Source organism: Micromonospora sp. NPDC047756, from assembly GCF_055587245.1.
The window spans coordinates 461,121-517,421 of sequence record NZ_JBVJGQ010000006.1 but is presented as its reverse complement, the minus strand read 5'-3'; the positions used below and the strand labels follow the sequence as shown (position 1 = coordinate 517,421).

Below are 56,301 nucleotides of genomic sequence, written 5' to 3'. Positions count from 1 at the left end.
CCGTCGCGATCGTTACCGCGCTCGCCGAGCTGGTCGAGGCCACTGTGGACCTCGACGCCGTGCTCGACCTGGCCCGGACCGCCCCGCCGCTGACCACCCCGGCGTGGGACCCGGTCGCCGCCGTCGGCGGGCCGGTCGGCCTCGAACGACCACGGGTCGCGCTCGCCGGTGGCCCGGCCTTCACCTTCTCGTACGCGGAGACCGCCGAACTGCTCACCGCGGCCGGCGCGGACGTCGTCACCGTCGACCCGCTGCGTGAACCAGCCCTGCCCACCGGCACCCGGGCGGTGGTGATCGGCGGCGGCTTCCCCGAGGCGTACGCGCAGGCGCTCGCCGACAACGGCACGCTCCGCGCCGAGCTGGCCGACTTCGACGGGCCGATCGTGGCCGAGTGCGCCGGGCTGCTCTACCTCGGGCGGTCCCTGGACGGCGTACCGATGTGCGGTCGGCTGGACGCGACCGCCCGGATGACCGACCGGCTCACCCTCGGCTACCGGGAGGCGGTGGCCGTCACCGAATCCCCGGTGGCGCGCGCCGGAGAGCCGGTACGCGGCCACGAGTTCCACCGCACCACCACCGACCCGGGGTACGGCGACGCGCCGGCGTGGCGCTGGAACGACACCCCGCACGGCTTCGTGGCCGGCCGGGTGCACGCCTCCTACCTGCACACCCACTGGGCCGGTCACCCGGACGCGGCCCGCCGACTTGTCGAGGCGGCCCGATGAGCGCCACGCTCACCGGGGTCGGCGTCGGCCCGGGAGACCCGGAACTGCTCACCGTCAAGGCGGTGCGGTTGCTGCGCGAGGCCGACCTGGTCTTCGTACCCGTGATGGCGGACCGGGTCACGCCCACCGCGACCGCCGACGCGACGCCGCCGGGTGCGGACGCCGGGCGGGCCGAGGCGACGGTACGGGAGCACGTCGCGGCCGACCGGCTGCGCCGGCTGCCGTTCGCGCTCGACGACCGGGGTGGGGTCACCCCGCGCCGGGCGGCGGCCTGGGACGACGCCGCCCGGGTGGTGGTCGAGGCGATCGACGCGGGCGCGCGGTCGCTGGCGTTCGCCACCATCGGCGACCCCAACGTCTACTCCACCTTCGGGTACCTGGCCCAGAGCGTCCGCGCGCTGCGCCCGGCGGTGCGGGTGGCGACGGTGCCCGGCGTCACCGCCATGCAGGAGTTGGCGGCGCGCAGCGGCACCCCGCTCTGTGAGGGACGCGAACCGCTCACCCTGCTCCCGGCCACCGCTGGCCTGGCGCTCTTCGCCGACGCCCTCGCCGGGCCGGGCACCGTGGTCGTCTACAAGGGCTGGCGGCGGCACCCGGAGCTGCTGGCCGAGCTGCGCCGTCAGGGTCGCCTCGCCGACGCCGTGCTCGGACGCGGCCTGGGTCTGCCCGGCGAACGCGTCGGCCCGGTCGACGACCCCGGACACGACCTGCCGTACCTGTCGACGCTGCTGGTTCCGGCCCGCCGCGAGCACCGAGGAGGAAAGCTGTGACCAGCGCTGGCAAGGTGTGGTTCGTCGGTGCCGGCCCGGGGGCGGCGGACCTGCTGACCCTGCGGGCCGCCCGGGTGATCGCCGAGGCGGACATCGTGATCTGGGCGGCCAGCCTGGTGCACGCCGACGTGCTCGACCACGCCCGCCCCGACGCGGAGATCGTCGACTCGTCGCAACTGCCCATCGAGGGTGTGCTGCCGCTCTACCGGCGCGCCGCCGAGCAGGGGCTGACAGTGGCCCGGATCCACTCCGGCGACCCGGCGCTGTGGGGCGCGGTGCAGGAGCAACTGGACCTGTGCCGGGCGCTCGGCCTGGCCGTCGAGATCGTGCCCGGGGTGTCCTCGTTCACCGCCGTGGCGGCGCTCATCGGGCGGGAGCTGACGGTGCCCGAGGTGGCCCAGTCGGTCATCCTCACCCGCCTCGAAGGCGGCAAGACCCCGATGCCGCCCGGCGAGCGGGTCCGGGACTTCGCCCGGCACGGCACCACGATGGCGCTGTTCCTCTCCGCCGCCCGATCCGGGCAGGTGCAGGCCGAGCTGCTGGCCGGCGGCTACCCCGACGACACGCCGGCTGTGGTGGCGTACCAGGCGACCTGGCCCGACGAACTGGTGGTGCGCTGCACCGTCGGCACCCTGGAGGCGACGGTCAAGCAGCACAAGCTGTGGAAGCACACCCTCTTCCTGGTCGGCCCGGCCCTCGCCGCCGAGGGCACCCGCTCGCACCTGTACCACCCCGGGCACTTCCACACCTTCCGCCGGGCCGAGCCGGCCGCCCGCGCCGAGCTGCGCCGCGCCCGCGCCGGAGAAACAGCCACCCCATGACGTACGCCGAGCCGCCGCTGCGCGAGCCGGACCTGCCGCGTACCGCGAAGGTCCGGCCCACCGCGCTGCGCACCGGCTGGACCACCGGGGCGTGCGCGACGGCGGCGGCGAAGGCCGCGGTCACCGCGCTGGTCACCGGCACCTCCCAGCAGGAGGTGGAGATCGGCCTGCCCGCCGGGCAGCGGGTGCGGTTCCCGGTCGAGCGCTGCGAGGTGACCGGCAGCCCACCGGCCCGCGCCGAGGCGGTGGTGGTCAAGGACGCCGGGGACGACCCGGACGTCACCCACGGCGCCGAGCTGACCGCCACGGTGAACTGGACCGACGTGCCCGGCCTGCGGCTGGCCGGCGGCGCCGGCGTCGGCACGGTCACCAAACCCGGCCTCGGGCTCGCGGTCGGCGGCCCGGCCATCAACGACACTCCCCGCCGGATGATCGGTGAGGCGGTGGCCGAGGTGGTCGACCTCAGCGAGGTCGGCGTCCGGGTGGTGATCAGCGTGCCCCGGGGCGAGATCATGGCCCGCAAGACCACCAACCGTCGCCTCGGCATCCTCGGCGGCATCTCGATCCTCGGCACCACCGGGATCGTCCGCCCCTTCTCCACCGCGTCGTGGCGGGCCAGCGTCGTGCAGGCCGTGCACGTGATGGCCGCCCAGGGCGAGCCGACAGTGGTGCTCTGCACCGGTGGGCGCACCGAGCGGGCCGCCCGTACGCTCCTTCCCGACCTGCCCGAGGTCTGTTTCGTCGAGGTCGGCGACTTCACCGGGGCCGCGGTGACCGCCGCGGTGGGTGACGCCATGACCGGTGTGGTCTTCGTCGGCATGGCCGGCAAGCTCGCCAAACTGGCGGCCGGCATCCTGATGACCCACTACACCCGCTCGAAGGTGGACCTCTCCCTGCTCGGCGCGGTGACCGCCGAGGCCGGCGGCGACCCGTCGCTCGTCGCCGCCGTGACCGAGGCGAACACCGGGCGACACGCGTACGAGCTGTGGGAGGCCGCCGGGCTGCTCGCCCCGGCCGGCGACCTGCTGTGCCAGCGGGTCCAGGCGGTTCTGCGGCGCTTCGCCGGGCCCACGGTGACCGTGGACGTGGCGATGGTCGACTTCGCCGGAGCGCACGTCGTCGCCTCGTCCGGCCGGTGGCCCCGATGACGCGGATGGCACCGGCGACGCCACCGGCCCCGGTGACCGCCGTGACGGTGGTGGGCCTGGACGCGGCGGGCGCACCCCCGCACCCCGCGCTCGCACCGGTGCTGGCCACCGCCGGGCTGGTGGTCGGGGCCGCCCGGCACCTGGCCGCGGTGCCCGTACCGGCCGGCGTGGACACCATCACCCTCGGGCCGCTCGCCCCCGCCCTGCGCCGCCTCGCCGAGGCCGTCGCCGCCGGGGTGCCGGCCGTGGTGCTGGCCAGCGGCGATCCCGGCCTGTTCGGCATCGTCCGGCGGCTAGGCGCGGTCGGGCTGCCGCTGCGGGTGGTGCCGGCGGTGTCCAGCGTGGCCGCCGCGTTCGCCCGTGCCGGGCTGCCCTGGGACGGCGCCGCCGTGGTCACCGCGCACGGTCGCGATCCGCGCCCGGCGTTGAACGCCTGCCGGGCGCTGCCTCTGGTCGCGGTGCTCACCGCGCCCGGCGCCGGCGCGGCCGAGCTGGGCGCCGGCCTGATCGGCTGGTCCCGCCGCCTACTGGTCGCCGAGCACCTGGGCACCGCCGCCGAACGGATCCGCGCGGTGACCCCCGAGCAGGCCGCCGCCGAGACCTGGGCCGACCCACACGTCCTGCTCAGCCTCGCCGACCCCGCGCCCTCCGGGTCCGCGCCCGCCGACACCGCGCCCGCCGGGTCCAGGTCAACCCCCGCCGCGCCGGCCCCGCCCGATCGAGGCACGGCCGGCCGGCGCGCCGACAACCAGCCCGCCGCCGCGCCGGCCGGTGGGTGGGCGCTACCGGAGGACCGGTACGTCCACCGCGACTCCATGATCACGAAGTCGGAGGTGCGCGCCCTCGTCGTCGCCCGGCTGCGCCCCCGACTGGGCCGGCTGATCTGGGACATCGGGGCGGGCAGCGGCTCGGTCGGCATCGAGTGCGCGCTGCTCGGCGCGGCAGTGCTCGCCGTCGAACAGGACGCCGACGCCGCTGCCGCCGTCCGGGCCAACGCCGCCGCGCACGCCGTGCCCGTCCGACTGGTCAGCGGACGCGCCCCGGCGGCGCTGGCCGGCCTCCCCGAGCCCGACGCGGTCTTCGTCGGCGGTGGCGGTGTCGACGTCCTCACCGCCGTGGTGGCCCGCCAACCCGAGCGGGTGGTGCTCACCCTGGCCGCACTGGACCGGGTCGCGCCGTCCGTGGGTCTGCTGCGCGCCGCCGGCTACACGGTCGAGGGCAGCCAGCTCTCCGCCGCCCGTCTCGCCGACCTGCCCGGCGGGTCGATCCGCCTCGCGGCCACCAACCCGGTGGTCGTCCTCACCGGGGAGCGCCAGTGACCGAACCGAACCCGCCCGCCCGCATCGGCCTGGTGACGGCCACCGCCGCCGGCCGCCGGCACGCCGACACCCTGGCCGCCGCCTGGCCGCACGCCCGGCTGGTCGAGGGCGAGACCGTCGCCGACGCGCTGCGGACCGCCTGGGCCGGGTGTGACGCGGTCATCGCGTTCCTGGCCACCGGGGCGGTGGTGCGGATCGTCGCGCCGCTGCTCGACGACAAGCGCACCGACCCGGCGGTGGTGGTCGTCGACGAGGCCGCCCGGCACGCGGTGGCGCTGCTCGGTGGGCACGCCGGCGGGGCCAACGCCCTCGCCGAGCAGGTCGCCGCCCTGCTGGACGCCCGACCGGTGATCACCACGGCCACCGACGCGGTCGACCTGCCGGGGCTGGATACCCTCGGCTGGCCCGTGCAGGGCGCCGTCGCCGCGGTGTCCCGGGCCATCCTGGACGGCGAGCCGGTCCGGCTGATCGCCGACGCCGACTGGCCGCTACCCGCCCTGCCCCCGAACGTGCGCGCGGCTGACGAGGACCCGACGGACGACGGGTACCGGCTGCTGGTCACCGACCGGGTCGTGTCGCCCGACGAGCGGACCGCCGTGCTGCGGCCGCCGTCGCTGGTCGCCGGCGTGGGCGCGAGTCGGGGCGTACCCGCCGCCGAGGTGGCGGAGCTGCTGCACCGGGTGCTGGCCGAGGCCGGCCTCGACCCGGCGAGCCTGCGCTGCCTGGCCACCGCCGACATCAAGGCCGACGAGGCGGGCATCCGCAGCACCGTCGACGCGCTCGGCGTACCCCTGGTGACCTGGCCGGCGACGCGGCTGGCGGCGGTCGACGTGCCGCACCCCAGCGAGGTGGTCCGGGCCGCGGTCGGCACGCCGAGCGTGGCGGAGGCCGCGGCCCTGCTCGGCCCGGACGGCCGGGCCGACGACGCGACGCTGCTGGTGGGGAAGACCGCGACGGCGATGGCCACCGTCGCGGTGGCCCGGCACGCGCCGCGCGGCCGGCTGGCCGTCGTCGGCCTCGGGCCGGGCGCCGCCGACCTGCGCACCCCCCGCGCGGTGGCCGAGCTACGCCGTGCCGCCGTGGTGGTCGGCCTCGACCAGTACCTGGAGCAGGTCCGCGACGTGCTCCGCCCCGGCACCCGGGTGCTCTCCAGCGGGCTGGGCGCGGAGGAGGCGCGGGCGCGCGCCGCCGTCACCGAAGCCGCCGCCGGCCGGGCGGTCGCGCTGATCGGCTCCGGCGACGCCGGGGTGTACGCGATGGCCAGCCCCGCCCTGGAGTACGCCGACGAGCGGATCGAGGTGGTGGGCGTCCCCGGGGTCACCGCCGCCCTCGCTGCCGGGGCGCTGCTCGGCGCACCCCTCGGGCACGACCACGCCTATGTGAGCCTGTCCGATCTGCACACCCCGTGGGACGTCATCGAGCGGCGGGTGACCGCCGCCGCCGAGGGTGACTTCGTGACGCTGTTCTACAACCCGCGCAGCCGGGCCCGCGACTGGCAGCTCGGCAAGGCGCTCGGCATCCTCGCCGCGCACCGGTCACCGGACACCCCGGTGGGCGTGGTGCGCAACGCCAGCCGAGCGGGCGAACGGGTGCACCTCGCCACGCTGGCCACCCTCGACCCGGCGATCGTCGACATGTACAGCGTCGTGGTCGTCGGCAGCAGCGACACGCGGCTGGTCGCCGGCCGGATGGTCACACCCCGGGGGTACCGGTGGCGTTCGTGACGATCGACGCCTGCCAGGGCTGCGGCGCCTGCCTGCTCACCTGCCCCACCCACGCGATCCGACCGGTCGCCGGTGGCCTCACCGTCCGCGGCGACCGGTGCACCGGCTGCCTGGAGTGCCTGGAGATCTGCCCGGTCGACGCGATCCGCGTCGTCGAACCCGACCCCTGTGAAGGAGCCCGATGAGCCGGGTCGTGCACCCCATCGAGGCCGAGTCGTACCGCATCCTGCGCGAGCGCGTCGACCTGTCGCACCTGCCGCCACTGACCCGCGCGGTGACCGAGCGGGTGGTGCACGCCAGCGCCGACCTCGCGTACGTCGACGAGCTGGTCTGCGACGAGGCTGCCCTGGACGCGGGGCTGACGGCGCTGCGCGCCGGGGCGCCCGTGGTCACCGACGTGGCGATGGTCGCCGCCGGCATCACCCGGGCCGGCCTGGAACTGGTCTGCCCGGTCGCCGAGCCGGCCGCCGCCGCGCTGGGCCGCTCGGCCGGGATCACCCGTTCGGCGGCGGCCGTCCGGATCGCCCTGGAGCGGGTCGGGCCCGGCGCGGTCTGGGTGGTCGGCTGCGCGCCCACCGCGCTCGTCGAACTGCTCACAGTGGACGCCGCACCGGCGCTCGTGGTGGGCCTGCCGGTCGGCTTCGTGGGCGCTGCCGAGTCGAAGGCGGCGCTGCGGGCCAGCGGCCTGCCCGCCGTGTCCAACGTGGGGGAGAAGGGTGGCTCGGCGGTCGCCGCCGCCGCCCTCAACGCCCTGCTCTACGTCGAGGAGAAGTCATGACCGGGTTGGTCATCGTCGGGCACGGTACGCGCAGCGCGGCCGGGGTCGACCAGTTCGCCGCTCTCGTCGAGCGGGTCCGCGCGCGCGGTGACATCGGCGACGTCGAGGGCGGCTTCATCGAGCTGTCCCGTCCGCCGCTGACCGACGCGGTCGGCGCTCTCGTCGCCCGGGAGCACCGGGCGCTGGTGGCGCTGCCGCTGGTGCTCACCGGCGCCGGTCACGGCAAGGGCGACATCCCCGCCGCGATGGCCCGGGAGCAGCAGCGCCATCCCGGGCTGAGCTACCGCTACGGCCGTCCGCTCGGCCCGCACCCGCTGCTGCACACCGCCCTCGAAGAGCGCATCGACGCCGCGCTGTCCGGCGCCGACCGGGCCGACACGGAGCCGGCTGGTGCCGACCGGGCCGGCACGTGGGTGGCGCTGATCGGGCGGGGGTCCACCGACCCGGACGCCAACGCCGAGGTCGCCAAGGTCGCCCGGCTGCTCTGGGAGGGACGCGGCTACGCGGGCGTGGAGCCGGGGTTCATCTCCCTGGCGCAGCCGTCGGTGCCGGCCGTGCTGGAGCGTCTGCGCCGCCTCGGCGCGCGGCGGATCGTGGTGTCGCCGTACTTCCTGTTCGCCGGGGTGCTGCCGGACCGGATCGTCGCCCAGTCGGCGGAGTTCGCCGCCGCCCACCCCGACCTGGACGTCCGCGTCGCCGAGGTGATCGGCGACTGTGACGCCCTCGCCGACCTCGTTCTGGAGCGGTACGCCGAGGCGCTGGGCGGGGACATCCGGATGAACTGCGACACCTGCGCGTACCGGGTGCTGATGCCCGGCTTCGCGGACAAGGTGGGTCGCCCGCAACGCCCGCACGACCACCCCGACGACCCGGTCGGCCACCACCATCACGGGCACGACCACCACGACCACGGGCACGCACACCACGACCACGGTTCGGTCGCCGTGGTCGGCGGCGGGCCGGGGCCCGACGACCTGATCACGGTACGCGCGAAGGCGCTGCTCGACGCCGCTGACGTCGTTGTGGTCGACCGGCTCGCCCCGCAGGGGCTGCTGGCCGGGCTGCGCCCCGACGTGCTGGTGGTCGACGCCGCGAAGGTGCCCCGTGGCCCGTCGATGGCCCAGGAGGCGATCAACGAGGCACTGGTGTCGCACGCCCGCGCCGGCCGCCGGGTGGTCCGGCTCAAGGGCGGCGACCCGTACGTCTTCGGGCGCGGTCACGAGGAGGTGCAGGCCTGCGTGGCGGCGGGTGTGCCGGTGACGGTGGTGCCCGGGGTGAGCAGCGCGCTCGCCGCACCGGCCCTCGCCGGCGTGCCGGTCACCCACCGGGGTGTGGCGCACGACGTCACTGTCGTGTCCGGGCACCTGCCGCCCGGGCACCCCGACTCGCTCGTCGACTGGGCGGCGCTGGCCCGGGCCCGGGGCACCGTCGTGCTGCTGATGGCCGTCGACACCATCGCCAAGATCGCGGCCGTGCTGATCGAGCACGGTCGGGCCCCGGAGAGCCCGGTGCTGGCCGTGCAGGACGCCGGGCTGCCCGACCAACGATCGGTGCCCGCCCGGCTGGACGAGATCGGCGCTGTCGCCGCCCGGGAGGGCGTCGGCCCACCCGCCGTCTTCGTCCTCGGCCCGGTGGTGGCTCTCACCATCACCGGGCCGATCCGGTGAGCACTACTCGCTGCGGGCGGTCTCCGGTCCGGTGATGCGTTCCAGCAGCGGCAGGGTGGAGGCGATGACGCCGAGGCAGGCGGCCAACCCGACCACGACGATCACGTAGAAGCCCGGGTGCGGCGCGACGAGGGTGTAGCCCATCTGCGCCCGGAGGAACAGGTGGGCGGCGAGCAGGCCCATGCCGATGGCGACCGCGGCGACGGCGAGCATCGGCACGGCGCTCTCCAACGCCACCACCCGACGCAGCACCCGCACCGGAGCGCCGCTGAGGCGCAGCAGGCTGAACGGGCGTCGGCGTTCGGTGAGACCCCCGATGACGCTGACCGCGAGGCTGCACCCACCGAGTGCGAGGCTGGCGATGATGACGACGTTGGCCAGTTGCTCCCAGCCGCGCAGCGTGTTCGCGAAGTCCGACTCGAAGTCACCGGGCACGTTCGGCCCCACCCAGAAGGTCGGAAAGGCGACCTCCAGCACGGTACGGGTGCGCTCGACGGCGGCGGCGGAACCGTCCGTGCCGACGACCATCGCCCCGACCGGCAGCCGTTGGAGTTCGTCGGGGGTGAGCGACGCGGCCGGCCAGACCGTCGCGGACGACGCCGACTCCCGCCAGCGGCTGAGGCCCATCGGCACCTCGATGACGCCCGCGCCGTCGGCGCACCGACCGTATTCGCCCGGGAGGTCGGCGCACGCGATCACCCCGACCTCGCCGGAGTCGGTCACCACCGGGTTCTCGCGAATGGCGGTCGCGGAGCGCACCCCGGGGATCGCCCGCAGCTCGGCGAGGAGCGTGTCGGGCACCGACGTTCCCTCCTCGTCGAAGACGGTGGTCACCGTGCCCGCGTCGGTCGAGCCGGTGGGTGCCGGGCCGCGGTTGGCGACGATCGTGGTGATCACGCCGACGGCCACGCTCGTGACGAAGAGCGCCAGCATGATGCCGCTGATCGCCCGGAAGCCGCCCTTCGGATTGTCGGCGAGGCGTCGCGCGGCGATGAGCGTGGCCGGGCGGTTGGCGTACCGGGCCATCACCCGGGCGCCGACCATCGTCAACCAGGGGCCGGCGAAGACCAGGCCGACCATGACGAGCAGCAGTCCGGGCAGGAACACCGCCGCCTGGCCGTCGGACGTTTCCGGTTTGAAGCCGATGGCGAAGAACAGCACGGCGACGCCGAGCAGGGCCGGGATCAGCCGGTACGCGCGCGGGGTCCGGGGGGTGACCCGGCGGGTGACGCCCAGCGGTGAGATCCGGACCCGGCGCAGCGAGACCTGGGCGGCGAGCGCCGCGCCAGCCGGGACGCCGAGCGCCACCAGCAGGGCGTCCAGCACCCCCAGGGACATGTCGTCGGGGAAGAACGGCATGCCGGTGAACGGGATGCCCGCGAGCGGGTCGCGCAAGGCGTAGAACAGGCCGAAGCCGACGGCGGTGCCGGCGACGGCGGCGGCGGCCGCCTCCACGGCGGCGACCGTCGAGATCTGCCGAGGTGTCGCGCCGACCAGACGCATCGCGGCGAAACGCTGTTCCCGGCGGGCGGCGCTGAGCCGGGTGGCGGTGCCGATGAAGATCAGCACCGGGAAGAGCAGCCCACCGGCGACCACGCCCAGGATGAGGTTCACCGTGGCTTCGGGGAGGGCAGGGGTGTCGCCGACGCTGGTGACCTGTTGCGCGTTGGGCAGTTTGGCGACCTGGTCGGGAGTGCCGCCCGCGATGACGAGCAGGGTGTCCGGCGAGGTCAGCGCGGCCGGACCGACGGCGCCGAGGTCACGCCCCGGGTAGCGGTCACCCAACTGGTCCGCCGGGTGGGCGGCCAGCAGTTCTCGGAACGCGGGCGAGGCGTAGTACTCGCCGGGGCCCGGGGTGGTCGGGACACCGATCGGGGTGGGCGCGGTCGAGCCGGTCGCGGCGACGTCGATGCGGATGATCTGCTTGCCGTGGAAGTAGTCCTGCCGGTTCGACCACCACAGCGGGTCGGCGTCGCCGGCCGAGGCGGTGGGATACATCGACGCGTACCGGGTGAGCTGCGCGTTCGTGGCGTTGACCCCGGCCAGGGTGGTCAGCAGCAGTCCGCTGCCCACCGCGACGGCGGCGGCGATGACGATCAGGCGGGTGAGCGCCTCCCGGCCGCCGGCCACGGCGAGACGGAGCCCGAAGCGGATCATGAGGCGATCCGGTCCGGCGCGTTCACGCGCCCGTCGCGGACCATGACCTCGCGGTCGGCGTACGCCGCGATCCTCGGTTCGTGGGTGACCAGGATGACGGTGGTGCCCTGCTCGCGGGCGGCACCGACCAGCAGGTCCATCACCTGCTCGCCGGTGAGCGAGTCGAGCGCGCCGGTCGGCTCGTCGGCGAAGAGCACCTGCGGCTCGGCGACCAGGCCGCGAGCCAGGGCGACCCGTTGCGCCTGCCCGCCGGAGAGCTCGCCCGAGCGCCGCTGCTCCAGGCCGCCCAACCCGAGGCGGGCGAACCAGGCTTGCGCCCTGGGTAGCGCCTGCTTGCGGTGTACGCCGCTGAGCAGCAGCGGCAGCGCGACATTCTCCACGGCGGTCAGCTCGGGGACGAGTTGACCGAACTGGAAGACGAAACCGAACCGGTCCCGGCGCAGGCTGCTGCGTTCGGTCTCGGCCATGGCGTGCACCCGGGCCCCGTCGAAGAGGATCTCGCCGGAGTCGGGCACGAGGATGCCGGCCAGGCAGTGCAACAGGGTGGACTTGCCCGAGCCGCTGGGGCCCATGACGGCGAGGATCTCGCCCGCCTCCACGGCGACGCTGGCGCCCCGCAGGGCCGGCGTCTGACCGAAGGAGAACTCGACGTCGCGCGCTTCGATCACGACGCTCACGGCCGCACCTCTTTCCGGAGGGCGTCCAGTCGGGCGCCGGTCATCTCGATCCATCGGAGGTCAGCCTCCAGGTGGTAGAGGCCGTGGTCGGCGAGCAGCGCGTCGACCAGGCCGCCGGCGCGCTTGATCTCGGTCAGCTCCCGCATCCGGTGCAGGTGCGCGCTGCGTTGGGTGTCGAGGTATTCGGCGGCCGGCCGGTCCAGCATCAGCGCGAGCACGACCTTGGCGAAGAGCACCGTCTGCAGGTGCGGTTCCGGGTCGACCGGTTGGGTCAGCCACTGCTCGACCTCGGTCGCGCCGACGTCGGTGATGATGTAGCGCTTGCGGTCGGGGCCGGAGCCGGGGGCGACGTCGCTGATCACCACCTTGCCGTCGCGGGCCAGTCGGCTGAGGGTGGAGTAGACCTGGCCGAACGGCAGTGGCTTGCCCCGGCCGAAGAAGGCGTCGTAGTCGCGCTTCAGGTCGTAGCCGTGGCTGGGCTCGCGTTCGAGGAGGCCGAGAAGGGTCAGTGGCACGCTCATGCCAGCAGACTACACCGAGGGTATACCTCGCGTATATACCCTCGGTGTGTTGGGGATCGCCCCTGGTCCGGGCGTCGGTGGGGATCGAATCGGGCGCGGCGCGGCCGGTGTGCGGTCAGCCGGTCAGGATGCGGGCCAGGGCGTAGCCGGCGGTGGCCGCGGCGAGCCCGGCGGCCACGCTGCCGAGCACGTTGGCCAGCGCCAGGAGCCGATGACCGTCCCTGGTCAGCCGCAGCGTCTCGTAGCTGAAGGTGGAGTAGGTGGTCAGCGCGCCGCAGAACCCGGTGCCGAGCAACGCGCTGACCGCCGGGCCGGCCGGCCACCCGGCCAGGACGCCCAGCAGCAGCGACCCGGCCACGTTGACGAGCAGCGTCCCCCAGGGGAAGGCCGAGCCGTGCCGGGACTGCACGGCCCGGTCGGTCAGGTAGCGCAGCGGCGCGCCGACCGCCGCGCCCAGTGCGATGAGCAGGACGGTCATCGACTCACCCGACGCAGCAGCCCGGCGGTGACGGCATCGCCCAGGGCGACCGCGACGAGCGCGCCGAACACCGTCGCGGCGAGGTACGTCAGCGCTGTGCCCGGTGCGCCCACGACGATCGCCTGCTGCACGTCGACCGCGTAGGTGGAGAAGGTGGTGAACCCGCCGAGCACCCCGACCCCGAGGAACGGGCGCGCCAGCGGGGGGCCACCGTCGAGGTGCCCGAGCACCGCCATCAGGACGCCGATCAGCAGGCACCCGGACGTGTTGATGGTGAACGTGGCCCAGGGAAAGCCGGTCGGCGGGTGCGGAACGGCGTGTTGCAGGCCGGCCCGGGCCAGCGCGCCGAGCACCCCGCCGGCCGCGATGGCGGCGAGGATCGTCGCGGGGCGCGCGGTCAACTCGCGGCGGTCGGCGGGGACGCGCAGGTCGACGTCGGGGTCGGTGCGCGGTTCGAACGGCTCTGGCACGGCTTCAGAGCGTAGTGCCGGCGGCGGCGTCAGCGCACCGCCGTGGCAGGGGCGTCAGCGGGCCGCCGGCGTCGGCCCGGTCAGCGCACCGCCGCGACGGCGGCGTCCGGGCCGCCCCGCCAGACCGTGCCCACCTCGCTGAATCCGGCCGCGGTGAGCGCGGCCAGGTGCCACGAGACCGGTGGGTTCCACTCGGGGCTGTGCCCGGTCGGGTAGATGGCGTGCCGCTGGGCGACCAGCGGAGCGAGCGACGGGTCCGCGCCGGCCCGCTGCCACCAGTCCGACCAGGACAGCACCGAGCCGGCGGCGTACCGGGCGTTGCGCCGGTTCCGGGCCCGGTCCATCAGCCGCTTGGTCAGCTCCGGCACTGTGTCGTCGGGCATGTGATCGGCGTTGACGAAGACGCCGCCCGGCCGCAGCACGTCACGCAGCTCGGCGTAGAGCTGCCCGAGCCGTTCGGCCGGCAGCCAGTGCAGAGCGGTGGCGGTGAGCACGGCGTCGTACTCCTGGTGTGGCAGCGTGGAGCGCCACTCGGGGGTGCCGAGGTCGGCCGTGACGATGGTGGCCCGGTCGCCCAGCGAGGCGTCGGCGATGGCCAGCAGCGCGGGGTCGAGGTCGACCAGTGTGGTCTCGGCGGCGGGGAAGCGAGCGAGGGTCCGCAGCGAGATGGCGCCGGTGCCGCCGGCCAGGTCGAGCACCCGCGGCGGTCGGTCGTCGAGGACCGCGTCGACGGTGTCGAGCATGGCGGTGAACCGGTGCTCACGGTCCGGCATGAACGCTTCCTGCTGGCGATCCCAGCTTTCCTGCCAGGCCCAGGGATCCGCAATGTAAGGAGTCATAAGGATCAGGCTAGTTACGCCGTCGACGCGTTGTCCAGACCTTGTTGCACATCTTTTGCAATTGCGAGAGGATGGCAGGGCGATGATCGAAGCGACGCCGGGCCCGGGCATCAGCCCGGCCCGGCGTCGTCGTCGAGGAGGCTCAGACGGCGGTCCCCGCCAGCTCCGCCTCGGCCTGCGCCGGTTCGTCGCGGCGGGCCAGCCGCAGCGCGCCGAGGAGTACGCCCAGACCGATGAGGGTGAGTGCGGCGCCGGCCCAGATCGGCGAGGTGTAGCCGAGTCCGGCGGCGATGGTCACTCCGCCGATCCACGCGCCCAACGCGTTGCCGAGATTGAACGCGGCGATGTTCGCCCCGGACGCCAGGGTCGGCGCCTGGTGGGCGTACCGCATGATCCGCATCTGCAGCGGCGGCACGGTGGCGAATCCGAAGCCGCCCATCAGCACCAGCGCGACGATGGTCAGCACCGGATTCGTGGCGGTCAGCGCGAAGCCGACGAGCACCACGGTGAGCACCGCCAGAACGGTGACCAGCGTGCGCGACAGCGACCTGTCCGCCGCCCGGCCGCCGAGCAGGTTGCCCGCGAAGAGCCCCACGCCGAAGAGGACCAGCAGCCACGGCACGGTGCTGGAGGCGAAGCCGCTGACCTCGGTCAGCGTGTAGGCGATGTAGGTGAACGCGCCGAACATCCCACCGAAGCCCAGGACGGTGATCACCAGGGAGAGCCAGACCTGCGGGTGGGTGAAGGCGCGCAGCTCGCCGCGCAGCCCACCGGCCGGGCGGTCGGCCTTGGTGGTGTCGCCCGCCGGGATCAGCAGGGCCAGCCCGATCAGGGCGACCACCCCGATGGCGGTGATCGCCCAGAACGTCGAGCGCCAGCCGAAGTGCTGCCCGAGGAAGGTGCCGAACGGCACGCCGAGCACGTTGGCGATGGTCAGGCCGGCGAACATCATGGCGATGGCGCCCGCCCGGCGGGCCGGTGCGACGAGTCCGGCGGCGACCACGGCGCCGATGCCGAAGAACGCGCCGTGGCAGAGCGCGGCGACGATCCGACCGGCCATCATCACGGCGTAGTCGCCGGCGACGGCGGAGAGCAGGTTGCCGATGATGAAGAGCACCATCAGGCCGAGCAGCACGGGTTTGCGCGGCAGGCGGGTGACCGCCGCGGTGAGGGCGACCCCGCCGACGGCCACGCTGAGCGCATAACCGGAGATCAGCCAGCCGGCCACCGGCTCGGTGACCGCGAAATCGGCGGCCACCTCGGGCAGTAGCCCCATGATCACGAACTCGGTGAGCCCGATGCCGAAGGCGCCGATGGCCAGCGCGATCAGGCCGGGTGGCAGGGACTTCTGGGGTACGGGCATGGTCTTCCCATCGAGTGGAGGTAGATAGGCGGCGCGTGCAACTACACGCGCCAGCAACGAAATACTTGCACGCGCTTTATATCGGCGCAAGCGTGGTAGCCTGGAGTCCGTTCAGATCACACCGAGGAGGCCGGTATGGGCATCGCCGACGACGCGGTCGAGATCCGCGCGCAGGGCTGGCGCACCCTCGCCGCCCTGCACGGGCTGATCGAGAGCTCCCTGGAGCGGGCGTTGCAGGCCGACCACGATCTCTCCGTGGTCGAATACACGGTGCTCGACGCGCTCTCCCGCCAGGACGGCTGGCACATGCGGATGAGCCAGCTCGCCCGCGCCGCCGCGCTCTCCGGCAGCGCCACCACCCGGCTGGTCACCCGCCTCGAACAACGAGGGCTGCTCACCCGCATCCTCTGCGCCGACGACCGGCGCGGCATCTACACCGAGCTGACCCCGGCCGGCTCCGAGCTGCTCGCCCAGACCCGACCCACCCACGACCGGGTGCTCACCGACGCGCTCGCCCAGGCGGAGGCCACCCCCGAGCTGGCGCCCCTCGTCGACGCCCTGCACCGGCTGCCAGCCACCCGCTGACCGCCCGCCGGCCCGGCTGGAGGCGGGCGTACGGTACCCGCAGCCCCACCGGGACCGCCGCGCCAAGGAGGCAGCCGATGCAGGACCGCACCCCTCGTCCCGAGGAGCTGGAGCCGATCGAGCGCGCCGGCATCGACGAGCTGCGCGCCCTGCAACGCGACCGACTGCGCTGGTCGCTGCGGCACGCGTACGACAACGTGCCGCACTACCGGCGGGCGTTCGACGCGGCCGGGGCGCACCCCGACGACTGCCGGGATCTCGACGATTTGGCGCGCTTCCCGTTCACGGGCAAGGCGGAGCTGCGGGAGAACTACCCGTTCGGCATGTTCGCCGTACCCCGGGAGCGGGTGGCCCGCCTGCACGCCTCCTCCGGCACCACCGGCCGGCCGACAGTGGTCGGCTACACCCGCGACGACCTGCGCACCTGGGCGCGACTGATGGCCCGCTCGATCCGCGCCTCCGGTGGCCGCCCCGGCGACCGGGTGCACGTCGCGTACGGCTACGGGCTCTTCACCGGCGGTCTGGGCGCGCACTACGGGGCCGAGGAACTGGGCTGCACCGTCATCCCGGTCTCCGGGGGCATGACCGAGCGTCAGGTCATGCTGATCCGCGACTTCGAGCCCGAGGTCATCATGGTCACGCCCAGCTACCTGCTGGCCATCGTCGACGAGATGCGCCGCCAGGGCATCGACCCGCGGGCCACCTCACTGCGGGTGGGCATCTTCGGCGCCGAGCCGTGGACCGAGGACATGCGCCGCGAGATCGAGCAGCAGTTGGACATCCACGCCGTCGACATCTACGGGCTCTCCGAGGTGATGGGCCCCGGCGTGGCGACGGAATGCGTCGAGACGAAGGACGGCCTGCACCTCTGGGAGGACCACTTCTACCCGGAGATCATCGACCCGGTCACCGGGGCGGTGCTGCCCGACGGCGAGCGGGGTGAGCTGGTGTTGACCTCCCTGACCAAGGAGGCGATGCCGGTCGTGCGCTACCGCACCCGCGACCTGACCCGGCTGCTGCCCGGCACCGCCCGCCCGATGCGCCGGATCGAGAAGATCACCGGCCGCACCGACGACATGATGATCCTGCGTGGAGTGAACATCTTCCCCACCCAGATCGAGGCGCTGATCCTGCGTACCCCGCAGCTCTCGCCGCACTTCCAGTGTGTCCTCGATCGGCACGGCCGGCTGGACACCCTCACGGTGCGGGTGGAGCGGCGGGCCGACGTCGACGTGGACGCCGCCGAGCGGGCCGGCGGCACACTGGTTCAACTGGTCAAGAACACCATCGGCGTCAGTGTCGCGGTCGACGTGCTCGACCCCGACACCGTGGAACGGTCGATGGGCAAGATGCGCCGCATCGTCGACCAGCGGCCGACGGCCTGATCGCTGCCCGGTTCCGGGACGTGGCGCTCACCCAACCCGCCACCTCCGTACGCCACCTTTCCGGCGTGATCAGCGAGCAGAAGCGCGCTTGCGTCCTGCGTCACCCCCGGCGCGCTCGACGCCCTCGGGGCAGCAGACGGGGCCCCGGGGACGGCTGTGGTCGACATAGGATCGGGTCCATGCGCGTGCTGGTGGTCTCCGCCCCGCTCGTCGGTCACGTCTTCCCGCTGGTGCCGCTCGCGGTCGCCCTCCGCGATGCCGGCCACGACGTGCTGGTGGCCACCGGCGGCGGAGCGCTGGCCGCCGCCGAGGCAGGTCTGCCGGTGCACGACATCGCGCCGGGCTTCGACTTCGGCCGGATCGCGATGCGGGTCCTTGCCCGTCATCCGCTGATCGCGCGGGCGGAGCTGGCGGGCACCGCCGGCACCCGGGGCGCCGGCCTGCTGTTCGGCACGCTCAACGACCAGATCGTCGACCCGGTGGTCGCGCTGGCCACCCGGTGGCGCCCGGATCTGGTGCTGTATGAGCCGTTCGCGGTCGCCGGCGCGGTAGCCGCCGCGCGGCTCGACGTGCCGGCCGTCCGCCAGGAGAACGCCCTCTTCGACGGCCGGGAACTGGTCGCCGCCACCGTCGCCCGACTCGGCGCGGCGCTGCGCCGCCACGGCCTCACCGAGCTGCCCGCGCCGGCCGCCGCCCTCGCCGTGGCACCGCCCAGCGTCGCCACGCAGGGCGGCTGGCCGATGCGCTACACGTCCTACGTCGGCGGCGGGGAGCTGCCGGCCTGGCTGCGCGAGCCGGGTGAGCGCCCCCGGATCCTGGTCACCCGCAGCACCCTCACCGGCCCCGGAGACCGGGGGCCGATGCCCGCCGTGGTGGCCGCCGCCGCCGAGGTGGACGCCGAGATCGTGCTGGTCCGCCCCGACGAGCGGTCGGCCCGCTCGGTGCCCGGCAACGTGCGGGTGGTCGGCTGGATTCCGCTCGACGAGGCGTTGCCGGCGAGCGCGGCCCTGGTGCACCACGGTGGTGCGGGCAGTGTCCTCGGTGCCCTCGCCGCGGGCCGGCCCCAGTTGGCCACCACGGGCGCCGGGGACCGGCGGCAGAACGCCGAGATGGTGGCCCGCCGGGGCGCCGGCCTGGCGCTGCGTCCCCGGGACATCACCGCGCGAGCACTGACCCAGCTGCTCACCGACGAGCGCCTGCGGACCGCTGCCGCGCAGGTCAGCCGCGAGATCGCCGCGATGCCGCCACCATCGGAGCTGGTCGCGCGGCTGGCGGCACTGGTCTGACGTCCACCCCGCGTGGCCACTCTGGATGCACTGTCGACTCCGGCAGGATGGCCGGATGCGACACGTCGTGCTGTTCCACTCCGTGTACGGGTTGCGCCCCGCCGTGCGCGCCGCCGCCGACCGGTTGCGCGCCGCCGGACACCAGGTCAGCACCCCCGACCTCTACGGCGTTCCGGCCACCGACACCGTCGAGGAGGGCTTCGCGCTGCTCGACAAGATCGGCCAGGACGTGGTGCTGGACCGGGCCCGCGCCGCGCTGCGTGACCTGCCACCGGAGACGGTGCTGGGCGGCTTCTCGATGGGCGCCGGGGTGGCCGGGGCGCTGCTGGCCGAGCGCCCCGCCGCCGCCGGCCTGCTCCTACTGCACGGCACCGGTGGCGCCCCGGAGGCGGTCTCACCCGGGTTGCCGGTGCAGCTGCACCTCGCCGACCCCGACCCGTACGACGCGCCGGACGAGGTCGACGAGTGGCAGCAGGCAATGACCGACGCCGGCGCCGATCTGACGGTCTTCTGCTATCCGGGCGTGGGTCACCTGTTCACCGACCCAGACCTGGCCGAGTACTCTCCGGACGCCACCGCGGCGGTCTGGCCGCGCGTGCTGGGTTTCCTGGCCGCCTGCTGAGCGCGGGGCCGCCTGCTGGTGCTGGTGCTGTTGTTGGGCCGCCCGCTGGGTGTTGGGCCGGTCGCGACCGTGTTCAGTGGGTGTCGGCACCGATGTGCGGGGGCGTGACGGTGCCGGGCACCCGCTTGGCGTGGCTGGCGAACAGCCGGGGCGCGACGATTGGCATGAGCACGGGCCAGCTATGGCGAGCGCGCCAGCACTGCTCTCCTGCACCGCTCTCCTGCACCGCACGGGGCACCGCCGAACACGCCACGTTCGATATCGTGGCGCCACCATCAAGATCCTCGAAGGGGGCCCGGCGATGACCACGACGGCCTTCGACGAATACGAACGGTCACGCTGGGCCGGGCGCGCGGAGGCGTACGACCGTAGTCTCGCCGCGCTCTGCGCGTACCCCGCGCCAGCGTTGTTGGACGCCGCCGACGTCGGGGCCGGCACGCGGGTGCTCGACGTGGGCACCGGCTCCGGCACGGTGGCCGGGCTGGCCTGCGCTCGCCACGCCACAGTCGTCGCCGTCGACGCCGAGCCCAGCATGGTCGAGTTGGCGCGCGACCGCCTTCCCTCCGTCGACGAGGTCCGCCTCGCATCGCTGCCGCACCTCCCGTTCGACTCCCGGTCGTTCGACGCGGCCGTGGCGAACTTCGTGATCAACCACGTGGGCGACCCGCTGGCCGCGATCACCGAGCTGCGACGGGTCGTCCGCTCCGGTGGCCGGGTCGCGGTCACCGTCTGGCCGCACCCCCCGCCCGAGGCGCAGAGCCTCTGGGGTGAGGTCTTCGACGCCGCTGGGGTCGACCGTCGCACCCTCGCACCGACCGTGGACGCCGACCGGGACTTCCCCCGTACCCCCGAGGGGTTGGCGGGCCTGCTCGACCAGGCGGGGCTCACCGACGTGCGCTGCGACACGGTCACCTGGACGCACCGCACCGACCCGGAAGCCTGGTGGAGTGGCCCCGCCAACGGCGTCAGCAAGCCAGGTCTGGTGATGGGGGGCCAGCCGGCGGCGGTGCTCAGCCGCATTCGTGCCGCGTACGACGAGCTGACCGCCCGCTACCGTGGCCAAGACGGCCTGCTCGCGCTGCCCACCGCAGCGTTACTAGCCACAGCATCCGTACCTAACCCGCCCCGCTCCGCGCCCTAGCGCGCGCCCTCGCCCCCGCGCCGCTCCGCGCCCCGCCCCGCCCCGCCCCGCGCCGCGCCCCTCGCGCGCGCCGATCTTGCAGTTTCAGTTGTCGATATCGGTCGGATGCCGCTTATGTCGGGACAGCAAGTGCAAGATCGCCGGCGAGAACCGTCGATCATGAAGTTGTGGTGCCTGACTTGTTGGTTCCCGAGGCATTTGTCACCCACATCAACTCCATGATCGACGAGAGCAGGGCGGGGCGGGGCTGGGCGAGGTGCGGGTGAGGTGCGGGGGGAGGCGGGGTGGAGTTAGGCGGAGGCGGGTAGGTCGTCCAGGGGGCGGATTAATGGTGGGCGGGGTGCTGCCCGTACGACGTCTGTCGCAGGGTTGGCGTCGGCGAGTGTCCACTGTCCGGCCGGGTTCGCTGGCATGGGGCGGATCGGCGTCGCGGGTCGTCCGACGTCCCGGAGCCGGTCACCGCCCGCGCGTCGTCGAGGTCGGGACGCCGCGGTGGCCGGCGTCGGCGGTACGTCGCCCGCCGAGGTGACGGTCCGGAGCTGGCGTGGGCCCGCCGCACGGTTGGTGGCGGGACCCGACGCGGCGGGACGGGTGGCCATCGTCGGGGTGGGGCTGCCTCGCCTCAGCGGGGTCGGGCCGGTGGCACCGCCCGGTCCTGCCGACGCCAGCGACGCGAAGACGGTGTCGAGGCGGCCGGCCCGAGCGCCAACGGTGTCGAGGCGGCCGGTCCGAGCGCCAACGGTGTCGAGGCGGCTGGTTCGAGCGCCAACGGTGTCGAGGCGCACGATCTGCGCGCTCCTCGCCGGCGAGCCGTTGGGCGCACCAGCGAGCGGGTCGGGCGGGCCGGCGTGCTCTGTGTCGGGGTGCGGCCCGGCGGCGGTCCGGCGTTGGAAGACGGTCCGCAGGGCGCGGGGCAAGCGTTCGACGGCGACCTGGCGCAGCGCGGGAGCGGCGAATGCGTACCCGTCGACGTGGTGGGGGAGCAGCAGCCCGGCGGTGACCAGCGCGCGGAGCGCCGGCGCGGACCGGCCGGGCGTCCAGCCGAGTGCCCGGTCCACGGCCGGCCCGCAGATTCGACCACCGAGGGTGCCGGCGGCCATCAGCACCGCCCGCCGTTCACCGTCGAGGTGGTCCAGTTCCGCGCCGACGGCCCGGCGTACCGCTTCGGGCAGCGGGAGGGCCGCCGGATCGGCACCGCCCACCAGCGACGTGACGTATGCCGCCGCGTGCCCGGGGCGGCCGCCCACCAGGGGTAGCAGTCGGTCGACCAGGGCCACCGGCTGTCCGGCCCGGCTGAGCAGGTGGCGCAGCAGCCGTCCGGACTGCACCGTGGCCAGGGGGCCGATCGTCAGCTGGCGGGCCGGTCCGGGCCGGGTGTCGGTCCACTGCGGCTGGTGCACTGTGAGCAGGGCCAGCGGTAGTCCACGCTCCGTCGCCGCGTCGTACAGCGCGTGCAGGAAGCGGCTCACCGCGGGCGCGGCCCGGTCCAGGTCGTCGACGGCCACGATCAGCGGCTGGTGGACGGCCAGTCGCAGCAGGACCTCGCGGAAGGTCGCCGCGCCGGCGAGGGCGGCGGGCGAGCCGTCCGGGGTGGTCAGCATCCGTCGGAGCGCCGCAACCGCGGTGGCCACCCGGGTCGGGGGGAACAGCGGCGTCAGGGCGGCGACGAGCCGGTCGTGGACCGCCGCCGGGCCGTCGCTGTGCCTGATCCCGGCGAGGCCGCGGAGCAGGTGCGCGACCGGTGCCAAGACCTGGTCGGGGTACGGCTGGCAGGTCGCCACGCACCAGCGGACCGGCAGTCCGTCCATCGTGGTCAGGCCCTGGGTCAGCTCGTGCAGCAGCCGGCTACGGCCACTACCGGTGGGGCCGACCAGTGAGATCCAGCGTGGCGTCCGGTTGCGGATGGCTTCGCCCAACTGGTCGCGGATGGTGGCGAGCTCGCGGCGTCGACCGATCAACGGGCCGTCGTGCCGGTCGGCACCCGGGCGTACCGGACCGAGGGCGTGCCAGACCGGCGCCGGCGGCACCCGGCCGGCGACCGGCGTCAGCTGACGCTGGGTGATCAGGCCGGCGGTGGCGCGGGCGGTGGCCGCGCAGAGCGCGACGGCACCGGGCGCGGCGTACTCCTGCAGGCGGGCCGCCGCGGTGATCACCGCCCCGCTGGCCACGCCGTGCCCGCCGGTGACGGCGTCGCCCAGGTCGACCACCACCTCGCCGGTGGCGACACCGACCCGGACGCGCAGCCTGATGCCGTCGACCATGGGCCGGCGGTCCAGCGCGGCCTGGATCTCGAGCCCGGCGCGTACCGCCCGGTACGCGTCGAAGCCGTCGGAGTGCCGGGCGCCGAAGAGCGCCATCACGGCGTCGCCGATGTACTTCTCCACCACCCCGTGCCAGCGGTGCAGCACACCGGCGACGGTGTCGAAGTAGGCCCGTTGCAACGCTCGGACGTCCTCGGGGTCGAGGCGGTCCACCAGGGCCGTCGAGCCGACGATGTCCGCGAAGAGGACGGTGACGACGCGCCTCTCCTGGGGTACCGGCCAGAGCGGGGTGACGGTCCGTTGCGTGTCGACGATGATGCTGGTGGTCATGGGTGTCGCACCGGCCTTTCTTCCCGCTGTTGCCTGATCACCTCCGGAGATTGGCACTAGTGGGCCGACGGGGGATCTGCCGAACGACGTATGTCGGCCACCTGCAACCTTTAGTCGCAAAGTCGACGCGAGGAGTACCACAAGCGGTGGGCGGCCGTAGAACGGTGTGGGGCCCTGTGATTAGGCTGCGTGGCATGGCCAGCGATGTGGACACCGCACCGCTCGTGGGCCGGGCCGAGCTGGTGCAGACGGTTCGGTCCGCGTTGCTCGGTGACGCCGCGCACGGGCAGACCGCTGCGGTCTTCCTGACCGGCGAGAGCGGTGTGGGAAAGACCCGGCTGTTGGGCGAGATCGGTGACCGCCTGCGGGAGCGGGGCGCCGTGGTGCTCACCGGCAGTTGCCTGGACATCGGCGACGCCTCTCCGTTGCACCCGCTGTTGCAGGCGCTGCGCCGCTTCGACACCGAGGTGTCCGCGTCGCCCGCCCGTACCTCCTCGGCGGTGCGCGGGCTGTTGCAGATGTTCGCCGACGAGACCGCCAGCCCGGACGGCGCCGGCGCGTTGCTGGAGCGGGTCTCCCGTGGCCTGCACCTGATCGCCGAGGGTCGCCCGCTGGTGCTGATCCTCGACGACCTCCAGTGGGTCGACCGCAGCACCCGGCAGCTCCTGCTCTACCTGCTGGCCGGCCTCGGTGATCTCCATTTGTCGGTGCTGGCGGCGGTGCGCGCCGAGTCGTTGCAGGGCGCGCACCCGCTGCGCCGGGTGCTCACCGAGCTGCGTCGTCTCCGCACGGTGCGGGTGCTCGACCTGGCGCCGCTGGGCCGGGCCGACACCGAGACGCTCGCCGCCGCGGTGGTCGGCCGGACGCTGAGCGCCGACGCGGCCGAGCAGGTGTGGCAGCGCAGCGGCGGCAACCCGTTCGTCATCGAGGAGCTGGCCCGGGATCTGCGCGACGGCCGCGACGGGCTGTCCGAGACGCTGCGGGAGATCTTCCTCGACCGGGTCGACGCGCTGCCCCAGCACGCGCACGCCGTGGTGCACGCGGTGGCCGCCGGCGTCGAGCCGGTGCAGCACTGGCTGCTGGCCGAGGTGCTGCGGATGCCGGAGGACGAGCTGATCGCCGCGGCCCGGGCGGCCGTGGCGCACCGGCTGCTGGTCGGCGCCGACGAGGGCTACCGGCTGCGGCACCGCCTCGTGGCCGAGGTGCTGGCGCACGAGCTGCTGCCGGCCGAACGCTCCGGGCTGCACCGACGCTACGCCGAGGCGCTGACCACCGCGCCGGGTGAGTTGCACCAGGCCCGGCTGGCGCACCACTGGCGGCTGGCCGGCGAACCGGCGCGCGCCCTGCCGGCGGCGGTGGCCGCCGCCCAGGAGGCCGAGCGGCTGCACGGTTACGCCGAGGCGCACCGGCACTGGTCGGCGGCGTTGCAGTTGGCCGCCGAGCCGGGCCCGCTGACGGTGGACCGGGTCGAGTTGCTCGAGAACGCCGCCGAGGCGGCCCACCACTGTGGGGAGCACGCCCGCGCGTTGGCCCTGCTGGAGGAGCTGGCCGCGCTGCGGGGCGGCGAGCCGAGCTGCGCGCTGCACATCCGCCGGGCCCGCTACCTGGCCGCCGCCGGTCGCTCCGCATTGGCCGAGGAGGAGTACCAGCGGGCGCTGAAGGCGGCGGACTGCTCCCCTCGGGACCGGGCCAGCGCCGCCGCCCGCCTGGCCGAGCTGCTGCTGCACCTGGGCCGCTACGCCGACGCCGGTGAGCGGGCCCGCGAGGCGCTGGCGTTGGCCGAGAACGTGGCGGGCTCGGCCACCGAGGTGGTGCTGGCCAGTTCGGCGTTGGGCTTCAGCGACGCCTGTCTGGAAGACCCGGACGCCGGTCTGGCGGTCATGCGCGACGCCCTCGACACCGCCGAGCGTGCCGGCCAGCCCGAGGACGTGGCCTGCGCGTACCTGCACCTGGCGGAGCTGCTGACCGGGCCGCTGAACGTCCTCGAAGAGGGCGTGGTGGTGGCCCGGCGGGGTGCCGAACGGGTGGCCGAGCTGGGCCTGGGCCGCACCTGGGGCACCCGACTGCTGGCCATCGCCATCAACGGGCTGTTCCGGGTGGGTCAGTGGGCCGAGGCGGAGAAGGTGGTGGCCGCGGCCCTGCGGCACCGACCGTCCGGAGCGGACGCCGTCGAGCTGCTGTTGGCCCGGTGCCGGCTGTCGGTGGGCTACGGCGACATCGAGGCCGCCGGTCGGGACCTCGACGCGGTGGCGACCCTGCTGGCCGGCGGCGGGGCGCGGCACGTCATTCCGCTGCTCACCCTGCGCTCCGGACTGGCCATGTGGGAGGGCCGGCACGACGTGGCGCGGCAGGCGGTGCAGCGCGGCCTGACCGAGAGCCGCTCCGACGACGTGATGATCCTCTCCGCGCTGGTCTGGCACGGCCTGCGCGCCGAGGCTGAAGCGCACGCCAGCCGCACCGTGGAGGTGGACCCGACGGCGGTACGCCGGCTGCGCGACGTGGCCGAGCGGGTGGCCCGCAAGAGCGCCGGTGCCGCCCGGCCGGTGCGCTCGGTGGTGGAGGGCTTCCTGGCACTGTGCGCCGCCGAGGTGAGCCGCCTCGACGGCAGCGATCCGGAGCTGTGGGCCGCGTCGGCGGCCGAGTGGGATCGACGCAACCACCCCTATCCGGCGGCGTACTCGCGACTGCGGCAGGCCGAGGCGCTGCTGGCTCGACGCAGCCGGGTGGCCACCGCCGGCAAGCTCCTGCGGGAGGCGTACCGGGTGGCGCAGGGGTTGGGCGCGGTGCCGTTGACCTCGGAGATCCGCGAGTTGGCCGGGCGGGCCCGGGTGTCGCTGGACGAGCGCGACAGCACCACCGGTGCGCGCGGCGTCCCGGTCGAGGCGTCCGACGACGAGTTGGCGGCGCTCACCTCCCGGGAGCGGGAAGTGCTCGCTCTGGTCGCCGAGGGGTTGACCAACCGGGAGATCGGGCAGCGGCTGTTCATCAGCGAGCGGACCATCGGGGTGCACGTGTCGCACATCTTCGACAAGCTCCAGGTCCGTACCCGCGTGCAGGCCAGCGCGATCCAGTTGCGTAACCAACGCGGCTGACCGACTCCACCTTCCGTACGTATCCCGGCGCGTTTGCGCGCCGGGATACGTCGTTCTACTGATCCCGTGGGCGGGTGTCGGCTGAGAGGCTGGGCCGCGTCGACGACGGCACGGGGGATGCCGCCGACCACAATGGAGGAGAAATGATCGAACCGGTCTGGGGCCCCGTGCACCGGGACATCGTCGACCTGCTGGCCGACCATCCCGCGGACGTGCCGGCCGTGGTCGATCATCTGACCAAGCTTCAGGACATGCTGGTCCGGTTGCCGCCGTTGGAGGCCAGCTGTCCGCTGGCCGACTTCAACAAGCTCTATCTGACCATCACCAGCAGCGTGCTGGACGGGCTCTACGACGACCGCTTCGTCGACCCGGTCTTCCTCTCCCGGCTCGACGTCGAGTTCGCCGCCCGGTACTTCGACGCCATGCGGCTGTGGACCGACTCCAGCCCCGGCACCCCGAGGGCGTGGTCGTGCCTCTTCGAGCGGATGCGGGGGCCGGATGCCCGCCCGCTGCCGTCGGCGGCGGCCGGGGTGAACGCGCACATCAACTTCGACCTGCCGTTCGCCCTGGTGACCACGTTCGATCACCTGGAGTCGGAGCCGGTCGACGGCAGCGACCAGCACCACGACTACCTCGAGATCAACAACATCTTCGCCGACAAGATCCCCGGCCTGCGCCGGGGCTACCTGGAGCGGTGGCAGCTGCTCATCGACATGCTCAACGGCGACATCGACGACTGGTACCAGGGGGAACTGGTCGAGTACACCCGCGATGTCGCCTGGCGTAACGCGCAGAAGATCTGGCGGTGCCGGCACGATCCGGACGCCCGCGAGTGTGAGCGCACACGGCTGGACGACAACGCCGCGGCGCTCGGCCGGTTGCTGCTGTCGCCCCTCGGGGCGTTCCTGCAGTAGCCGGGACGGGGGGCCTCCGCGCTCCGCCCCGTGGGGGGGCGGCGGAGCGCGGAGGCGCGTCCCACCAGTTCCACCCCGTGTGGCCACCCGAGGTCGGGTCGGTCACCCAGGGGACAGCCGGTCGGCCTCGGGGGGTGTCGACCGTCTGCCGCCGTCGGCCGGCCCGGGGGGTGTCGGCCGGCGGTGGGGGAACGCCGGGTGGGAGTCCCGTCGACGGCCTGCGGATCCGGGGGTGTCGGCGGGCTCGGATCGGGTACGCCCGCGCCATGACCGTCCTGGCCCGGCGTCGGCCCGCCGCCCGCCCACGGCCCGCGCGGCCCGGCCCTCTGCGGCCGGGCGGCCCGGTGTCGAAACCCACCGCTCGGCCCGGCGCCCGGTGACCGGCGTCGCGGCCCGGTTTCCGTTCCGCTTCGATCCGGTGTTCCGCCCGGTGCTGGCGCTGCTCGGGGTCCGCCCGGCGACGGCCTGGGTCGCCGTCACCGAACGGGACCTGATGATCCGGTACGGGCCGTGGCGGCTGCGGACCGACCGGGACAACATCACCGCCGTCGAGCTGAGCGGACCGTACCGCTGGTGGCGGGCGATCGGTCCGCACCTGTCGCTGGCCGACGGCGGCGCGACCTTCGGCAGCAGCGCCGCCGGCGGGATCTGCCTGCGCTTCGGGGTACCGGTGGCGGCGCTGCTGCCCGGGGGGCGGCCCCGGCACCCGGCGGCCACGGTCACCGTCGCCGACCCACCCGCGCTGGCCCGGCTGCTCGCCGTCGCGGACCTGTCCTGAGCAGGCCGAACAGGTCCCCGGTTCCGCCGATAGGGCGCCGGGGCACCGCCTACCGTCAGATCAGGACCTGTGAGGGTGGGACGGGCGATGGGTGACGAGCACCGGGCAAGACCACGGCGCTGGAGCGGGCGCCGCCACGCGCCGAGCGGGCCGGACCCGGCGCTGCGGGCGGCCCGCGATCCGGCCCGCCCCCATCGGGGTGGTCGGCAGGGCGTCGTGGTGCCCGAACGCGTGGCCACGCCGGCCCGCTCGGCGCCGCCGGCCAGCCCGCTGCGCCGGTGGCTCTTTCAGCACCAGGTGCAGCCGCCGGGCCCCGAGGCGACCGAGGGGCAGAACCGTCGGCACGCCTGGTGGCAGGTGATGTGTCTGACCGGCGTGGACTACTTCTCCACGCTGTCGTACCTGCCGGGCATCGCGGCGGTGGCGGCCGGGGCGCTCTCCCCGTTGGCGACCTTGTTGATCGTCGCGCTCACCCTGTTCGGCATGTTGCCGATGTACCGGCGGGTGGCCCAAGAGAGCCCGCACGGGCAGGGGTCGGTGGCGATGTTGGAGCGGTTGTTGCCGTTCTGGCGGGGCAAGATCTTCGTCCTCGTGCTGCTCGGCTTCGTGGCCACCTCCTGGATCATCACGATCACCCTCTCCTCGGCCGACGCCACCGTGCACCTGCTGGAGAACCCGTACCTGCCGGAGGTCCTGCACGGGTCCGTGGTGCCGGTCGTGGTGACGGTGGCGTTGCTGCTCATCCTCGGCGGGGTGTTTTTGCTCGGATTCCGCGAGGCGGTGGTGGTGGCCATCCCGCTGGTCGCGGTCTTCCTGGTGCTCAACGCGGTGATCGTCGTGGTCGCGGTGGGTCGGATCGTCGAGGACCCGGCCATCGTGTCGAACTGGACGGCCGCGCTGACCTCGACCGCTGGCGGGCCGGGCCAGGTGCTGCTCACCGCCGTGTTGGCATTCCCGCTGCTGGTGCTGGGGTTGTCCGGTTTCGAGACCGGGGTCAGCATGATGCCCCTGGTGTCGGCCGACGGCCCGGACAGGCAGGCCCGGCTCGCCGCCCGGATCCGCAACACGCGCCGGCTGCTCACCACCGCCGCGTTGATCATGTCGGTGTACCTGATCTCGACGACCTTCGTGACCACGGCGCTCATTCCGGAGGAGGAGTTCCAACCGGGCGGCGGGGCGAACGGGCGGGCGCTGGCGTTCCTGGCGCACGCCTACCTGGGGGAGGTGTTCGGCACCGTCTACGACGTGAGCAGCGTGCTCATCCTCTGGTTCGCCGGCGCCTCGGCGATGGCCGGGCTGATCAACATCGTGCCCCGCTACCTGCCGTCGTACGGCATGGCACCGGAGTGGGCGCGGGCGGTACGCCCCGTCGTGATCGTCTACACCGTCGTCAGCGTCGCCATCACGATCGCCTTCCGCGCCGACGTCAACGCCCAGGCCGGGGCGTACGCCACCGGGATTCTGGCCATGATGGTCTCCGGGGCGGTGGCGGTGACGATCTCGGCGGCCCGTCACCGCCGGCGTGGCGCCGCGATCGGCTTCACGGTGCTGACCCTGGTGCTGCTGTACGCGCTGCTGGAGAACGTCATCGAACAGCCGGACGGCATCACGATCTCCGCGCTGTTCATCCTCGGCATCATCGTGGTCTCGTTGGTCTCCCGGGTCACCCGGACCACCGAGCTGCGCGCCGAGCGGATCGAGTTCGACGAGGCGGCCCGTCGGTTCATCAGCGAGTCGCTGGCCCACGACGGGCAGCTGCACCTGATCGCGAACAAGCGGCAGAAGGGGTCGGTGAAGGAGTACACGCTCAAGGAGCGGGCGCAGCGTGGGATGAATCCGGTGCCCGGGGCCGCGGACGTGCTGTTCCTGGAGATCGATGTGGTCGATCCGTCGGAGTTCAGTCAGGTGTTGCGCGTACACGGGATCGAGGTGGGTGGCTTCCGGGTGCTGCGGGCCGACAGCCCGGCCGTGCCGAACGCGATCGCCGCGATCCTGCTGGCCCTGCGGGACGTCACCGGAGTCCGTCCGCATGCGCACTTCGAGTGGTCGGAGGGCAGCCCGATCGCGCACCTGGCGCGCTACCTCATCCTGGGCCGGGGGGACACCCCGCCGGTGGTTCGGGAGATCATCCGCCGGACCGAACGGGACCCGCTGCGTCGGCCCGGCATCCATGTCGGCGGGTGACCTCGATGCCGCTCTGACAGCTTTGAAGATGAAAGAGGGCACTATTCACGTTCACACCTTCCTGTCCGTATTGCGGACCTATCGTGACGTTTGGTAGCCGGCGAACTCGTCGAGCCCCCCGCGCCCGAATTGGCGCGCGGTCACGTCACGTACGCAGGAAGGTAGGCACCGTTGATGTCCACGTACCGAGAGGGAGACCGCGCGACTCGACCCAGACGGCGGTCCCGATGGTTCTTAGCCAGCGGTTTGCTGGCGGGGAGCTTGGTCGTGGGAGCGGCCGGAGCGACCGCCGCCGCCGACCGCGCCCTCGCCCTGCCCGGTCTGGCCCGACTGACCCCGGCAGCCGACGATGACCGGCGCGACGGCGACCGCCCCGACCCCGACGCCGAGCGGGCCCGTCCCACCACCCCGGGCACCGGAAAGCGGGGTGTGGTGTCGGTGCCGTGCGACGCCGCGAAGCTGGTGGCGGCGCTGGTCACCGCCAACGCCGAGGGCGGCGGCGAACTCCGCCTCGCGCCCAAGTGCCGCTACACCCTCACCGAGGCGTTCCACGAGACCGACCAGTACGACGGCGGGATCCGTGACGCCCGGGAGGCCGCCGACGCCGCCGAGACACCCGGCGACGCCGAGGCGCCGCCGCACAACCCGGCCGACGACACCGCCGGCCTGCCGGTGATCTACCAGCCGATCACCGTCGACGGCGCGGGCGCCACCATCGCCCGCGCCGCCCAGGCCGCCTCCTTCCGCTTCTTCACCGTCCGCGACGGTGGCGAGCTGACCCTGCGCGACGTGGAACTGCACAACGGCCGCTCGGCCATCGAGGGCGGCAGCGTGCACGTGGTTCATGGCGCCACCGCCGTGGTGGAACGGGTCACCGTCACCCAGAGCACCTCGCTGTCGCCCGAGGGTGGCGGCGGCGGCATCTTCAACGACGGCAACATGCTGGTCACCGACTCCACGTTCGTCGGCAACAGCGCCTCCGGCGCCGCGGGCAAGGGCGGGGGCCTGCTCAACGGCGGCGTACTGACGCTGAAGCGCTCGGAATTCCACCGCAACAGCGCCAACGCCTACGGCGGCGGACTGGGCAACTACCGCGGCGCCGCCGACGTGGAGAGCGTCTCCTTCACCCAGAACAGCGCCGCCCAGGGTGGCGGACTGGCCAGCTTCTCGGCCCGGACGAAGGTCTCCGACACCGAGCTGCTGAACAACACCGCGCAGGTCGGCGGCGGTGCCGCCAACTCCGACGCGGTGCTGGTGATGAGCACGATGACCATCCGCGGCAACACGTCCACAGTCAACGGCGGCGGTGTCTCGACGGTGAAGGGCCTGACGCCGATCGACGACAGCGTGATCGACAGCAACACCACCCACGGACACGGAGCCGGCATCTACGCCGAGAAGGCGAACCTGCTGGTCCGCGGCAGTGACGTGACCCGCAACGAGGCTGTCGGCGCCGCGTCCCAGGGCGGGGGCATCTACGCCAGCGCGGGTTCGGTGGCGATCTACACCACCAAGGTCACCCACAACGCGTCGACGGTGAAACCCGGCGGCATCTTCGGTATGCACGCCCAGGTCAAGATCGACGACGAGAGCGTGGTGGTCGAGAACGAACCGACCAACTGCGAGGGCAGCCAGGTGCCGATCGCGCACTGCTTCCGCTGAGCGTCGACCCGCGCGCCATCCCGAACGCGTTCATCCCCAGCGCTCCGCCCGTCCGGACGATCGTCCGGACGGGCGGAGCGCCGTCACGGTCAACCCATCGCGCGCAGGCGGCCGGAGAGGTCGCCGGCGAAGAAGTCGATGAAGCCGTCCGGGTCGGGGCCGGCGTTCTGCAGGACGATGTGGTCGAAGCCGGCCTCGACGTACGACCGGACCTTGGCGACGTGGGGTTCCGGGTCCGGGCCGACGGCGAAGAGCTGCCGGATGTGCTTCTCCTCGACGTACGCGCTGGCCGCGTCGAAGTTGACCGGGTTCGGCAGTTCGCTCATCACCTTCCAACCGGTGACCATCCATCGGCTCGTCCGCAACACCGCCTGCACCGCCTGTTGCTCGTCGGTGGCCCAGGCCAGCGGCACCTCGGCGTAGCGCGGGCCCGAACCCTGGGCGCGTCGGTAGTGCTCGACGATCGACGCGTCCGGCTCGGTGGCGAACAGGCCGTCGCCCAACTCGGCGGCGAGCCGCGCCGACGCCTCACCGCTGGCCGCCACCGCGATCACGGGCAGGGTGTCCGGCAGGTCGAAGACGCGGGCGTCCTCCAGGTGCAGGTGCCGGCCCTCGTACGACTGGTAGCCGCCCTGCCAGAGCAGTCGGATGATCTCCAACGCCTCGCGTAGTCGCTCGTGTCGCCCCCGAACGCTGGGGAATCCCTGCCCGACCACGTGCTCGTTGAGCCGCTCTCCAGCCCCGACTCCGAGGGTGAACCGGCCGTCGGAGATCAGGGCCATGGTCGCTGCGGCCTGCGCGATGATCGCCGGGTGGTAGCGAACGGTCGGACAGGTGACCCCGGTGGCCAGGCGCAGGCTGCTGGTTCTGGCCGCGATGGCGCCGAGCACGCTCCAGGTGAAGGACGAGTGCCCCTGCGCGTCCAGCCACGGGTGGAAGTGGTCGCTCATCTCGACGAAGTCGAAGCCGGCCCGTTCGGCGAGAACGGCCTGGCGGATGATCTCCTGCGGGCCGTACCCCTCCGCGGCCAGCTTGTAGCCGATCTGCATGCCCACTCCCGATCCGGTGTCGCTGACTGAGGCATCGGCGGTTCCCGGCCCCGGCCCGGACAAACGCCGCCCGACGGCAAACCAGCCTCCTAGGATGCCGTAGGCGGTGTGCGGTGGATGACCGAAAGCGCCAGGCGGCGGCGCATCAGGCCGAAGTTCCGGGGATCACCGAGAAGGTGCTGGCCTCCCAGCTGCGGGAGATGGAGGCGGACGGCGTCGTGCGCCGCGTCTCCTCCGACGGGGTGCCGTCCCGCGCGATCTCGCCGAAACCGCGTCCGGCCCGTGCCCCCACTGCGGGGGCACGGGCCGGGGTGCGTCAGTGGTCTACTTGGAAGGCTCGGGCAGCTTGCAGTCGACCTTCGGGTTGGCGCCGATGTAGTTCAACGGCCCGGCCACGATGGTGACCAGGATGGTGCCGGCCTCGGCGCAGTTGGTGTCGTCGCCGCTGTAGTAACCGCGCTGGCCACCGGCGATGGCGCCGATCACCAACCAGATCACGACGATGACTCCGAGAATCGAGCTGCCGCGCATCGCTGCCTCCTGAGGTATGTGGTGGATCTGAGGTGCAGCCGTTGTACCCAATCGGGTCGCGCGGCTAACGGTTGCGTGCTACGACCCCCGCCGGATCCCCCATCCGGCCGATGCCGTCCGCCGTTGTGTACCGCCCGGGCATCCGCCGCCCGCACCGGGTGGCACCTGTCGGCTATCGGATCGCCGACCGACCTCGCCGTCATCCGGGTGAGTGGACGTAGAACTGCCTCACGGCCCCGCCGAGGAGGACTGATGGACGCCCCGACACCGCCCCTCTACATCGACCGCACCGAGGACGTCGCGGTCGCGGCCCGCGCGCTTGCCGGCGGCGCGGTCGTCGCGGCGGCGTTCGCCAACTTCTACGGCATCGTGGCGCGCCCCGACGCGGCCACGGTGCGCCGGGTCAACCTGGCCAAGGGTCGACCGGTGCACCAGGTCGGCAGCATCACCACGGCGATCGGCCGGATCCCCGGGATGTTCGACTGGACGCGGATCTCGCCGCGGTTGCCGGTCGGTCGGGTGCGGGCGCTGATGGACGCTCTCTACGGTGCCGGGCCGTTCGGCTTCCGTGGGCCGGCCGCCGACCGGCTTCCCGACCACCTCACCCAGATCGACCAGGGGATGCGGACCACCCAGGTGATCGCACCCGGGCTGACCTGCCCGTCGAACGCCTTCTTCGAGCGGGCGCTCGCCGAGACGGCGACGGATCACCTCTACATCACCTCGGCGAACCGCTCCCGGCATCTCACCGGCGCGGGGGAAGAGCCGGCGCACTGGAAGGCGGGCGCCCTCGCCGCCGACTTCGCCCACCTCGACGATCTGGTGGTGCTGCTCCACCGGGACGAGGCAGCGGCGCGGGCCGCCTACCCGGGCTACCTCACCACCTCGGTCACCCTGCTCTCGTTCCACGCGCCGGAGGGTGACCTCGAAGAACCGCCGGTGCTGACCGTCGACCGGCACGGATCGCTGCACCTGGACGATGTCCGCCGCGCCGCCGCGCCGCTCGGCCTGCAGGTGCGCCTGGCCGGGGGCGCCCGGGAACGACTGCGGGTCCGGGGGTACGCCGGGGCCCTGGTGTAGGTGGTGGGCGGTTCAGTGCGGCGGTGACGGGGCCTCCGGCGGCTTGCCGTGGCTACGCCGGAAATCCGCGTAGGCCACGCCGGTCAGCACCAGCAGCCCGCCGAGGGACGCGAAGAGCGGCGGCAGGTACAGCAGGGCGGGGGCGATGGTCAGCAGCGCCAGCACCCCACCGGGCCGGGACCACGACACCCGGCTGAACACCTCGTACTCGAACGAGGCGCGTCCGGCGAGGAACAGCGCCGGACCGCCGAGGATCACCGCCAGCCAGGCCGGCGGGGTCCGCCCGGTCGGCTCGTGCAGCACCAGGTGGAAGCCGGCCGCCGTGGTGACCACGCCGGCGATCATCAGCAGATGGGTGTACGGCGCGCTGAAGAGGAACTTGCTGGGCGACTCGGCCGCCTGGATGGCGGTCGGCAGCAGCTCGCCGGACTTGTGCACGTAGATCCGCCAGAGCAGCAGCGTGGTCAGGAAGGCCACCGCGAACGCCCCGATGTTCTCGGCCTCGTTGTGCTCCATGCTGAACATGGTGCCGATCGTCAGGATGGCGTCGCCGAGCGCGATGATGAAGAACTGCTGGTAGCGCTCGGAGAGATGCTCCGCGGTGACGTTGCGTTGCTTCTCCGGCACCACCCCGAGCCCCGGCACCGGGTACGCGAGGCGGAAGCCGAGGTAGTCGATGGCGAGGGCGACGGCCCAGCAGATGATCCGGGCGTCCCCGCTGACGAACGCGCCGATGAGCCAGGGGATCGCCGACACGGCGAACCAGATGAAGATGCGGGCGGCCCGACGCTGGGTCTGCGGTTCGCGGCGTACCGCCGGCATCAGGAACAGGCCACGTCCCAGGTGGATCGCCACGTAGGTGCCGGCGAAGACGAGCCCTCGATGGTTGAACGCCTCCGGGATCGCCGTGGTCATCAGCAGCGCGCCGAACATCACCGCGCTGATCAGCAGCTTGATCTCGGTGCGTTCCGGGTTGTAGAGGTCGGTGACCAGCGTGGTGATCGTCCAGGTCCACCAGACGGCGGCCAGCATGATCAGTGCCTCGCCGGCCCGGTGCCAGTCGAGTCGTTCGGCCAGGCCCCGCGAGATGAGCGCCAGCGCGACCACGTACACCAGGTCGAAGAAGAGTTCGAGGAGGGTCACCCGGCGCGGGGCCTCCGGGTCGCGCACCGGCGGACCGCTGGCCCGGGGCGATCCGGGCTCCGGTGCGGCGAGGTGCACGGGATACTCCTGCGGAACCGCTCGACGTCGTGGACCTGTCCGGTCCACCCTCACCGACGGTAACGAGCGGGGGAGCGCGGGTTCCCGCGTTCCCCCGCTCGTTACCCAACCGGGTCGTGTCGGGCGCTCACCCCGCCTGCGGGGATGTCGACGGCTTCCCGTCGCCGCGCGGCGCGGCGAGGGCGTCGACCAGGCGGCGGGCCGAGCCGGCCAGGTTCCATCGTTGGGCGAGCTCGAGCAGCCGGTCCGGGTCGGCCGGCGCGCTCGGCAGCGCGGTGGGCAGCTCCGGCAGGGGCACGTCCAGGGCTACCCGGACCACCGTCGGCGCGACGCCCAGGTAGTCGCGGGCCGCGACCAGTTTGGCGCGCAGGCCCGGTGCGAAGGACGAGTCGGAGTCGTCGAGCGCGGCCAGGATGCCGTCGATGCTGCCGTACCGCTCGATCAGCCGGGCGGCGGTCTTGTCGCCGACGCCGGCCACCCCGGGCAACCCGTCACTCGGGTCGCCGCGCAGCGCGGCGAAGTCGGCGTACCGGTCGGCGGGCACGCCGTAGCGGGCCCGCACGGCGGCGTCGTCGCAGTCGTCGAGCTTGGCGACGCCGCGCCCGACGTAGAGCAGTCGGACCCCTCGGGCGTCGTCGACGAGTTGGAAGAGGTCGCGGTCGCCGGAGACCACCTCGATCGGGCCGGGCTGGGTCACCGAGAGGGTGCCGAGCACGTCGTCCGCCTCGTAGCCGCTCGCGCCGACCGCGGTGATGCCCACCGCGGTCAGCACCTCCAGGATCATCGGCACCTGCGGGGAGAGGGTGTCCGGAACGATCTCGCCGCCCTGCGGGGCGACCCGGTGCGCCTTGTACGACGGCAGCAGGTCGACCCGCCAGGCCGGGCGCCAGTCGTAGTCCAGTGCGCAGATCATCCGGTCGGCGCCCCGCACCCGGATCAGGGTGGCGAGCATGTCGAGGAAGCCGCGCACCGCGTTGACCGGGGTGCCGTCCTCGGCCCTGGCGGCGGACTCCGGGATGCCGAAGTAGGCCCGGAAGTAGAGGCTGGCTGAGTCGATCAGCAGGATCGGGGGTCGGTGTGCCACGCCGGACAGCCTGGCACAACGGTCCGACGATCTGGGGTACGCCCGGCCGCTGGTGGTGTCAGCGTCGCTCGTCGGGCTGGTAGACGATGTCCCGCCGGGCCAGGTGCTGCACGACGTAGCTGGTCACCAGCAGCAGGATCGCGACCACCACCTCGACCCAGGCCGCGATGCCGTCGGCGACGGTGACGCCGATGATGAGCAGGACCAGGCCGACGAGTGCGAGGACTCCGGCCCACAGTTGGCGGCGTCGGCGGGTCGCCGCCTGGCTCGTCTGGTTCCCTGCCACGTCGCTCCTCCCGGTCGGGGTCGCCCGCGCGGGCGCCCGGTCTCAGGCTAGGACCGCGGGGAGGCGCCGGGCCGGAAAACGGCGGTGCGGGCTGGTACGCGGAGGTGTCCAGGACGGTGAGCGCGGTCAGCGGCAGGGCAACCGCGCCGACCGCCGACCCGACCATGCTGGTCGTGCCGGCGGTCTACCAGCGCCAGAACATGCCGGCCCGTTCGTCGACGTGCATGTCGCCGTCCCCCGTTCGCCGAGCCGACACGTTCCAATCTGGAACGGACTATAGTCGGATCGGAAGCGACGGAGGTAGCGGGTGCGGCGAGAAGATCTTGCCGATGCGGACTGCGGCATCGCGCAGGCGCTCGGCGTTCTGGGGGACTGGTGGACGTTCCTCATCGTGCGCGACGTCGCCGGCGGGACGACCCGGTTCGACGCGCTGCAACGGGAGCTGGGCGTCAGCCGACGGGCGCTGACCGAACGCCTCGGCGCGCTGGTCGAGCACGGCGTGTTGGAGCGTCGGCCGTACTCACGACACCCACCGCGCTACGACTATGTGCTCACCGCGAGGGGTGAGGGGCTGTTGCCGGTGCTCATCGCGCTGCAGGACTGGGGAACGAGGCACCTGATGGGTGACGGCGACGTGACCGCCACGGCCGACGCCGACTCGGCCGAGGCCCGCCGGGTGCGCGACCTGGTGGGCCGACGGTTGCCCGAGGTCGTCCTGCCCGCCGCCGACGGGCACCCGGTGGCGGTGGACGCGACGCAGGTGTGGACGGTCCTCTACCTGTTCCCCGGGGCGTACGCGCCGGGGACACAGGGCCATCCGCCCGGCTGGGCGGAGATTCCCGGCGCCCGGGGTTGCACACTGGAGTCGACCACGTACGCCCGGCGTCATCCGGACTTCGTGACCGCTGGTGTCCGGGTGTACGGGGTCAGCACTCAGCGGCCCGACCAGCTCGCCGACTTCGCCGCGTACGCCGAACTGCCGTTTCCGTTGCTGTCCGACCAGGACGGTCGGCTGGGAGCGGGGCTGCTGCTGCCGGTGTTCCGTGCGGGCGGGGTGACCCGGTTCAAGCGGCTGACCCTGCTGGTCGACCCGACGGCGGTGGTGCGGGCCGTGCAGTTCCCGGTCACCGACCCGGCCGGCTCGGTGCAGGAGATGCTCACCCTGGTCGCTGAGCACGCCGGGGCCCCCGGCTGACGCCAACGCGTCGACCGGGGGCCCTACGAGCCAGGCTGGTCCGTAGTCCCTACCGGGACCCGGGGAGCCTCTGCGGGCGGCGTCAGGCCGGGAGCGTCCAGCGCTGGTTGGCGCCGGCGAAGCAGTCCCAGATCTGCAGCCGGGCGCCGTCGGCCGAGGTGTTGTCGGTGACGTCGAGGCACTTGTTCGACTGCGGGTTGCGCAGCGTCCCGTTGGACTGCGCCTGCCAGACCTGGGCGCCGCTGCCGTTGCAGTCCCAGAGCTGGACCTTCGCGCCGTTGGCGGTGGATCCGCTGGTGATGTCGGCGCACTTGCCGAGGGCGCGCAGCGTGCTGTCGCTGCCCACCGTCCAGGTCTGGGCGTTGGTGCCGTTGCAGGTCCAGATCTGGATGGCGGCGCCGTTGGCGGTGCTGGCCGAGGCCACGTCGACGCACTTGCCGCCGATGCCGGTGATCCGGCCGGTACGACCGGTCGGCGGCGGGGTGGTGCCGCCCATGATGGTGTCGTACATCGCGCTGAGCAGCGAGGTGGAGCCGGTAGTGTCCTGGGTTAGCTCCCAGTTCATCACGCCGCCGGCGTTGGCCAGCGCCCACTGCGTCTTGCGCTTGACCGTCGGGATGCCGTTCCAGCACTGCTGCGCGCCGCCGATGGTGGCGCAGTCCCGGTTGGCGTTGGCCGGGTCCATGCCCACCAGCGCCGAGTAGGTGTAGTAGCCGGGGCGGCTGTAGAAGGGGATGCCGAGGACGGCCTTGCTGGCCGGCAGGCCGCGGGCCTTCCACCCGTTGATGCTGTTGATCGACCAGTCGTAGCCGGCGTGCGGGTTACCGCCGTCGTACGCCATGATGTTGAGCCAGTCGACCTGGTTGAACACGGCGGGCTGGACACCGTCGAGGTAGTAGCCCTCGGAGACCACGGCGGCGGTGAGTAGCTTGCCGCGGCTGCGCAGCGCGCTACCGAGCTGCGTCATCAGCGTGGTGTAGTTGTTGGCCGAGGCGCCCGGGTCGGGGTACTCCCAGTCCATGTCGACGCCGTCGAGGTTGTACTGGTTGACGAAGTTGACCAGGTTGTTGACGAAGTTCGTCCGGCTGGTGGCGTTGGCCGCGAGGGCCTCGAAGGCCGAGTCGTTGCCGTCGTTCCAGCCGCCGACCGCGATCGAGACCTTGACGTTGTTGGCGTGCCCCTGCGACACCAGGGAGGAGAGCCGCGCCCCGTCGACGCCCTGGAGGCTGCCGTTGCTGTTGGGCAGGATGAACGCGTAGTTGATGTGGGTCAGCTTGTTGTACTGGATGGCGTTGATGTTGCCCGTCCAGGAGGGCATGTAGCCGACGCTCTTGAAGTTGTTCGGCAGCACCACGGCCTGCGCGGCGGTGGGAGTGACCGTGAGGGTGGCGCCGGCGGTGGCCAGCGCGAGGAGGCCGGCGGCGAGGGCGCGGCGCAGTGGTGAGGACATCGGGGGCCTTCCCGTGGGCGGGGGATGACGACGGCACCGCCCGCGCGGGGTTGGCGCGGGCGGGCGGTGCGGGGGACGCAGGGACGGGTGGGCCTCGAGGCAGCCAAATCTTAAAGAGTGTTAACTGTCCGAGTCAATCAACACCGATGGATTTCCGGTCATCCGGTGCCAATAGGGGGTTTGCCCAAACGACCGTTAAGCTGGCGGGGTGGGAATCGACGAGCTGTATCCGCCGGATCGGTTGATCGCCGCGCAGCGGGCGACGGCCGCCGCTGGTCTGGACGCGCTGCTGCTCACACCCGGCTCCGACCTGCGGTATCTGACCGGGTACGACGCCCACGCGGGGGAGCGGCTGACCTGCCTGGTGCTGCCCGCCGACGGTGAGCCGACGCTGATCGTGCCCAGGTTGGAACGTCCCGCGGCGGAGGCCGCCCCGAACACCGGCGTCCGCATCGTCGACCACGTCGACGGCACCGACCCGTACCCCCTGGTCGTCGCCGCCCTCGACGGCCCGGTCGCGGCGGTCGGGCTGGCCGACCGGATGTGGGCCGAGCAGGTCCTCGGCCTGCGCGCGGCGCTGCCCGACGCCGCGCAACGGCTCGCCGGCGAGGTCCTGCGCGAGTTGCGGATCCGCAAGTCCCCGGCGGAGGTCGCGGCCCTCGCCGAGGCCGGCGCGGCGATCGACGAGGTGCACCTGCGGATGGGCGAGTGGCTGCGCCCCGGTCGCACCGAGGCCGAGGTCGCCACCGACATCGCCGCGGCGATCCGCGCCGCCGGACACGTCACTGTCGACTTCGTCATCGTGGCGGCCGGACCCAACGGGGCCAGCCCGCACCACGGCACCTCCGACCGGCCGATCGGCGTCGGCGAGCCGGTGGTGGTCGACATCGGCGGCACGATGGCGTCGGGCTACCGCTCGGACTGCACCCGCACCTACCTGGCGGGCGGGTCGGCGCCGGCCGACTTCCTGGACTACTACGCCGTGCTGCGCGACGCCCAACGCGCCGCGGTCGAGGCGGTGCGGCCCGGAATCACCGCCGCGGCGGCCGACGCCGAGGCCCGCGCGCCGATCGCCGCCGCCGGCTACGGTCCCGCGTTCCTGCACCGCACCGGCCACGGCATCGGACTGGACGGGCACGAGGAGCCGTACCTGGTGGCCGGCAACGACCGACCCCTCGACGCCGGCATGGCGTTCTCCATCGAACCGGGCATCTACCTGGCGGGCCGGCACGGCGCCCGCATCGAGGACATCGTCGTCTGCACAACGGACGGCGTGCAACGGCTCAACACCACCCCCACGGAGCTCATCGCGCTATGACTGTCGACCGGATCCTCCCCACCGACGAGGCCCACGACCTGCTGGGTCTCGCCACCGAGCTCGCCGACGGCGAGCTCGCACCGAAGGCCGCGGCCTTCGAGGAACGCGCCGAGTTCCCCCGCGAGGTGCTGCGCACGTTGGGCCGCGCCGGCCTGCTCGGCCTGCCCTACCCCGAGGAGTACGGCGGCGCGGCACAGCCGTACGAGGTGTACCTGCAGGTGCTGGAGATCCTGGCCAGCCGCTGGCTCGCTGTCGCCGAGGCGGTCAGCGTGCACACCCTGTCCTGCTACCCGGTGGCGGCATTCGGCAGCGACGAGCAGCGCAAGCTGCTGCCGGACATGCTCGGCGGCGAGTTGCTGGGCGCGTACTGCCTCTCCGAGCCGCAGGGTGGCTCGGACGCGGCGGCGCTGACCACCCGGGCGGATCGCGACGGCGACGCGTACCTGATCTCGGGAACCAAGGCGTGGATCACCCACGCCCACACCGCCGACTTCTACAACGTCTTCTGCCGCACCGGCGGACCCGGTCCGAAGGGAATCTCCTGTCTGCTCACCGACGCGGGCACGGCCGGCATCACCCCGCAGGCGGCCGAGCGGACGATGGGGCTGCGCGCCTCCCCGGTCGCGCAGATCGCCTTCGACGAGGCCCGGGTGCCGGCCGACCGGTTGGTCGGCGGCGAGGGGATGGGCTTCACCATCGCGATGTCCGCGCTGGACTCCGGCCGGCTGGGCATCGCCGCGTGCGCGGTCGGGCTCGCCCAGGCCGCCCTGGACTACGCGGTCTCCTACGCCCGGGAGCGGCAGCAGTTCGGCCGTTCCATCATCGACTTCCAGGGGCTGGGGTTCCTCCTCGCCGACGCGGCCACCCAGATCTCCGCGGCCCGCGCGCTGACCCTGGCGGCGGCCCGGCTGCGCGACGCCGGCCGGCCGTACGCCATCGAGGCGGCCAAGGCGAAGCTGTTCGCCACCGACATGGCCATGCGGGTGACCACCGACGCGGTGCAGGTGCTCGGCGGCGCGGGTTACGTGGCCGACCACCCGGTGGAGCGGTACATGCGGGAGGCGAAGGTGTTGCAGATCGTGGAGGGCACCAATCAGATCCAGCGGATGGTGATCTCCCGGGCACTGGCCAAGGGCTGACAACGGTACGTGGTGGTCAGGCTGCGGTGGGTGCGGCACGGCCCACCGCGGTCCGCCACTCGGTTACCTCGTCGCCGTGCGACGGTTTTCCCGGTAGGTTGCACGCCGTGGAGGAGATCGACCGCGCTATCGTCGCCGCGCTGACCGCAGACGGCCGTCTGTCGTACACCGACCTGGCCGAGCGGGTGGGGCTGTCGGTGTCCGCCGTGCACCAGCGGGTCCGTCGGCTGGAGCAGCGCGGGGTGATCAAGGGGTACGCCGCCCGGGTGTCGTTCGAGGCGCTGGACCTGCCGCTCACCGCGTTCGTGGCGATCCGGCCGTTCGATCCGTCGCAGCCGGACGACGCCCCGGACCGGCTGGCCCACCTGCCGGAGATCGACTCCTGCTACTCGGTGGCGGGGGAGGACTTCTACCTGCTGCTGGTGCGGGTGGCCGGCCCCACCGACCTGGAGCGGGTGCTCCAGGAGATCCGCACCTCGGCGAACGTCACGACCCGGACGACAGTGGTGTTGTCCACGCCGTACGAGAACCGGCCGCCGAAGATCAGCCCTGCGGCACCGAGTCGGTCGCGGTCCCGGGCGCCGGAGGAGCCGGCTGGTTCCACCGCAGGATGACCTGCCGGCCGTGCTCGTGACCGAGCGCGCTGACCGTGGCGGTGTCCAGGCGTAACCGCCCACCGGCGGACGGGGGCAGGCCGATCCAACGGGCACCGAGCACCCGCAGGCTGTGCGCGTGCCCGACCAACGCCACGGTGCCCCGGTCGAGCAGCGGGGTGACGCGGGCCAACACCCGGTCGAGCCGTTCACCCACCTCCGCGGGGGACTCCCCGCCGGGGCAGCCGTCGGTCCAGATGTTCCAGTGCGGATCGTCGTCGTGGATGTCGACTGTGGTGCGGCCCTCGTACTCGCCGTAGTTCCACTCACTGAGGTTCTCGTCGACGGCGTCGACGGTGAGCCCGGCCAGTTGCGCGGTGCGCAGCGCCCGGGAGCGGGGGCTGGTCAGCACGGTGACGAAGCGCCGTCCGGCCAGGAACGCGGCCAGGGTGCGGGCCTGTCGCTCGCCGTCGGGGGTCAGCTCCAGGTCGGTGTACGAGGTGTGCCGCAGGCTGGCGCTCCACGTGGTCTCGCCGTGCCGGATCAGCAGGAGCTCTCCCATGCGGTCAGTTAACCATCGAGGCTCGGTGCCGACAGCCGACCTCCCACTACCTATCTTCCTAGGATGCTCTAAAGGATGTGCCGACCGGCACTGCCGGTTTCAGCACCCGGAGACCGGGCAACCGAGCCAAGACAACCGCCAGACCGAGGAGGCGCGATGAGCTTCACCGAGAAGGCAAAGAACAAGGTTGAGCAGATGGCCGGCGCAGCGAGGGAGCGCGTCGGCGACATAACCGACAATGAGCGGATGCGTGGCGAGGGCGCCAGCCAGCAGAGCGACGCGCGCGCCAAGCAGGCCGGTCAGAACATGAAGGACGCCGGTCGCAACGTGAAGGACTCCTTCACGAAGTGACCTGAGCGGTCCACGGGTCCCCGGGCGCACCGTCGCCCGGGGACCCGTCGCGCTGCGGCCCCCAGTCGCACGTCGACCCAAACCGCAGAGCTGTTCACTCCGCCCCACCCCGCCCCACCCACTCGCCCCGCCCCACCCACCCCGCTCCGTCGATCATGGAGTTGTGGTGGGGGACCAAACGCCCCTGACTGCCCAAACCCGGCACCACAACCCCATGATCGACGCGGTCTCCGCCCCTGGTCTCGCCGATCTTGCACTTTCTGTTGCGGCATTCGGGGCATCCCGCCCAATCCGACGACCGTAAGTGCAAGATCGGCGAGACGCGGGGGGTGTGGAGACGCGAGGGGGGGCAGTGAGGGGCGCTCGCGTTTGGGATGATCGGCGGCGTGATTCGGGGTCGGCTTCGTCCGTTGTGGTGTGGCGTACTCGCGGCGGTGGCCTTTGTCGGAGGTGCCGCGTGTACGGCGTCCCGGGTGCCGCCGCCGGACCGGCCCGTCTTCGTCGGGTCGTCGGCCTCGTCGGCCCCGGCCGGTGCGCCGTCGGCCCCCGCCTCTCCGGCGGTGCCGTCGACGGGTGCTACTCCAGGGGTACCGTCGCCGCCGGTGGTTGGCACGGTGCCGGGGGCGACGCCCATCGGGACCAGGGCGCCGGTGGTGGACCACGGGCCGCGCACCGGCGCCAAGGTCGCGCTGACCTTCGACGCGGACATGACCGACGGGATGTTGGCCAGCCTGCGCGCTGGCCGGGTGAAGTCGTACGCGAACCTGCGCATCCTCGACCTGCTGGAGCGGGAGCAGGTGCCGGCGACGTTCTTCCTGACCGGCAAGTGGGTGCAGCGGTATCCGGACGTGACCCGGCGGATCGCCGGTAATCCGCGCTTCGAGTTGGCCAACCACACCTATGGGCACGCGGCGTTCACCGGGGACTGTTACGACCTGCCCCGGTTGCCGGTCGACGAGCTGGCCGACGATGTGGCGAGGACGTTCGAGGTGATCGCGCCCTACGGCGGTCGGCAGACCCGGTACTTCCGGTTTCCGGGGTTGTGTCACGACGCGGCGGCGTTGGACGCGTTGGCGCCGCTGGGCGTGACGGTGGTCGACGGGGACGTGGTCAGCGGCGATCCGTTCGCGACGGCGTGGAAGCCGTTGGTACGGGCGGTGTTGGACCACGTCCGCCCCGGGTCGGTGGTGATCATGCATGTGACCGAGGCGAACGCGGCGATGACCGATGAGGCGTTGCCGCACATCCTGGCCGGGTTGCGGGAGCGGGGGCTGGTGCCGGCGCCGTTGTCCGAGGTGCTGACCGGCGGCTGACCGAGTGCCGCGGGGGCTGGTGCCGGCGCCGTTGTCCGAGGTGCTGACCGGCGGCTGACCGAGTGCCGCGGGTGTCACGCGCGTCGCGGTCGGCCGGTGTACCGCCATCGTCGCGAGTGCCCGGTGGGCTTTTCCGGCGCGCACCGCGCGGAGGGCCTGTCACGGTTGTGGTCACCCCGGACATGGACTGGACGTGAGCTCAGGGACAGAGCATGACGAGGACCGCTTCCGGCGGGTCTACGCCGAGGACTTCGAGTCGTTGTTGGCGTACGCGCCGCGTCGTGTCGCGCATCCGGAGGACGCGGCTGACGTCGTCGCGGAGACCTTCCTGGTGGTGTGCCGGGAGGACATGCCGGGCGGCGGGGAGGCCCGGTTGTGGCTGTACGGCGCTTCCGGCGGAGATGTGATGCCGGTGGGGGAGCGGGCGGCGGTGCTGCTGGCTGACGTGCCGTTGCCGCCCGGGTTCGACTTGGCCACTCTGGACGGCGTCGGGGTGGGTGACTCGTACCAGTTCGGTGTGGGTGTGACGTCCCGGGTGGGCTGCGGGTGGATCGCGGAGTGGCAGCGGGCGCGGGCGAGCGGCGGCGGCGCGGCGGGCCGAGGACGCGTTGCGGATCAGCCACGGGTGACGGGCGACGGCGACACCCCGGAAGGTGGGGGTGTCGCCGTGGGTGGGTCAGTCGTCGCGGTGGTCGTGCCACCACTGCTGGCCGTCGGCGGGCAGGGTGTCGATCGGGTCGTAGTAGGCGTAGCGCTTGTTGAGCGCCTCCAGGTCGGCGGATTCGATGGAGGTGCGGTAGTTCTTCGTCCAGTAGGAGATGCCGCGCTCACGGTCGTAGTCGGTGAGCATGTGCACCCAGCGCTTGCCGACGAAGGGGACGTCGCAGACGATGCGGGGGGTGGCGTAGCCGGGGAGGTAGCCCATGATGTCGTGTTGGAGTTGCTGGGCGTGCCAGACCGGGACCCGCCAGTGTTCGGCGTTGGGGATCATGTCGCACATGTAGAAGTAGTACGGCAGGATGCCGGCTTCGCCTTGGAGGGCGAAGCAGAGGTCGAGCAGTTCCGGGGTGGTGGCGTTGACGCCGCGCATGAGGACGCCCTGGTTGCGGACGTCGCGGACGCCGACGTCGAGGGCGGTCTGGGCGGCTTTGGCGACCAGTGGGGTGAGCGACTGGGCGTGGTTGACGTGGGTGTGGATGGCGAGGTTGACGCCGCGGCGGGCGGCGGTGCGGGCGACGCGTTCCAGGCCTTCGACGACGTCGGGTTGCAGCCAGTGTTGGGGTAGGCCCATGAGGGCCTTGGTGGCGAGGCGGATGTCGCGGACCGTTTCGAGTTCCAGTAGGCGCATGAGGTACGACTCGAGGTTGCGCCAGGGGACGTTGGCCACGTCGCCGCCGGAGACGACGACGTCGCGGACGCCGGGGTGGGCCTTGAGGTAGGCGATGTGGGCGTCGTAGCGGTCGACGGGCTTGAGGGTGAGTTTGAGTTTGTCGACGGCGGGGGTGGAGTTGCCGACGAGGTCCATGCGGGTGCAGTGTCCGCAGTACTGGGGGCAGGTGGAGAGCAGTTCGGCGAGGACCTTGGTGGGGTAGCGGTGGGTGAGCCCTTCGGCGACCCACATGTCGTGCTCGTGGAGGCTGTCGCGGCTGGCGTAGGGGTGTGAGGGCCAGTCGGTGCGTCGGTCGGAGGCGACCGGGATCATGTAGCGGCGGATGGGGTCGGCGAGCAGGGCCTCGGTGGTGGGGGGCTCGAACGGCACCATCGTGTTGATCATTTGTGGTGGCACCAGCATGGACATGGTGGCCAGGGCCTTCTGGTCGGCTTCGAGGTCGGCGTAGAAGGTCTCGTCGATCAGGTCACCGAGGACGGCGCGGAGCTGCTTGATGTTCTTGACGCAGTTGACGCGTTGCCACTGGGCGGATTCCCACTGGTCGCGGGTGACGTGGCGCCAGCCGGGGAACCGGGTCCAGTCGGGTTCGACCAGGGGGCGCCGGTGGTATTCGTAGGGCTGCCCGGCGGTCGGTGCGGCGGCCGGGGCGTGACGGGGGTGCGGGATGGTGTGGGTCACGGCCCCTCCTTGGTGGTGCGGCTGGTCATCGAAGCCCGAAGGCTACTGGAAAATATTCGGTACAGAAACTAGTCTGCCGTAAGTTTTCCCGTTACGCGAGCCTTGACCGGGGCTTCGGGCGGCTGGACAGGGGAGGTTGGCGTGACGTCACCGGTGGGACTGCACCGCGTCGTGCAACCGGCGGGGGTGCTGCCGCAGGCGGCCTGGCGCCTGGACACGTCGGCGGCGATCGCGCCGAACGAGGTGCGGATCCGGGTGCAGCGGCTCAACCTGGACGCGGCGAGCTTCCGGCAGTTGTCGGAGAAGCACGGCGGCGACGGTGATGCGGTCCGCGCCGAGGTGCTGGAGATCATCGCTACCCGGGGGAAGATGCAGAACCCGGTGACCGGCTCGGGCGGGATGCTGATCGGCACCGTCGAGGAGGCCGGTCGGCGGTCCCCGCTGGGCCTGCGGGCGGGGGAGCGGGTCGCGACCCTGGTGTCGTTGACGTTGACGCCTCTGGTGATCACCGACGGGTTGGCCCGTTGGGACGGGCGCAGCGAGCAGGTGCCCTGTGACGGTTGGGCGATCCTGTTCGCGCGCTCCATCGCCGCGGTGCTGCCCGACGACGAGGACCCCCAGTTGTCCCTCGCCGTGCTGGACGTGTGCGGTGCGCCCGCGCTGACCGCCCGGGTGGTGTCGCGCTACGTCGAGGAGCGTCGGCGTGGCGGTGATCCGACGCCGGTGCGGGTCGCGGTGATCGGTGGGGCGGGTAAGAGCGGGTCGTTGTCGCTGGCGGCGGCGCGACGGGCGGGCGCCGCCCGTACCGTCGGGGTGGTGCCGGTGGCGGCGGAGCGCGACGCGCTGACGGCCGCCGGCCTGGCGTCGGTGGTGGCGGTGGCCGACGCCCGCGACCCGGTGGGGTTGTCCACGGCGGTGACCACCGCGTTGGGGGTGCCGGCGGACGTGACGGTGGTCTGCGTGGACGTGCCAGGGTGTGAGCACGGGGCGGTGCTGGCCACCGCCGACGGCGGCACGGTGATTTTCTTCTCGATGGCGACGAGCTTCTCCGCGGCGGCGTTGGGCGCGGAGGGCTTGGCGGCGGATGTGACGATGCTGGTGGGCAACGGGTACGTGCCGGGGCACGCGGAGTTGGCGTTGGAGCTGTTGCGCACCGAGCCTGGGGTGCGTCAGCTGTTCGCGGCGCGGGTCGCGGCAGACTGAGGTCATGACGAACCCCTCGACGTTGTACCGCGGCGGCGTGCTGCACTGCCCCGCCGACCCGAGCGCCACCGCGCTGCTGGTGTCCGGTGGGCGGATTGCCTGGTTGGGGACCGACGGTGACGCGCCGCCGGCCGACCGGGTGGTGGATCTGGGCGGGGCGTTGGTGACGCCGGCGTTCGTGGACGCGCACGTGCACGCCACCGACACCGGGTTGGCGTTGTCCGGGCTGGACCTGGCCGGGGTGCGCTCGGCGGGGCAGTTGCTCGACGCGGTGGCGGGGTTCGCGGCGGGTCTGCCGGCGGACGCGGTGGTGCTCGGGCACGGGTGGGACGAGTCGGGTTGGTCGGATCCGACGTTGCCGGACGCCGCGGCGTTGGATCGGGCCGCCGGTGGTCGGCGGGTGTACCTGTCGCAGGCGTCGATCCACTCGGCGTTGGTGTCGTCGGCGATGCTGGCGGCCTGCCCGCAGGCGGCGCGGGCGCCCGGGTACGACGCGTCGGGCTGGTTGCGGCGCGACGCGCATCACGTGGTGCGGGCGGCCGCGCAGGCGTCGGTGAGTCGGGCGCAGCGGGTCGCGGCGCAGCGGGTGGCCCTGGCGCATGCGGCGTCGTTGGGGATCGCGGCGGTGCACGAGTGTGGCGGCCCGGAGATCTCCGACGAGGAGGACTTCACCGGTCTGTTGGGCATCTCCGGGGCGGGCCTGCCGGAGGTGTACGGGTACTGGGGTGAGTTGGGTGGTGCGGCGCGGGCCCGGGAGTTGGGCGCGGTCGGCGCCGGTGGGGATTTGTTCGCCGACGGGGCGTTGGGGTCGCGGACGGCGCACGTGTCGCAGCCGTACGGCGACGGTGAGGGTTGCGGGCACGGGTACCTGTCGGTCGAGCAGGTGCGTGATCACCTGCTGGACTGCGCGGCGCACGGTATGCAGGGCGGTTTCCACGCCATCGGTGACGCGGCGATCGGCACCGTCCTGGACGGGTTCGCGGCGGCGGCGCGGACGGTGGGGGTGGAGCGGTTGCGGGCGGCCCGGCACCGCATCGAACACGCGGAGATCATGAGCAAGGCGTTGATCGCGCGGTTCGTGGAGTACGGGGTGGTGGCGAGCATGCAGCCGGCGTTCGACCGGTTGTGGGGTGGCGCGGGCCGGATGTACGAGACGCGGTTGGGGTTGGACCGGTCGTTGGAGTCGAACCCGATGGGTGCGATGCACTCGGTGGGGGTGGCGTTGGCGTTCGGGTCGGATTCGCCGGTGACGCCGCTGGACCCGTGGGGGTCGGTGCGGGCGGCGGTCGCGCACCACAACCCGGCGCAGCGGATGGGTGTGCGTTCGGCGTTCGCGGCGCACACCCGGGGCGGGTGGCGGGCGGTGCACCTGGACGTCGAGGGGGTGCTGGCGTTGGGTGCGCCGGCGACGTTCGCGGTGTGGTCGACGCCGGCGGGGGTGGAGCGGGGTCTGCCGGTGTTGCAGGCCGAGGACCCGGAGGCGCGGGGTCCGCACGACCCGACGCCGTTGCCGGTGTGTCGGCGTCTGGTGCTGCGCGGTGAGGTCATTTATGAGGAAGGGTCGTCATGACCGGGAAGCTTGATCTTGATCCGGTGCTGGTGGCGCGGGCGCGGGAGTTGGCGCGTCGGGCCGGGCAGCCGGTGGTGGACCTGGCGCGCAGCCACACCACGGTGTCGGTGGAGCGGGCGGTGCTGCGGTTGGCCGGGGTGACCGGCGCGGACCCGGACGGCATCCCGTGGGTGAACCGGCTCGTCGACGCGGTCGCCGCGGACGTCGGTCTGGGTCACGGGGTGGCGGTGCCGGTGTTCGACGCCCTGGTGCGCGAGGGCAGCACGGATGTGACGTTGCTGGCGCAGAAGGCCGCCGCCGGGTCGGTGCGGTTCACCCAGCCCACCGGGCGGGCGGCGACGGCGGCCCGGTCGGCGGCGCGTAAGGCGGTCGGCGCGGGCATCCGGCGCATCGACCGGCGGCGCGCCGAGCGGGACCGCCTCGTGAAGCGTCACGGCGACCCGGCGCAGCGGCCGTGGATCTACCTGATCGTCGCGACCGGCGACATCTACGAGGACATTCCGCAGGCGCAGGCGGCGGCGCGCGCCGGCGCGGACGTGATCGCGGTGATCCGTTCCACCGGGCAGTCGTTGCTGGACTACGTGCCCGAGGGCGCGACCCGGGAGGGTTTCGCCGGCACGTACGCCACGCAGGAGAACTTCCGGTTGATGCGGGCGGCGTTGGACGAGTCGTCGAAGGAGGTGGGCCGTTACGTGCGGTTGACCAACTACGCGTCCGGGCTGTGCATGCCGGAGATGGCGACCCTGGCCGGGTTGGAACGCCTCGACATGATGTTGAACGACTCGATGTACGGGATCCTGTTCCGCGACATCAACCCGGTGCGCACGTTCGTCGACCAGCGGTTCTCCCGGCAGGTGCACGCCCGCGCCGGGATCATCATCAACACCGGTGAGGACAACTACCTGACCACCGCCGACGCGGTCGACGAGGCGCACACGGTGACGGTGTCGCAGCTGCTCAACGAGTTCTTCGCGCACGAGGCGGGGTTGGCGGACTGGCAGTTGGGCCTGGGGCACGCGTTCGAGATCAACCCGGAGGTGCCGGAGTCGTTCCGGTTGGAGTTGGCGCACGCCCTGCTGGCCCGGGAGTTGTTCCCCGACGCGCCGTTGAAGTGGATGCCGCCGACGAAGCACATGACCGGGGACGTGTTCCGGGGCAACCTGCTCGACGGGTTCTTCAACCTGGCCGGTGCGCTGACCGGTCAGGGCATCCTGCTGGTGGGGATGATGACCGAGGCGGTGGTGACGCCGTGGTTGTCCGACCGGGACATCGCCCTGCAGAACGTGCGCTACGTCCTCGGTGCGGCCGGTGGGTTGCACGAGGACTTCGTGCCGGCGCCGGACGGGTTCATCCGCCGCCGCGCCAACCAGGTCCTCGGCGAGGCGCTGGACCTGCTGGATCGCATCGGGGAGCAGACATTGCTCACGGCGATCGCCGAGGGCACCTTCGGGATCATGAAGCGGCCCGCGGACCGCGGCAAGGGCCTCGACGGGGTCGCCGCGCACGAGGCCGACTACTGCAACCCGGCCACCGACATCCTGGAGGCGGCGGCGTGAGCGAGCGCAGCGAGCGAACCAGCCAGCACAGTAGCCCCACGCTCACGACGTCGCGAAGCGGCGGCGTGAGCGAGCGCAGCGAGCGAACCAGCCAGCACAGTAGCCCCACGCTCACGACGTCGCGAAGCGGCGGCGCGAGCGAGCGCAGCGAGCGAACCAGCCACAAGGCGATCGTGCGGCCGTACGGGGACACCACCGGTGACGGCATGGTGCAGGTGTCGTTCACCCTGCCGGTGGCGCACGACAAGCGGGCCGAGGGCGCGGCGGTGCAGTTGGCCAACAAGATGGGCATGGACCCGGCGATGGTGGTGCACGCCAAGCCGATGGGTGACGGGTTCACGTTCTTCGTCGTGTACGGGCGGGTCAACCACCTGGTCGACCTGGGCGCGGTGCAGGTGGTGGAACGGGACTTCGCGTTGCTGTCGGCGAAGGACGTCAACACGGTGATCAAGCAGCGGTTGCGGCGCAAGCTGTCGGTGGTCGGGGCGTGCATCGGCACCGACGCGCACACGGTGGGCATCGACGCGATCCTCAACGTCAAGGGCATCGCGGGGGAGAAGGGCCTGGAGTACTACCGGGAGTTGAAGGTCACCAACATGGGCGCGCAGGTCAGCGTGCCGGAGCTGGTGGAGACCGCCCGGGCGGAGAAGGCCGACGCGGTGCTCGTGTCGCAGGTGGTCACCCAGCGCGACGCGCACCTGCACAACACCCGGGAGATGTCGGCGGCGTTCCGGGAGGCGATGCCGGCGGGCAAACGTCCGTTGCTGATCGTCGGTGGTCCCCGCTTCGACGAGACGATGACCGACGAGTTGGGCGTGGACCGGATCTTCGGTCGGGGCACCACGCCCGGCGAGGTGGCCAGCTACCTCGTGCACGCCCTGATCACGCAACGGAAGGCGATGGTATGACCGACGCACGGCTCGGGTTGACGGTGACGCACCGGCGGTATGTGCCGTACTCGCACGCCCACTACGCCGGCAACCTCGTCGACGGGGCGTACGCGCTCGGGTTGTTCGGCGACGTCGCCACGGAGGTGTGCATCCGCACCGACGGCGACGAGGGCCTGTTCGCCGGGTACGCCGATGTGCGTTTCCTCGCGCCGGTGCACGCCGGGGACGTGGTCGAGGTGACCGCGCGGGTGTCGCGGGTGGGCAGCCGCAGCCGGACCCTGGAGCTGAGCTGCGCGGTGGTGTGCCGGGGTCGACCGGACCGTTCCGCGTCCGCCGCGGAGGTTCTCGACCCGCCGATCGTGGCGGTCACCGCGACCGGCACCGTGGTCGTTCCCGCCAGCGTGAGTCGCGAGGAGTGAGCCGGGGTTGCGAGCCCCGCAGTCGCGAACAGGGAAACTCGTGACCCTGGCGGTCTGCGCCGACGTGGGTTCCACGTACACGAAGGTGGCGGTGGTGGACCTGGCCGGCGGTGTCCTGGCCGGCGCGGCGTCGGCGCCCACCACGGTGGGCACCGACGTGCTGCACGGCCTGGACGCCGCGGTCGCGGCGGCCACCGCCGGGCTCGGTGCGCGCGACGTGCCCTGGTACGTGTGCTCGTCGGCCGGGGGTGGGTTGCGGCTGGCCGTGATCGGCTACGAGCCGCTGGTCACCGCGCAGGCCGGCCGGCGGGTCGGGTTGTCCGCCGGCGCGCACGTGGTGCACGTCGCGGCCGGGCGGCTCGGCGCCGCCGACCTGACGGCGTTGCGGGCGGCCCGCCCGGACGTGGTGCTGCTCGTGGGCGGCACCGACGGCGGCGACGCCGACACGATCACCCACAACGCCACCCGCCTGGCCCGGGCCCGGTGGCGGCGGCCCGTGGTGTACGCGGGCAACGCCGACGTGCGCGCGCCGCTGACCGGGCTGCTGCGCGACGCCGGGGTGCCGGTCACCGACGCCGACAATGTCCTGCCGCGCATCGGGGTGCTCGCCCCGGCGTCGGCGCGGGCGGCGATCCGCGCGGTGTTCCTGCGCCACGTCATCGGTGGTAAACGACTGTCGCGGGGGTCGCGGTTCGCGCGGTTGGTGCGGGCGGCCACCCCCGACGCGGTGCTCACCGGTGTGGAGGTGCTCGCCGACACCCTCGGTGGTGACCTGGCGGTGGTCGACGTGGGTGGGGCCACCACCGACGTGTATTCGGTGCTCACGCCCGACGAGCGGGCCACCGGGCCGGGGCGGGAGGTCGCCGGCAGTCTGTGGCGGGCCCGCACCGTGGAGGGCGATCTGGGCATGCGGTGGAGCGCCCCGGGGGTGGTGCGGGCCGCCGTCGAGGAACGGCTGCTCACCGCCGCCGATGCCGACGACCTGGGTGCCGCCGCGGCGTGCCGGGCGGCCGACCCGGCGTTCCTGGCCGTCGACGACGACCAGCGGGCCGTGGACCGGCGGATCGCCACCCTCGCCGCGACGGTGGCGCTGCGCCGGCACGCCCGGGGCGCCGCCACCGGTGAGCGCGCCGGGCGGGACCTGCGCGACGTGCGGATGCTGGTGGGCTCCGGCGGGGTGCTGCGGCACTCGCCGGCGGACGTGTCCGGGCAGGTGCTGACGGCGGTCCTGGCCGACCACGCCGGCGGGTGGGCGCTGCCGCGCGCCGCCGCGGCGGTCCTCGACGCCGACTACGTGCTGGCCGCCGGTGGGCTGCTCGCCGAGGAGCACCGGGCGGCCGCGCAGGCGCTGCTGCGTGAGCACCTGCGTACGCATTGAGACTCGCCGACCCGACACGCCGTGTCGCAACACACGACAGGCCGGCTGCGGGTTGACAACCGACGGGGGTCGGCACGTACCGTCTTTGAGTCCTACCACGGGAAGCGGCTGTTGTTCGCTTCGTCCCTTCGTCCGCTGGCCGAGCGACATGTTCAAGCGTCATCGTCGCGGCGGCCAGGTCCAGCGGGCGGGGGTCGGCGGGGCGGCGCGAACCGGCCGCAGTTACCGGTGTACGGGCAGGGTGAGGTGCACGGCCAGTAGACAACGGCCCGGCGGGGGCAGCCAGTCCACGTCCGGTCGGTCCGAAGGTCGTCGTGCCCCATCCTCGCCACACCGGCCGGGAAGGGCCTGGGAGCATCGGGGCGCGGCGAGAGCCGCGCCCCGATTTCATGTCCGCGCTTCCGCTCCCGACCCCCGCTCCCGGCGATCTTGCGGTTTGTGTCGTTGATCTGGGCGGGAATGCCCCTTGTGTCGGTGCCGAAAGTGCAAGATCGGCACACCGGGGGCGCGGCCAGCGGGACCGTCGGGCGGGTAGCCTTCGCCGGGTGATCGAGGTGAAGCTGCGGTGACGATGCTGGACCGGGACGAGACACCCGCCCCCACGGTGATCAGCGCGCCTGCCGTCGTGGGTCGCCCCCTGCCGCTGCGGGTCGCCGTACCCCTGGCCGTGGCCGCCGGGCTGGCCCTGCTGGTGGCGTTCCCCCCGTACGGGGTGTGGCCGCTCGCACCGGTCGGGGTGGCGTTGCTGGCCGCCGCCGCGCACCGGCGGCGGTTGCGCGCCGGCGCCGGTCTGGGCTTCCTGACCGGGTTGGCGTTCTTCGCCCCGCTGCTGGCCTGGACGAACCTGCACACCGGCTACCTGCCGTGGGTGCTGCTGACGCTGCTGCAGGCCGGCTACCTGGCGTTGCTGGGCACGGCCACCGCCTGGGTGTCGCCGCTGGTCGACCGCGTCCGCTGGGCGTGGCCGGCGCTGACCGGGCTGCTCTGGGTCGGGCAGGAGGCGCTGCGCGACCGCACCCCGTTCGGCGGGTTCCCGTGGGGGCGGTTGGCGTTCAGCCAGGACGACTCGCCGCTGCTGCGGCTGGCCGCGCTGGGCGGCGCCCCGGTGGTCACCTTCGTCGTGGCCCTCATCGGCGGGCTGCTGGTCACCGCCGTCTGGCGGGGCTGGGTCACCGCCCGGCGTCACGCACCCGAGCCCACCATCACGGCGGGTGACGCCGTGCCGGGCGCTGACAGCCCGCTGGAGGGCCCCGCGCGCTCCGGGGGTGGTGTGGGGGGTCGCTGGGCGCCGGTGGTCGTACCGGCCGTCGTGGCCGTCGCGCTGACCGCCGGGGCGTTGCTGGTGCCGGTCGCCACCGCCGGGTCCGGCGCGAGCGTGACCGTGGCGATCGTGCAGGGCAACGTGCCCCGGCTGGGCCTGGACTTCAACGCCCAACGGCAGGCGGTGCTCAACAACCACGTCGACGCCACCATCGAACTGGCCGGGCGGGTCGCCGCCGGGCAACAGCGGCGACCCGACCTGGTGGTGTGGCCGGAAAATTCCAGCGACATCGACCCGCTGCGCAACCCCACCGCAGGGGCGCGCATCTCCCAGGCCGCCGACACCATCGGCGCGCCGATCCTGGTCGGCGCGGTGCTGCTGGGCCCCGACGCCGGGCAGGTCCGCAACGCGGGCATCCTGTGGCACCCCGGCACCGGCGCGGATCTTGAGCAGCTGTACACGAAACGCCACCCGGTGCCCTTCGCCGAGTACGTGCCGCTGCGCGACGTGGCCCGGATGGTCAGCAAGAAGGTCGACCTGATCCGCAACGACTTCGTGCCGGGAAGCACCCCGGGCGTGGTACGCGCCGGCCCCGCCGTGCTCGGTGACGTGATCTGCTTCGAGGTCGCCTACGACGAGGTGGTCCGCGACACCGTCACCGGCGGCGCGCAACTGCTGGTGGTGCAGACCAACAACGCCACCTTCGACGTGGCGGAGGCCCGCCAGCAGATGGCCATGGTGCGGCTGCGGGCGGTGGAGCACGGACGACCGGCGTTGATGGCCTCAACGGTCGGGGTGTCCGGGTTCGTCGCACCCGACGGGCGGGTAAGCGATGCCACCGGGTTCAACACCCGGGAGGTCGTGGTGCGGCAGTTGCGGCTCGACGACGGACGCACCCTCGCCACCCGCCTCGGCTGGTGGCCCGAGGTGACGCTCGCCGCGCTGGCCGCGGCGGCCCTGGTCGGCGCGGCGGTGCTGCGCCGGCGGCAGCGGGTCAGGCCCGGATAGCAACAGCCGGTACGCCGGCGGGAGCGGAGGAACCGTGATCCAGGCGACCGATACGATCCGACGCGCGGACGAGGTGCCC

The 56,301-nt window shown here is 73.1% G+C and carries 52 protein-coding genes (2 of these 52 running past the window's edge); 35 read left to right on the top strand and 17 right to left on the bottom strand.

Going from position 1 to position 56,301, the window contains the following annotated elements; genetic code table 11:
- The 9 genes in view from ACZ6NZ_RS22495 to cobA are tightly spaced (each overlapping or abutting the next) and all read left to right on the top strand, a layout consistent with a single transcriptional unit that may run on beyond the window.
- Positions 1–725, top strand: partial view of a cobyrinate a,c-diamide synthase gene (locus tag ACZ6NZ_RS22495; protein WP_465859991.1) — the 3' portion only. 631 nt of this gene lie to the left of the window's left edge; 725 of the gene's 1,356 nt are visible here — the last part of the coding sequence; its start codon lies beyond the left edge, outside the window; its stop codon occupies positions 723–725.
- Positions 722–1,495, top strand: a complete 774-nt coding sequence (cobI, locus tag ACZ6NZ_RS22490) for a precorrin-2 C(20)-methyltransferase (RefSeq protein WP_465859990.1) — start codon at positions 722–724, stop codon at positions 1,493–1,495. Before ACZ6NZ_RS22495 ends, cobI begins: the two co-directional genes overlap by 4 nt.
- Positions 1,492–2,316, top strand: a complete 825-nt coding sequence (gene cobM / locus ACZ6NZ_RS22485; RefSeq protein ID WP_465859989.1) for a precorrin-4 C(11)-methyltransferase — start codon at positions 1,492–1,494, stop codon at positions 2,314–2,316. The genes cobI and cobM overlap by 4 nt, the downstream gene beginning before the upstream one ends.
- Positions 2,313–3,464: a cobalt-precorrin-5B (C(1))-methyltransferase gene (locus tag ACZ6NZ_RS22480; protein ID WP_465859988.1), complete on the top strand. Its 1,152-nt coding sequence runs from the start codon at positions 2,313–2,315 to the stop codon at positions 3,462–3,464. The genes cobM and ACZ6NZ_RS22480 overlap by 4 nt, the downstream gene beginning before the upstream one ends.
- Positions 3,461–4,783 carry a precorrin-6y C5,15-methyltransferase (decarboxylating) subunit CbiE gene (cbiE, locus tag ACZ6NZ_RS22475; protein ID WP_465859987.1) on the top strand — a complete coding sequence of 441 codons (1,323 nt, stop codon included), beginning with the start codon at positions 3,461–3,463 and terminating at the stop codon, positions 4,781–4,783. The genes ACZ6NZ_RS22480 and cbiE overlap by 4 nt, the downstream gene beginning before the upstream one ends.
- Positions 4,780–6,507 carry a precorrin-3B C(17)-methyltransferase gene (gene cobJ / locus ACZ6NZ_RS22470; protein WP_465859986.1) on the top strand — a complete coding sequence of 576 codons (1,728 nt, stop codon included), beginning with the start codon at positions 4,780–4,782 and terminating at the stop codon, positions 6,505–6,507. Before cbiE ends, cobJ begins: the two co-directional genes overlap by 4 nt.
- Positions 6,495–6,692, top strand: coding sequence for a 4Fe-4S binding protein (locus tag ACZ6NZ_RS22465; protein WP_366606816.1), 198 nt, complete (start codon positions 6,495–6,497; stop codon positions 6,690–6,692). Before cobJ ends, ACZ6NZ_RS22465 begins: the two co-directional genes overlap by 13 nt.
- On the top strand, positions 6,689–7,285 hold the full coding sequence (locus ACZ6NZ_RS22460) for a precorrin-8X methylmutase (RefSeq protein WP_465859985.1): 597 nt from the start codon (positions 6,689–6,691) through the stop codon (positions 7,283–7,285). Before ACZ6NZ_RS22465 ends, ACZ6NZ_RS22460 begins: the two co-directional genes overlap by 4 nt.
- Positions 7,282–8,952 (top strand): uroporphyrinogen-III C-methyltransferase, encoded by a 1,671-nt coding sequence (gene cobA, locus ACZ6NZ_RS22455; RefSeq protein ID WP_465859984.1) that lies wholly within the window; start codon positions 7,282–7,284, stop codon positions 8,950–8,952. Before ACZ6NZ_RS22460 ends, cobA begins: the two co-directional genes overlap by 4 nt.
- 3 nt (positions 8,953–8,955) lie before the next feature.
- Here cobA and ACZ6NZ_RS22450 read toward each other — a convergent pair whose 3' ends face one another.
- The 7 genes from ACZ6NZ_RS22450 to ACZ6NZ_RS22420 all read right to left on the bottom strand — a co-directional run bounded on the left by ACZ6NZ_RS22450 (position 8,956) and on the right by ACZ6NZ_RS22420 (position 15,457).
- A complete protein-coding gene (locus ACZ6NZ_RS22450; RefSeq protein ID WP_465859983.1) occupies positions 8,956–11,109 on the bottom strand; it encodes an FtsX-like permease family protein in 2,154 nt (717 codons plus the stop codon).
- Positions 11,106–11,786, bottom strand: coding sequence for an ABC transporter ATP-binding protein (locus ACZ6NZ_RS22445; protein WP_366606823.1), 681 nt, complete (start codon positions 11,784–11,786; stop codon positions 11,106–11,108). Before ACZ6NZ_RS22445 ends, ACZ6NZ_RS22450 begins: the two co-directional genes overlap by 4 nt.
- A complete protein-coding gene (locus ACZ6NZ_RS22440) occupies positions 11,783–12,307 on the bottom strand; it encodes a PadR family transcriptional regulator (protein ID WP_099853936.1) in 525 nt (174 codons plus the stop codon). The genes ACZ6NZ_RS22445 and ACZ6NZ_RS22440 overlap by 4 nt, the downstream gene beginning before the upstream one ends.
- 115 nt (positions 12,308–12,422) lie before the next feature.
- Positions 12,423–12,785 (bottom strand): fluoride efflux transporter CrcB, encoded by a 363-nt coding sequence (gene crcB / locus ACZ6NZ_RS22435; RefSeq protein WP_465859982.1) that lies wholly within the window; start codon positions 12,783–12,785, stop codon positions 12,423–12,425.
- Complete coding sequence (locus tag ACZ6NZ_RS22430) at positions 12,782–13,255, bottom strand: fluoride efflux transporter FluC (RefSeq protein ID WP_465859981.1); 474 nt, start codon at positions 13,253–13,255, stop codon at positions 12,782–12,784. The genes crcB and ACZ6NZ_RS22430 overlap by 4 nt, the downstream gene beginning before the upstream one ends.
- Positions 13,256–13,335: 80 nt before the next feature.
- Positions 13,336–14,094: a class I SAM-dependent methyltransferase gene (locus ACZ6NZ_RS22425; RefSeq protein WP_465859980.1), complete on the bottom strand. Its 759-nt coding sequence runs from the start codon at positions 14,092–14,094 to the stop codon at positions 13,336–13,338.
- A gap of 142 nt (positions 14,095–14,236) precedes the next feature.
- Entirely contained in the window at positions 14,237–15,457 is a 1,221-nt protein-coding gene (locus tag ACZ6NZ_RS22420; RefSeq protein WP_465859979.1) for an MFS transporter, read from the bottom strand.
- A gap of 135 nt (positions 15,458–15,592) precedes the next feature.
- Here ACZ6NZ_RS22420 and ACZ6NZ_RS22415 point away from each other — a divergent pair, with 135 nt between their 5' ends.
- The 5 genes from ACZ6NZ_RS22415 (at position 15,593) to ACZ6NZ_RS22395 (ending at position 20,476) form a co-directional block, all read left to right on the top strand.
- Positions 15,593–16,042: a MarR family winged helix-turn-helix transcriptional regulator gene (locus tag ACZ6NZ_RS22415; protein WP_465859978.1), complete on the top strand. Its 450-nt coding sequence runs from the start codon at positions 15,593–15,595 to the stop codon at positions 16,040–16,042.
- A gap of 77 nt (positions 16,043–16,119) precedes the next feature.
- The gene (paaK, locus tag ACZ6NZ_RS22410; protein WP_465859977.1) at positions 16,120–17,427 is read left to right on the top strand and encodes a phenylacetate--CoA ligase PaaK; all 1,308 of its coding nucleotides are present in this window, start codon (positions 16,120–16,122) and stop codon (positions 17,425–17,427) included.
- Between the two features lie 179 nt (positions 17,428–17,606).
- On the top strand, positions 17,607–18,713 hold the full coding sequence (locus ACZ6NZ_RS22405) for a nucleotide disphospho-sugar-binding domain-containing protein (protein ID WP_465859976.1): 1,107 nt from the start codon (positions 17,607–17,609) through the stop codon (positions 18,711–18,713).
- 55 nt (positions 18,714–18,768) lie between these two features.
- A complete protein-coding gene (locus tag ACZ6NZ_RS22400; RefSeq protein WP_465859975.1) occupies positions 18,769–19,335 on the top strand; it encodes a dienelactone hydrolase family protein in 567 nt (188 codons plus the stop codon).
- A gap of 301 nt (positions 19,336–19,636) precedes the next feature.
- Positions 19,637–20,476, top strand: coding sequence for a class I SAM-dependent methyltransferase (locus tag ACZ6NZ_RS22395; RefSeq protein ID WP_465859974.1), 840 nt, complete (start codon positions 19,637–19,639; stop codon positions 20,474–20,476).
- A 290-nt stretch (positions 20,477–20,766) separates the two neighbouring features.
- Here the strand turns inward: ACZ6NZ_RS22395 and ACZ6NZ_RS22390 are convergent, their stop codons facing one another.
- Positions 20,767–23,067, bottom strand: a complete 2,301-nt coding sequence (locus tag ACZ6NZ_RS22390; RefSeq protein ID WP_465859973.1) for an AAA family ATPase — start codon at positions 23,065–23,067, stop codon at positions 20,767–20,769.
- A 194-nt stretch (positions 23,068–23,261) separates the two neighbouring features.
- Between ACZ6NZ_RS22390 and ACZ6NZ_RS22385 the strand changes: the two genes are divergently transcribed.
- The 5 genes from ACZ6NZ_RS22385 (at position 23,262) to ACZ6NZ_RS22365 (ending at position 31,697) form a co-directional block, all read left to right on the top strand.
- Positions 23,262–26,159, top strand: a complete 2,898-nt coding sequence (locus ACZ6NZ_RS22385) for a helix-turn-helix transcriptional regulator (protein ID WP_465859972.1) — start codon at positions 23,262–23,264, stop codon at positions 26,157–26,159.
- A 143-nt stretch (positions 26,160–26,302) separates the two neighbouring features.
- Entirely contained in the window at positions 26,303–27,073 is a 771-nt protein-coding gene (locus tag ACZ6NZ_RS22380; protein ID WP_366606846.1) for a DUF5995 family protein, read from the top strand.
- Positions 27,074–27,449: 376 nt separating this feature from the next.
- Positions 27,450–27,851: a hypothetical protein gene (locus ACZ6NZ_RS22375; protein WP_465859971.1), complete on the top strand. Its 402-nt coding sequence runs from the start codon at positions 27,450–27,452 to the stop codon at positions 27,849–27,851.
- 87 nt (positions 27,852–27,938) lie between these two features.
- Entirely contained in the window at positions 27,939–30,035 is a 2,097-nt protein-coding gene (locus ACZ6NZ_RS22370; RefSeq protein WP_465859970.1) for an APC family permease, read from the top strand.
- Positions 30,036–30,209: 174 nt separating this feature from the next.
- A complete protein-coding gene (locus ACZ6NZ_RS22365; protein WP_465859969.1) occupies positions 30,210–31,697 on the top strand; it encodes a hypothetical protein in 1,488 nt (495 codons plus the stop codon).
- Positions 31,698–31,786: 89 nt separating this feature from the next.
- On the opposite strand, the gene ACZ6NZ_RS22360 is transcribed toward ACZ6NZ_RS22365, so the two are convergent.
- Positions 31,787–32,746, bottom strand: a complete 960-nt coding sequence (locus tag ACZ6NZ_RS22360) for a TIGR03557 family F420-dependent LLM class oxidoreductase (protein ID WP_465859968.1) — start codon at positions 32,744–32,746, stop codon at positions 31,787–31,789.
- A gap of 113 nt (positions 32,747–32,859) precedes the next feature.
- Here ACZ6NZ_RS22360 and ACZ6NZ_RS22355 point away from each other — a divergent pair, with 113 nt between their 5' ends.
- Complete coding sequence (locus tag ACZ6NZ_RS22355) at positions 32,860–33,150, top strand: winged helix-turn-helix transcriptional regulator (protein ID WP_465859967.1); 291 nt, start codon at positions 32,860–32,862, stop codon at positions 33,148–33,150.
- Here ACZ6NZ_RS22355 and ACZ6NZ_RS22350 read toward each other — a convergent pair.
- Complete coding sequence (locus tag ACZ6NZ_RS22350; protein WP_357258834.1) at positions 33,071–33,277, bottom strand: hypothetical protein; 207 nt, start codon at positions 33,275–33,277, stop codon at positions 33,071–33,073. The genes ACZ6NZ_RS22355 and ACZ6NZ_RS22350 overlap by 80 nt on opposite strands.
- Before the next feature lie 252 nt (positions 33,278–33,529).
- Between ACZ6NZ_RS22350 and ACZ6NZ_RS22345 the strand changes: the two genes are divergently transcribed.
- A complete protein-coding gene (locus tag ACZ6NZ_RS22345; RefSeq protein ID WP_465859966.1) occupies positions 33,530–34,357 on the top strand; it encodes a hypothetical protein in 828 nt (275 codons plus the stop codon).
- 12 nt (positions 34,358–34,369) lie between these two features.
- On the opposite strand, the gene ACZ6NZ_RS22340 is transcribed toward ACZ6NZ_RS22345, so the two are convergent.
- The 3 genes from ACZ6NZ_RS22340 to ACZ6NZ_RS22330 form a co-directional block, all read right to left on the bottom strand.
- On the bottom strand, positions 34,370–35,578 hold the full coding sequence (locus tag ACZ6NZ_RS22340) for a low temperature requirement protein A (RefSeq protein ID WP_465859965.1): 1,209 nt from the start codon (positions 35,576–35,578) through the stop codon (positions 34,370–34,372).
- Positions 35,579–35,705: 127 nt separating this feature from the next.
- Positions 35,706–36,662 (bottom strand): 5'-3' exonuclease, encoded by a 957-nt coding sequence (locus ACZ6NZ_RS22335; protein WP_366606858.1) that lies wholly within the window; start codon positions 36,660–36,662, stop codon positions 35,706–35,708.
- 58 nt (positions 36,663–36,720) lie between these two features.
- Entirely contained in the window at positions 36,721–36,948 is a 228-nt protein-coding gene (locus ACZ6NZ_RS22330) for a hypothetical protein (RefSeq protein WP_465859964.1), read from the bottom strand.
- A gap of 307 nt (positions 36,949–37,255) precedes the next feature.
- Here ACZ6NZ_RS22330 and ACZ6NZ_RS22325 point away from each other — a divergent pair, with 307 nt between their 5' ends.
- The gene (locus ACZ6NZ_RS22325) at positions 37,256–38,143 is read left to right on the top strand and encodes a winged helix-turn-helix transcriptional regulator (RefSeq protein ID WP_465859963.1); all 888 of its coding nucleotides are present in this window, start codon (positions 37,256–37,258) and stop codon (positions 38,141–38,143) included.
- A gap of 82 nt (positions 38,144–38,225) precedes the next feature.
- Here the strand turns inward: ACZ6NZ_RS22325 and ACZ6NZ_RS22320 are convergent, their stop codons facing one another.
- Entirely contained in the window at positions 38,226–39,593 is a 1,368-nt protein-coding gene (locus ACZ6NZ_RS22320) for a glycosyl hydrolase family 18 protein (protein ID WP_465859962.1), read from the bottom strand.
- A gap of 208 nt (positions 39,594–39,801) precedes the next feature.
- Here ACZ6NZ_RS22320 and ACZ6NZ_RS22315 point away from each other — a divergent pair, with 208 nt between their 5' ends.
- From ACZ6NZ_RS22315 to ACZ6NZ_RS22305, 3 genes are all read left to right on the top strand, one after another.
- Entirely contained in the window at positions 39,802–40,911 is a 1,110-nt protein-coding gene (locus ACZ6NZ_RS22315) for a M24 family metallopeptidase (RefSeq protein ID WP_366606865.1), read from the top strand.
- Positions 40,908–42,050, top strand: coding sequence for an acyl-CoA dehydrogenase family protein (locus tag ACZ6NZ_RS22310; RefSeq protein WP_465859961.1), 1,143 nt, complete (start codon positions 40,908–40,910; stop codon positions 42,048–42,050). Before ACZ6NZ_RS22315 ends, ACZ6NZ_RS22310 begins: the two co-directional genes overlap by 4 nt.
- 107 nt (positions 42,051–42,157) lie before the next feature.
- On the top strand, positions 42,158–42,664 hold the full coding sequence (locus ACZ6NZ_RS22305; RefSeq protein WP_465859960.1) for an Lrp/AsnC family transcriptional regulator: 507 nt from the start codon (positions 42,158–42,160) through the stop codon (positions 42,662–42,664).
- On the opposite strand, the gene ACZ6NZ_RS22300 is transcribed toward ACZ6NZ_RS22305, so the two are convergent.
- On the bottom strand, positions 42,594–43,205 hold the full coding sequence (locus ACZ6NZ_RS22300) for a histidine phosphatase family protein (RefSeq protein ID WP_366606870.1): 612 nt from the start codon (positions 43,203–43,205) through the stop codon (positions 42,594–42,596). The genes ACZ6NZ_RS22305 and ACZ6NZ_RS22300 overlap by 71 nt on opposite strands.
- Before the next feature lie 156 nt (positions 43,206–43,361).
- Here ACZ6NZ_RS22300 and ACZ6NZ_RS22295 point away from each other — a divergent pair, with 156 nt between their 5' ends.
- Positions 43,362–43,556 (top strand): CsbD family protein, encoded by a 195-nt coding sequence (locus tag ACZ6NZ_RS22295; protein WP_465859959.1) that lies wholly within the window; start codon positions 43,362–43,364, stop codon positions 43,554–43,556.
- Between the two features lie 602 nt (positions 43,557–44,158).
- Positions 44,159–44,869: a polysaccharide deacetylase family protein gene (locus ACZ6NZ_RS22290; protein ID WP_465859958.1), complete on the top strand. Its 711-nt coding sequence runs from the start codon at positions 44,159–44,161 to the stop codon at positions 44,867–44,869.
- 237 nt (positions 44,870–45,106) lie between these two features.
- On the opposite strand, the gene ACZ6NZ_RS22285 is transcribed toward ACZ6NZ_RS22290, so the two are convergent.
- Together ACZ6NZ_RS22285 and ACZ6NZ_RS22280 are read right to left on the bottom strand one after the other, a co-directional pair.
- Positions 45,107–45,346 (bottom strand): hypothetical protein, encoded by a 240-nt coding sequence (locus ACZ6NZ_RS22285; RefSeq protein WP_465859957.1) that lies wholly within the window; start codon positions 45,344–45,346, stop codon positions 45,107–45,109.
- Between the two features lie 199 nt (positions 45,347–45,545).
- Positions 45,546–46,937 carry a KamA family radical SAM protein gene (locus tag ACZ6NZ_RS22280; RefSeq protein WP_465859956.1) on the bottom strand — a complete coding sequence of 464 codons (1,392 nt, stop codon included), beginning with the start codon at positions 46,935–46,937 and terminating at the stop codon, positions 45,546–45,548.
- 141 nt (positions 46,938–47,078) lie between these two features.
- On the opposite strand from ACZ6NZ_RS22280, the gene kdd reads away from it, so the two are divergent.
- From kdd to ACZ6NZ_RS22240, 8 genes are all read left to right on the top strand, one after another.
- The gene (kdd, locus tag ACZ6NZ_RS22275; RefSeq protein WP_465859955.1) at positions 47,079–48,140 is read left to right on the top strand and encodes an L-erythro-3,5-diaminohexanoate dehydrogenase; all 1,062 of its coding nucleotides are present in this window, start codon (positions 47,079–47,081) and stop codon (positions 48,138–48,140) included.
- Positions 48,141–48,144: 4 nt separating this feature from the next.
- A complete protein-coding gene (locus ACZ6NZ_RS22270) occupies positions 48,145–49,710 on the top strand; it encodes an amidohydrolase (protein ID WP_465859954.1) in 1,566 nt (521 codons plus the stop codon).
- On the top strand, positions 49,707–51,266 hold the full coding sequence (gene kamD / locus ACZ6NZ_RS22265; protein WP_465859953.1) for a lysine 5,6-aminomutase subunit alpha: 1,560 nt from the start codon (positions 49,707–49,709) through the stop codon (positions 51,264–51,266). Before ACZ6NZ_RS22270 ends, kamD begins: the two co-directional genes overlap by 4 nt.
- A 170-nt stretch (positions 51,267–51,436) precedes the next feature.
- Positions 51,437–52,174, top strand: coding sequence for a lysine 5,6-aminomutase subunit beta (kamE, locus tag ACZ6NZ_RS22260; RefSeq protein ID WP_465860126.1), 738 nt, complete (start codon positions 51,437–51,439; stop codon positions 52,172–52,174).
- Positions 52,171–52,575 (top strand): 3-aminobutyryl-CoA ammonia lyase, encoded by a 405-nt coding sequence (gene kal / locus ACZ6NZ_RS22255; RefSeq protein WP_465859952.1) that lies wholly within the window; start codon positions 52,171–52,173, stop codon positions 52,573–52,575. The genes kamE and kal overlap by 4 nt, the downstream gene beginning before the upstream one ends.
- Before the next feature lie 40 nt (positions 52,576–52,615).
- Positions 52,616–53,953, top strand: coding sequence for a glutamate mutase L (locus ACZ6NZ_RS22250; protein ID WP_465859951.1), 1,338 nt, complete (start codon positions 52,616–52,618; stop codon positions 53,951–53,953).
- A 571-nt stretch (positions 53,954–54,524) separates the two neighbouring features.
- Positions 54,525–56,222 (top strand): apolipoprotein N-acyltransferase, encoded by a 1,698-nt coding sequence (gene lnt, locus ACZ6NZ_RS22245; RefSeq protein WP_465860125.1) that lies wholly within the window; start codon positions 54,525–54,527, stop codon positions 56,220–56,222.
- 34 nt (positions 56,223–56,256) lie between these two features.
- On the top strand, positions 56,257–56,301 hold the start of the coding sequence (locus ACZ6NZ_RS22240; protein ID WP_366606887.1) for a polyprenol monophosphomannose synthase. It continues 765 nt past the right edge of the window; the window shows 45 of its 810 coding nt (coding positions 1–45); its start codon is at positions 56,257–56,259; the stop codon falls past the right edge of the window.

What these genes read in the sequence shown, in the direction of transcription:
- cobI (WP_465859990.1), top strand. Translation starts at nt 722, where the DNA reads ATGAGCGCCACGCTCACCGGGGTCGGCGTCGGCCCGGGAGACCCGGAA.
- ACZ6NZ_RS22480 (WP_465859988.1), top strand. Translation starts at nt 2,313, where the DNA reads ATGACGTACGCCGAGCCGCCGCTGCGCGAGCCGGACCTGCCGCGTACC.
- cbiE (WP_465859987.1), top strand. Translation starts at nt 3,461, where the DNA reads ATGACGCGGATGGCACCGGCGACGCCACCGGCCCCGGTGACCGCCGTG.
- ACZ6NZ_RS22460 (WP_465859985.1), top strand. Translation starts at nt 6,689, where the DNA reads ATGAGCCGGGTCGTGCACCCCATCGAGGCCGAGTCGTACCGCATCCTG.
- cobA (WP_465859984.1), top strand. Translation starts at nt 7,282, where the DNA reads ATGACCGGGTTGGTCATCGTCGGGCACGGTACGCGCAGCGCGGCCGGG.
- ACZ6NZ_RS22450 (WP_465859983.1), bottom strand. Translation starts at nt 11,109, where the DNA reads ATGATCCGCTTCGGGCTCCGTCTCGCCGTGGCCGGCGGCCGGGAGGCG.
- ACZ6NZ_RS22440 (WP_099853936.1), bottom strand. Translation starts at nt 12,307, where the DNA reads ATGAGCGTGCCACTGACCCTTCTCGGCCTCCTCGAACGCGAGCCCAGC.
- crcB (WP_465859982.1), bottom strand. Translation starts at nt 12,785, where the DNA reads ATGACCGTCCTGCTCATCGCACTGGGCGCGGCGGTCGGCGCGCCGCTG.
- ACZ6NZ_RS22425 (WP_465859980.1), bottom strand. Translation starts at nt 14,094, where the DNA reads ATGACTCCTTACATTGCGGATCCCTGGGCCTGGCAGGAAAGCTGGGAT.
- ACZ6NZ_RS22420 (WP_465859979.1), bottom strand. Translation starts at nt 15,457, where the DNA reads ATGCCCGTACCCCAGAAGTCCCTGCCACCCGGCCTGATCGCGCTGGCC.
- ACZ6NZ_RS22415 (WP_465859978.1), top strand. Translation starts at nt 15,593, where the DNA reads ATGGGCATCGCCGACGACGCGGTCGAGATCCGCGCGCAGGGCTGGCGC.
- paaK (WP_465859977.1), top strand. Translation starts at nt 16,120, where the DNA reads ATGCAGGACCGCACCCCTCGTCCCGAGGAGCTGGAGCCGATCGAGCGC.
- ACZ6NZ_RS22405 (WP_465859976.1), top strand. Translation starts at nt 17,607, where the DNA reads ATGCGCGTGCTGGTGGTCTCCGCCCCGCTCGTCGGTCACGTCTTCCCG.
- ACZ6NZ_RS22400 (WP_465859975.1), top strand. Translation starts at nt 18,769, where the DNA reads ATGCGACACGTCGTGCTGTTCCACTCCGTGTACGGGTTGCGCCCCGCC.
- ACZ6NZ_RS22395 (WP_465859974.1), top strand. Translation starts at nt 19,637, where the DNA reads ATGACCACGACGGCCTTCGACGAATACGAACGGTCACGCTGGGCCGGG.
- ACZ6NZ_RS22390 (WP_465859973.1), bottom strand. Translation starts at nt 23,067, where the DNA reads ATGACCACCAGCATCATCGTCGACACGCAACGGACCGTCACCCCGCTC.
- ACZ6NZ_RS22385 (WP_465859972.1), top strand. Translation starts at nt 23,262, where the DNA reads ATGGCCAGCGATGTGGACACCGCACCGCTCGTGGGCCGGGCCGAGCTG.
- ACZ6NZ_RS22380 (WP_366606846.1), top strand. Translation starts at nt 26,303, where the DNA reads ATGATCGAACCGGTCTGGGGCCCCGTGCACCGGGACATCGTCGACCTG.
- ACZ6NZ_RS22370 (WP_465859970.1), top strand. Translation starts at nt 27,939, where the DNA reads ATGGGTGACGAGCACCGGGCAAGACCACGGCGCTGGAGCGGGCGCCGC.
- ACZ6NZ_RS22365 (WP_465859969.1), top strand. Translation starts at nt 30,210, where the DNA reads ATGTCCACGTACCGAGAGGGAGACCGCGCGACTCGACCCAGACGGCGG.
- ACZ6NZ_RS22360 (WP_465859968.1), bottom strand. Translation starts at nt 32,746, where the DNA reads ATGCAGATCGGCTACAAGCTGGCCGCGGAGGGGTACGGCCCGCAGGAG.
- ACZ6NZ_RS22350 (WP_357258834.1), bottom strand. Translation starts at nt 33,277, where the DNA reads ATGCGCGGCAGCTCGATTCTCGGAGTCATCGTCGTGATCTGGTTGGTG.
- ACZ6NZ_RS22345 (WP_465859966.1), top strand. Translation starts at nt 33,530, where the DNA reads ATGGACGCCCCGACACCGCCCCTCTACATCGACCGCACCGAGGACGTC.
- ACZ6NZ_RS22320 (WP_465859962.1), bottom strand. Translation starts at nt 39,593, where the DNA reads ATGTCCTCACCACTGCGCCGCGCCCTCGCCGCCGGCCTCCTCGCGCTG.
- ACZ6NZ_RS22310 (WP_465859961.1), top strand. Translation starts at nt 40,908, where the DNA reads ATGACTGTCGACCGGATCCTCCCCACCGACGAGGCCCACGACCTGCTG.
- ACZ6NZ_RS22300 (WP_366606870.1), bottom strand. Translation starts at nt 43,205, where the DNA reads ATGGGAGAGCTCCTGCTGATCCGGCACGGCGAGACCACGTGGAGCGCC.
- ACZ6NZ_RS22295 (WP_465859959.1), top strand. Translation starts at nt 43,362, where the DNA reads ATGAGCTTCACCGAGAAGGCAAAGAACAAGGTTGAGCAGATGGCCGGC.
- ACZ6NZ_RS22270 (WP_465859954.1), top strand. Translation starts at nt 48,145, where the DNA reads ATGACGAACCCCTCGACGTTGTACCGCGGCGGCGTGCTGCACTGCCCC.
- kamD (WP_465859953.1), top strand. Translation starts at nt 49,707, where the DNA reads ATGACCGGGAAGCTTGATCTTGATCCGGTGCTGGTGGCGCGGGCGCGG.
- kal (WP_465859952.1), top strand. Translation starts at nt 52,171, where the DNA reads ATGACCGACGCACGGCTCGGGTTGACGGTGACGCACCGGCGGTATGTG.
- lnt (WP_465860125.1), top strand. Translation starts at nt 54,525, where the DNA reads ATGCTGGACCGGGACGAGACACCCGCCCCCACGGTGATCAGCGCGCCT.